Annotated in this window: 62 protein-coding genes (2 of these 62 cut by a window edge); 37 read left to right on the forward strand and 25 right to left on the reverse strand. The window is 68.7% G+C overall.

Annotated elements, in window-relative coordinates; translation table 11 throughout:
• Both ACGFH6_RS00560 and ACGFH6_RS00565 read right to left on the reverse strand, forming a co-directional pair.
• On the reverse strand, window positions 1–4 hold the beginning of the coding sequence (locus tag ACGFH6_RS00560) for a response regulator transcription factor (RefSeq protein ID WP_393379235.1). The gene continues 293 nt to the left of window position 1, outside the view; 4 of the gene's 297 nt are visible here — the first part of the coding sequence; its start codon is at window positions 2–4; its stop codon lies off the left edge, out of view.
• A 151-nt stretch (window positions 5–155) separates the two neighbouring features.
• Window positions 156–524: a (deoxy)nucleoside triphosphate pyrophosphohydrolase gene (locus ACGFH6_RS00565; RefSeq protein WP_393379238.1), complete on the reverse strand. Its 369-nt coding sequence runs from the start codon at window positions 522–524 to the stop codon at window positions 156–158.
• A gap of 60 nt (window positions 525–584) precedes the next feature.
• Between ACGFH6_RS00565 and ACGFH6_RS00570 the strand changes: the two genes are divergently transcribed.
• From ACGFH6_RS00570 to ACGFH6_RS00590, 5 genes are all read left to right on the forward strand, one after another.
• Window positions 585–1,211 carry a hypothetical protein gene (locus tag ACGFH6_RS00570; RefSeq protein ID WP_393379241.1) on the forward strand — a complete coding sequence of 209 codons (627 nt, stop codon included), beginning with the start codon at window positions 585–587 and terminating at the stop codon, window positions 1,209–1,211.
• A gap of 107 nt (window positions 1,212–1,318) precedes the next feature.
• Entirely contained in the window at window positions 1,319–1,612 is a 294-nt protein-coding gene (locus ACGFH6_RS00575; RefSeq protein ID WP_131359262.1) for a hypothetical protein, read from the forward strand.
• The gene (locus tag ACGFH6_RS00580; protein WP_393379244.1) at window positions 1,612–2,412 is read left to right on the forward strand and encodes a hypothetical protein; all 801 of its coding nucleotides are present in this window, start codon (window positions 1,612–1,614) and stop codon (window positions 2,410–2,412) included. The genes ACGFH6_RS00575 and ACGFH6_RS00580 overlap by 1 nt, the downstream gene beginning before the upstream one ends.
• Before the next feature lie 21 nt (window positions 2,413–2,433).
• The gene (locus ACGFH6_RS00585) at window positions 2,434–4,311 is read left to right on the forward strand and encodes a fumarate reductase/succinate dehydrogenase flavoprotein subunit (protein WP_393379247.1); all 1,878 of its coding nucleotides are present in this window, start codon (window positions 2,434–2,436) and stop codon (window positions 4,309–4,311) included.
• The gene (locus tag ACGFH6_RS00590) at window positions 4,308–5,060 is read left to right on the forward strand and encodes a succinate dehydrogenase/fumarate reductase iron-sulfur subunit (protein WP_393379248.1); all 753 of its coding nucleotides are present in this window, start codon (window positions 4,308–4,310) and stop codon (window positions 5,058–5,060) included. The genes ACGFH6_RS00585 and ACGFH6_RS00590 overlap by 4 nt, the downstream gene beginning before the upstream one ends.
• Window positions 5,061–5,111: 51 nt before the next feature.
• Here ACGFH6_RS00590 and ACGFH6_RS00595 read toward each other — a convergent pair whose 3' ends face one another.
• The 4 genes from ACGFH6_RS00595 to ACGFH6_RS00610 are packed head-to-tail and all read right to left on the reverse strand — an operon-like array spanning window position 5,112 to window position 10,675.
• The gene (locus ACGFH6_RS00595) at window positions 5,112–7,799 is read right to left on the reverse strand and encodes a DUF4038 domain-containing protein (RefSeq protein ID WP_393379251.1); all 2,688 of its coding nucleotides are present in this window, start codon (window positions 7,797–7,799) and stop codon (window positions 5,112–5,114) included.
• A 1-nt stretch (window position 7,800) separates the two neighbouring features.
• Window positions 7,801–8,568, reverse strand: a complete 768-nt coding sequence (locus ACGFH6_RS00600; protein WP_393379253.1) for an ATP-binding cassette domain-containing protein — start codon at window positions 8,566–8,568, stop codon at window positions 7,801–7,803.
• The gene (locus ACGFH6_RS00605) at window positions 8,565–9,587 is read right to left on the reverse strand and encodes an ABC transporter permease (RefSeq protein WP_393379256.1); all 1,023 of its coding nucleotides are present in this window, start codon (window positions 9,585–9,587) and stop codon (window positions 8,565–8,567) included. Before ACGFH6_RS00605 ends, ACGFH6_RS00600 begins: the two co-directional genes overlap by 4 nt.
• Window positions 9,584–10,675 (reverse strand): sugar ABC transporter substrate-binding protein, encoded by a 1,092-nt coding sequence (locus tag ACGFH6_RS00610; RefSeq protein ID WP_393379257.1) that lies wholly within the window; start codon window positions 10,673–10,675, stop codon window positions 9,584–9,586. The genes ACGFH6_RS00605 and ACGFH6_RS00610 overlap by 4 nt, the downstream gene beginning before the upstream one ends.
• 185 nt (window positions 10,676–10,860) lie before the next feature.
• On the opposite strand from ACGFH6_RS00610, the gene ACGFH6_RS00615 reads away from it, so the two are divergent.
• The 6 genes from ACGFH6_RS00615 (at window position 10,861) to ACGFH6_RS00640 (ending at window position 18,065) form a co-directional block, all read left to right on the forward strand.
• The gene (locus ACGFH6_RS00615; protein WP_393379259.1) at window positions 10,861–11,997 is read left to right on the forward strand and encodes a glycoside hydrolase family 99-like domain-containing protein; all 1,137 of its coding nucleotides are present in this window, start codon (window positions 10,861–10,863) and stop codon (window positions 11,995–11,997) included.
• Between the two features lie 51 nt (window positions 11,998–12,048).
• Window positions 12,049–13,044: a LacI family DNA-binding transcriptional regulator gene (locus ACGFH6_RS00620; RefSeq protein ID WP_393379261.1), complete on the forward strand. Its 996-nt coding sequence runs from the start codon at window positions 12,049–12,051 to the stop codon at window positions 13,042–13,044.
• Between the two features lie 64 nt (window positions 13,045–13,108).
• Window positions 13,109–15,091, forward strand: a complete 1,983-nt coding sequence (locus ACGFH6_RS00625) for an ABC1 kinase family protein (protein ID WP_393379262.1) — start codon at window positions 13,109–13,111, stop codon at window positions 15,089–15,091.
• A gap of 44 nt (window positions 15,092–15,135) precedes the next feature.
• Window positions 15,136–16,536, forward strand: a complete 1,401-nt coding sequence (locus ACGFH6_RS00630; RefSeq protein WP_393379264.1) for an MFS transporter — start codon at window positions 15,136–15,138, stop codon at window positions 16,534–16,536.
• An 84-nt stretch (window positions 16,537–16,620) separates the two neighbouring features.
• Window positions 16,621–16,908: a 4a-hydroxytetrahydrobiopterin dehydratase gene (locus ACGFH6_RS00635; RefSeq protein WP_131359278.1), complete on the forward strand. Its 288-nt coding sequence runs from the start codon at window positions 16,621–16,623 to the stop codon at window positions 16,906–16,908.
• A 77-nt stretch (window positions 16,909–16,985) separates the two neighbouring features.
• Window positions 16,986–18,065 (forward strand): hypothetical protein, encoded by a 1,080-nt coding sequence (locus ACGFH6_RS00640; RefSeq protein WP_393379265.1) that lies wholly within the window; start codon window positions 16,986–16,988, stop codon window positions 18,063–18,065.
• On the opposite strand, the gene ACGFH6_RS00645 is transcribed toward ACGFH6_RS00640, so the two are convergent.
• Window positions 18,038–18,403 (reverse strand): VOC family protein, encoded by a 366-nt coding sequence (locus tag ACGFH6_RS00645; protein ID WP_393379267.1) that lies wholly within the window; start codon window positions 18,401–18,403, stop codon window positions 18,038–18,040. The two genes, ACGFH6_RS00640 and ACGFH6_RS00645, sit on opposite strands and share 28 nt — an antisense overlap.
• Before the next feature lie 34 nt (window positions 18,404–18,437).
• Window positions 18,438–19,271, reverse strand: coding sequence for a helix-turn-helix domain-containing protein (locus tag ACGFH6_RS00650; RefSeq protein ID WP_393379269.1), 834 nt, complete (start codon window positions 19,269–19,271; stop codon window positions 18,438–18,440).
• Between the two features lie 50 nt (window positions 19,272–19,321).
• Here ACGFH6_RS00650 and ACGFH6_RS00655 point away from each other — a divergent pair, with 50 nt between their 5' ends.
• Complete coding sequence (locus ACGFH6_RS00655; protein WP_393379271.1) at window positions 19,322–20,146, forward strand: acyltransferase domain-containing protein; 825 nt, start codon at window positions 19,322–19,324, stop codon at window positions 20,144–20,146.
• Window positions 20,147–20,152: 6 nt separating this feature from the next.
• Here the strand turns inward: ACGFH6_RS00655 and ACGFH6_RS00660 are convergent, their stop codons facing one another.
• The 4 genes from ACGFH6_RS00660 to ACGFH6_RS00675 form a co-directional block, all read right to left on the reverse strand.
• Window positions 20,153–21,319, reverse strand: coding sequence for a hypothetical protein (locus tag ACGFH6_RS00660; RefSeq protein WP_393379272.1), 1,167 nt, complete (start codon window positions 21,317–21,319; stop codon window positions 20,153–20,155).
• Window positions 21,320–21,394: 75 nt separating this feature from the next.
• Window positions 21,395–22,024 (reverse strand): DedA family protein, encoded by a 630-nt coding sequence (locus tag ACGFH6_RS00665; RefSeq protein WP_393379274.1) that lies wholly within the window; start codon window positions 22,022–22,024, stop codon window positions 21,395–21,397.
• 53 nt (window positions 22,025–22,077) lie between these two features.
• Window positions 22,078–23,310 (reverse strand): cytochrome P450, encoded by a 1,233-nt coding sequence (locus tag ACGFH6_RS00670; RefSeq protein ID WP_393379275.1) that lies wholly within the window; start codon window positions 23,308–23,310, stop codon window positions 22,078–22,080.
• A 4-nt stretch (window positions 23,311–23,314) separates the two neighbouring features.
• Window positions 23,315–26,014 (reverse strand): AAA family ATPase, encoded by a 2,700-nt coding sequence (locus ACGFH6_RS00675; RefSeq protein WP_393379277.1) that lies wholly within the window; start codon window positions 26,012–26,014, stop codon window positions 23,315–23,317.
• Window positions 26,015–26,104: 90 nt separating this feature from the next.
• On the opposite strand from ACGFH6_RS00675, the gene ACGFH6_RS00680 reads away from it, so the two are divergent.
• The 3 genes from ACGFH6_RS00680 to ACGFH6_RS00690 are packed head-to-tail and all read left to right on the forward strand — an operon-like array spanning window position 26,105 to window position 27,953.
• Window positions 26,105–27,169, forward strand: coding sequence for a methyltransferase domain-containing protein (locus tag ACGFH6_RS00680; RefSeq protein WP_393379279.1), 1,065 nt, complete (start codon window positions 26,105–26,107; stop codon window positions 27,167–27,169).
• Window positions 27,170–27,214: 45 nt separating this feature from the next.
• Complete coding sequence (locus ACGFH6_RS00685; protein ID WP_393379280.1) at window positions 27,215–27,532, forward strand: ArsR/SmtB family transcription factor; 318 nt, start codon at window positions 27,215–27,217, stop codon at window positions 27,530–27,532.
• Window positions 27,522–27,953 (forward strand): SRPBCC domain-containing protein, encoded by a 432-nt coding sequence (locus ACGFH6_RS00690; protein WP_393379281.1) that lies wholly within the window; start codon window positions 27,522–27,524, stop codon window positions 27,951–27,953. The genes ACGFH6_RS00685 and ACGFH6_RS00690 overlap by 11 nt, the downstream gene beginning before the upstream one ends.
• Window positions 27,954–28,011: 58 nt before the next feature.
• Here the strand turns inward: ACGFH6_RS00690 and ACGFH6_RS00695 are convergent, their stop codons facing one another.
• Complete coding sequence (locus ACGFH6_RS00695) at window positions 28,012–28,188, reverse strand: DUF5302 domain-containing protein (RefSeq protein ID WP_360441567.1); 177 nt, start codon at window positions 28,186–28,188, stop codon at window positions 28,012–28,014.
• 114 nt (window positions 28,189–28,302) lie between these two features.
• Window positions 28,303–28,488, reverse strand: coding sequence for a hypothetical protein (locus ACGFH6_RS00700; RefSeq protein ID WP_393379283.1), 186 nt, complete (start codon window positions 28,486–28,488; stop codon window positions 28,303–28,305).
• 93 nt (window positions 28,489–28,581) lie between these two features.
• Between ACGFH6_RS00700 and ACGFH6_RS00705 the strand changes: the two genes are divergently transcribed.
• Genes ACGFH6_RS00705 through ACGFH6_RS00715 form a run of 3 tightly spaced genes read left to right on the forward strand, consistent with a single transcriptional unit; the run spans window position 28,582 to window position 30,872 of the window.
• Entirely contained in the window at window positions 28,582–29,238 is a 657-nt protein-coding gene (locus ACGFH6_RS00705) for a LysE family translocator (protein WP_393379285.1), read from the forward strand.
• Window positions 29,238–29,930 (forward strand): hypothetical protein, encoded by a 693-nt coding sequence (locus tag ACGFH6_RS00710; protein WP_393379287.1) that lies wholly within the window; start codon window positions 29,238–29,240, stop codon window positions 29,928–29,930. The genes ACGFH6_RS00705 and ACGFH6_RS00710 overlap by 1 nt, the downstream gene beginning before the upstream one ends.
• 54 nt (window positions 29,931–29,984) lie before the next feature.
• Window positions 29,985–30,872 (forward strand): aminoglycoside phosphotransferase family protein, encoded by an 888-nt coding sequence (locus ACGFH6_RS00715; protein ID WP_393381136.1) that lies wholly within the window; start codon window positions 29,985–29,987, stop codon window positions 30,870–30,872.
• Here the strand turns inward: ACGFH6_RS00715 and ACGFH6_RS00720 are convergent.
• The 3 genes from ACGFH6_RS00720 to ACGFH6_RS00730 all read right to left on the reverse strand — a co-directional run bounded on the left by ACGFH6_RS00720 (window position 30,859) and on the right by ACGFH6_RS00730 (window position 33,433).
• Window positions 30,859–31,584, reverse strand: coding sequence for a class I SAM-dependent methyltransferase (locus tag ACGFH6_RS00720; RefSeq protein ID WP_393379289.1), 726 nt, complete (start codon window positions 31,582–31,584; stop codon window positions 30,859–30,861). The two genes, ACGFH6_RS00715 and ACGFH6_RS00720, sit on opposite strands and share 14 nt — an antisense overlap.
• 201 nt (window positions 31,585–31,785) lie before the next feature.
• Window positions 31,786–32,862, reverse strand: a complete 1,077-nt coding sequence (gene ychF / locus ACGFH6_RS00725; RefSeq protein ID WP_360441579.1) for a redox-regulated ATPase YchF — start codon at window positions 32,860–32,862, stop codon at window positions 31,786–31,788.
• A gap of 40 nt (window positions 32,863–32,902) precedes the next feature.
• Window positions 32,903–33,433, reverse strand: coding sequence for a GNAT family N-acetyltransferase (locus tag ACGFH6_RS00730; protein ID WP_393379290.1), 531 nt, complete (start codon window positions 33,431–33,433; stop codon window positions 32,903–32,905).
• A 72-nt stretch (window positions 33,434–33,505) separates the two neighbouring features.
• Between ACGFH6_RS00730 and ACGFH6_RS00735 the strand changes: the two genes are divergently transcribed.
• The 3 genes from ACGFH6_RS00735 (at window position 33,506) to ACGFH6_RS00745 (ending at window position 36,565) form a co-directional block, all read left to right on the forward strand.
• Complete coding sequence (locus ACGFH6_RS00735) at window positions 33,506–34,432, forward strand: DUF817 domain-containing protein (protein ID WP_393379292.1); 927 nt, start codon at window positions 33,506–33,508, stop codon at window positions 34,430–34,432.
• Window positions 34,433–34,504: 72 nt separating this feature from the next.
• Window positions 34,505–35,272, forward strand: a complete 768-nt coding sequence (locus ACGFH6_RS00740; protein WP_393379294.1) for a polysaccharide deacetylase family protein — start codon at window positions 34,505–34,507, stop codon at window positions 35,270–35,272.
• Window positions 35,273–35,395: 123 nt separating this feature from the next.
• Complete coding sequence (locus ACGFH6_RS00745) at window positions 35,396–36,565, forward strand: DNA recombination protein RmuC (RefSeq protein WP_393379296.1); 1,170 nt, start codon at window positions 35,396–35,398, stop codon at window positions 36,563–36,565.
• A gap of 214 nt (window positions 36,566–36,779) precedes the next feature.
• Here ACGFH6_RS00745 and ACGFH6_RS00750 read toward each other — a convergent pair whose 3' ends face one another.
• Entirely contained in the window at window positions 36,780–38,213 is a 1,434-nt protein-coding gene (locus ACGFH6_RS00750) for an MFS transporter (RefSeq protein ID WP_393379298.1), read from the reverse strand.
• Window positions 38,214–38,490: 277 nt separating this feature from the next.
• On the opposite strand from ACGFH6_RS00750, the gene ACGFH6_RS00755 reads away from it, so the two are divergent.
• The 4 genes from ACGFH6_RS00755 to ACGFH6_RS00770 are packed head-to-tail and all read left to right on the forward strand — an operon-like array spanning window position 38,491 to window position 41,671.
• On the forward strand, window positions 38,491–39,681 hold the full coding sequence (locus ACGFH6_RS00755; protein ID WP_393379300.1) for a glycoside hydrolase family 64 protein: 1,191 nt from the start codon (window positions 38,491–38,493) through the stop codon (window positions 39,679–39,681).
• A gap of 48 nt (window positions 39,682–39,729) precedes the next feature.
• Entirely contained in the window at window positions 39,730–40,074 is a 345-nt protein-coding gene (locus ACGFH6_RS00760; RefSeq protein ID WP_360441609.1) for a metalloregulator ArsR/SmtB family transcription factor, read from the forward strand.
• Window positions 40,064–40,513: an SRPBCC domain-containing protein gene (locus ACGFH6_RS00765; protein ID WP_393379302.1), complete on the forward strand. Its 450-nt coding sequence runs from the start codon at window positions 40,064–40,066 to the stop codon at window positions 40,511–40,513. Before ACGFH6_RS00760 ends, ACGFH6_RS00765 begins: the two co-directional genes overlap by 11 nt.
• A gap of 39 nt (window positions 40,514–40,552) precedes the next feature.
• A complete protein-coding gene (locus tag ACGFH6_RS00770) occupies window positions 40,553–41,671 on the forward strand; it encodes an aromatic ring-hydroxylating dioxygenase subunit alpha (RefSeq protein WP_393379304.1) in 1,119 nt (372 codons plus the stop codon).
• Here ACGFH6_RS00770 and ACGFH6_RS00775 read toward each other — a convergent pair.
• Entirely contained in the window at window positions 41,665–42,279 is a 615-nt protein-coding gene (locus tag ACGFH6_RS00775) for an NAD(P)-dependent oxidoreductase (protein WP_393379305.1), read from the reverse strand. The genes ACGFH6_RS00770 and ACGFH6_RS00775 overlap by 7 nt on opposite strands.
• A 93-nt stretch (window positions 42,280–42,372) precedes the next feature.
• On the opposite strand from ACGFH6_RS00775, the gene ACGFH6_RS00780 reads away from it, so the two are divergent.
• The 3 genes from ACGFH6_RS00780 (at window position 42,373) to ACGFH6_RS00790 (ending at window position 44,140) form a co-directional block, all read left to right on the forward strand.
• The gene (locus ACGFH6_RS00780; RefSeq protein WP_393379306.1) at window positions 42,373–42,753 is read left to right on the forward strand and encodes a winged helix-turn-helix transcriptional regulator; all 381 of its coding nucleotides are present in this window, start codon (window positions 42,373–42,375) and stop codon (window positions 42,751–42,753) included.
• Between the two features lie 97 nt (window positions 42,754–42,850).
• Entirely contained in the window at window positions 42,851–43,369 is a 519-nt protein-coding gene (locus ACGFH6_RS00785) for a SigE family RNA polymerase sigma factor (RefSeq protein ID WP_393379308.1), read from the forward strand.
• A 3-nt stretch (window positions 43,370–43,372) separates the two neighbouring features.
• Window positions 43,373–44,140, forward strand: a complete 768-nt coding sequence (locus tag ACGFH6_RS00790) for a hypothetical protein (protein WP_393379309.1) — start codon at window positions 43,373–43,375, stop codon at window positions 44,138–44,140.
• On the opposite strand, the gene ACGFH6_RS00795 is transcribed toward ACGFH6_RS00790, so the two are convergent.
• Together ACGFH6_RS00795 and ACGFH6_RS00800 are read right to left on the reverse strand one after the other, a co-directional pair.
• Complete coding sequence (locus tag ACGFH6_RS00795; protein ID WP_393381138.1) at window positions 44,133–45,173, reverse strand: 4-hydroxy-3-methylbut-2-enyl diphosphate reductase; 1,041 nt, start codon at window positions 45,171–45,173, stop codon at window positions 44,133–44,135. The two genes, ACGFH6_RS00790 and ACGFH6_RS00795, sit on opposite strands and share 8 nt — an antisense overlap.
• 122 nt (window positions 45,174–45,295) lie before the next feature.
• Entirely contained in the window at window positions 45,296–45,730 is a 435-nt protein-coding gene (locus ACGFH6_RS00800) for a hypothetical protein (protein WP_393379310.1), read from the reverse strand.
• A 182-nt stretch (window positions 45,731–45,912) separates the two neighbouring features.
• On the opposite strand from ACGFH6_RS00800, the gene xseA reads away from it, so the two are divergent.
• The 4 genes from xseA to ACGFH6_RS00820 all read left to right on the forward strand — a co-directional run bounded on the left by xseA (window position 45,913) and on the right by ACGFH6_RS00820 (window position 48,173).
• The gene (gene xseA, locus ACGFH6_RS00805) at window positions 45,913–47,133 is read left to right on the forward strand and encodes an exodeoxyribonuclease VII large subunit (protein ID WP_393379311.1); all 1,221 of its coding nucleotides are present in this window, start codon (window positions 45,913–45,915) and stop codon (window positions 47,131–47,133) included.
• A gap of 17 nt (window positions 47,134–47,150) precedes the next feature.
• On the forward strand, window positions 47,151–47,345 hold the full coding sequence (locus tag ACGFH6_RS00810; RefSeq protein ID WP_393381139.1) for an exodeoxyribonuclease VII small subunit: 195 nt from the start codon (window positions 47,151–47,153) through the stop codon (window positions 47,343–47,345).
• A gap of 11 nt (window positions 47,346–47,356) precedes the next feature.
• Complete coding sequence (locus tag ACGFH6_RS00815; RefSeq protein WP_393379313.1) at window positions 47,357–47,851, forward strand: GNAT family N-acetyltransferase; 495 nt, start codon at window positions 47,357–47,359, stop codon at window positions 47,849–47,851.
• Between the two features lie 91 nt (window positions 47,852–47,942).
• On the forward strand, window positions 47,943–48,173 hold the full coding sequence (locus tag ACGFH6_RS00820) for a hypothetical protein (RefSeq protein ID WP_393379314.1): 231 nt from the start codon (window positions 47,943–47,945) through the stop codon (window positions 48,171–48,173).
• Here ACGFH6_RS00820 and ACGFH6_RS00825 read toward each other — a convergent pair.
• A complete protein-coding gene (locus tag ACGFH6_RS00825) occupies window positions 48,160–48,798 on the reverse strand; it encodes a TetR/AcrR family transcriptional regulator (RefSeq protein WP_393379316.1) in 639 nt (212 codons plus the stop codon). The two genes, ACGFH6_RS00820 and ACGFH6_RS00825, sit on opposite strands and share 14 nt — an antisense overlap.
• A 38-nt stretch (window positions 48,799–48,836) precedes the next feature.
• Here ACGFH6_RS00825 and ACGFH6_RS00830 point away from each other — a divergent pair, with 38 nt between their 5' ends.
• Window positions 48,837–49,439 carry a flavodoxin family protein gene (locus ACGFH6_RS00830; RefSeq protein WP_393379318.1) on the forward strand — a complete coding sequence of 201 codons (603 nt, stop codon included), beginning with the start codon at window positions 48,837–48,839 and terminating at the stop codon, window positions 49,437–49,439.
• Window positions 49,439–49,759, forward strand: coding sequence for a DMT family transporter (locus tag ACGFH6_RS00835; RefSeq protein ID WP_393379319.1), 321 nt, complete (start codon window positions 49,439–49,441; stop codon window positions 49,757–49,759). The genes ACGFH6_RS00830 and ACGFH6_RS00835 overlap by 1 nt, the downstream gene beginning before the upstream one ends.
• 2 nt (window positions 49,760–49,761) lie before the next feature.
• On the opposite strand, the gene ACGFH6_RS00840 is transcribed toward ACGFH6_RS00835, so the two are convergent.
• Window positions 49,762–50,454, reverse strand: coding sequence for an NTP transferase domain-containing protein (locus ACGFH6_RS00840; protein WP_393379320.1), 693 nt, complete (start codon window positions 50,452–50,454; stop codon window positions 49,762–49,764).
• Between the two features lie 156 nt (window positions 50,455–50,610).
• Window positions 50,611–51,222, reverse strand: a complete 612-nt coding sequence (locus ACGFH6_RS00845) for a DUF4245 domain-containing protein (protein WP_393379321.1) — start codon at window positions 51,220–51,222, stop codon at window positions 50,611–50,613.
• A 60-nt stretch (window positions 51,223–51,282) separates the two neighbouring features.
• Here ACGFH6_RS00845 and glpX point away from each other — a divergent pair, with 60 nt between their 5' ends.
• From glpX to ACGFH6_RS00860, 3 genes are all read left to right on the forward strand, one after another.
• A complete protein-coding gene (gene glpX / locus ACGFH6_RS00850; protein ID WP_393379323.1) occupies window positions 51,283–52,317 on the forward strand; it encodes a class II fructose-bisphosphatase in 1,035 nt (344 codons plus the stop codon).
• A gap of 118 nt (window positions 52,318–52,435) precedes the next feature.
• Entirely contained in the window at window positions 52,436–53,386 is a 951-nt protein-coding gene (locus tag ACGFH6_RS00855; protein ID WP_393379324.1) for a carbohydrate kinase, read from the forward strand.
• A gap of 1 nt (window position 53,387) precedes the next feature.
• Complete coding sequence (locus ACGFH6_RS00860; protein WP_393379326.1) at window positions 53,388–53,858, forward strand: hypothetical protein; 471 nt, start codon at window positions 53,388–53,390, stop codon at window positions 53,856–53,858.
• On the opposite strand, the gene ACGFH6_RS00865 is transcribed toward ACGFH6_RS00860, so the two are convergent.
• Window positions 53,855–54,363: the 3' portion of a FadR/GntR family transcriptional regulator gene (locus ACGFH6_RS00865; RefSeq protein WP_393379327.1), read on the reverse strand. The gene runs 160 nt beyond the window's last position; the window shows 509 of its 669 coding nt (coding positions 161–669); its start codon lies off the right edge, out of view — the gene reads right to left on this strand; it ends in the stop codon at window positions 53,855–53,857. The genes ACGFH6_RS00860 and ACGFH6_RS00865 overlap by 4 nt on opposite strands.

A 54,363-nucleotide genomic window follows, 5' to 3' on the forward strand; every position in this document is an offset into this window, starting at 1 on the left:
ACATGCCTGTACTCCTCCCCGGTAAGTAACGGTCACGATTCTCCGGCCGGTCCAGACCGCTCACCAGGTACAACCCATACAGTTGACCCATACAAACCGCGACTGGCGCGTCCGACGGGCCCGAGCTGGCCGGGTGAGGGTGTGATGTCTGCCACTCAGAGCAGTTCGCGGAGCCGCCCGACGAACGGCCGGTCCGGGATCAGCCAGTCCGCCTCGTCCAGGTCGGCCGGGACGAACCACCGGAGCTCGGCGTGCTCGCGCAGCACCGGGTCGCCGGCAACGATCGACGCCCTGTAGACGTGCAGGCGGTAGCGCTCGGAGATGTCCACCGCCGGCCCGAGCGACTCGCCGACCTTGATCTCCAGGTCGAGCTCCTCACGGATCTCCCGGACCGCCGCCTGCTCCTCGGTCTCCCCCGGCTCGACCTTCCCGCCCGGGAACTCCCAGCCACCGTCGGGACCGGGCCGGTACGCCGCCAGCACCCGGCCGTCCCTGACGACGGCGACTCCTACCACGATCTGCACGGGGCGACTCTGCCAGACATGCAAGGAAAACTGTCCCCCGCCTCCGGCAGGATGACCTGCATGCCGTTGCAGAACAGGGTTTTGCCGACGCAGGAGATCGTGGCCGACGCCGGCCGCGGCCTGCTGATGGGCAACCGCGGCACGCTGCACAGCCCCGACCGCCGCCTCGGGACGACGCGCTGGCGCTCGAAGGCCTGGATCTGCTGCGTCCTTGACTGGAAGGGGGTTCGGCGCGATCCGATGCCGCCGGGGCGCTGGACCGCGCTGTTCTTCTTCGACGAGGCGGTCGCGCTCGCGGCCGGCCATCGACCCTGTCATTACTGCCGCCGCAGGGACTTCCTGCTGTACGCCGGCGCCTGGGCGACCGGCCGCGGTCTCGACGAGCGCCCGCGCGCCGCGGCGATGGACGCCCAACTGCATCTCGAACGCGTCGAGCCACGGACCCGGCGACAACGCACCACCGTCCAGGATCTCGGCGAACTCCCTGACGGAGCGATGATCCGCTACGACGGCCGCCCGGCGCTCGTGCTCGGCCACCACGTGCTGCCCTGGTCCTGGGACGGGTACGGCGAGGCCCGCCGGCCGCCCGGACTGCGTGAGGTGGAGGTGCTCACCCCGCCGGCGAATCTCGTTGTACTGAAGGCCGGATTCGCTCCATTACTCCACCCGACGGCGGTCGGCAACTGAGGTAACCCTAACTGGAAACACGCCGTACCGAGGGGTCTTCCGTTGGGAGCCCCGCAGAGGCAAAGTGTGCCCATACTGACAGCCACAAGACAACTACTGGAGTCGGCATGGGTGAAGGCAACAGCGGCGTTGCCGCAGTCGTCCGCGCGCTCGAGGCACTACACACGTCCGTCGGCAAACTCAGTCAGGAGTACGGTGACACTCTCGGCATCCGCCGGTTGGTGTCGGATGTGGCCCGGCTGAACGACGACTTGGCTGAGCTCGGCCCTCCCGACCCCCGTCACAGACCCGGACCCGTTCCGGAGGAACTCGAGGAGATTCCCGACGTGGAGTATGACGCGTCCATGTGGACAGACGCGGAGCACGAAGGCTTCGGCGCGCCCGACAGGCACGCTCCCTGATGGCGACGGGAGTAGACGCCCCCGGTCGCGCACAGATCGGGCTCAAGACCGCAAGAACAGACCGCTGGTGGCTGGCACCGCTGCGGATCGGTGTGATCCTGCTCTTCTTCATCGTCTATGCGACGATCCGGATCTTCATGGGCAAGTGGTACTGGGTCGACGATTTCCACTACCTCACCCCGCTGTACTCGCCCTGCCTGAGCAGCTCGTGTGTCGAAGGCTCCAGCCACCTCGGCACCTGGTTCGGCGGATTCCCGCGCTGGCTGCCGTTGAGCCTCATCACCTTCGTGGTGCTGGCCGGCTTCCGCGGCACCTGTTACTACTACCGCAAGGCGGGCTACCGGTCGCTGTTCTTCGCGCCGGCCGCCTGCGCGGTCCCGGAGCCGCACAAGAGCTACACCGGTGAGACCAAGTTCCCGCTGGTCGCGCTGAACCTGCACCGCTACTTCTTCTACGGCGCACTGGTCTTCGGTCTGCTCAACGTCTACGACGGCATCCAGGCCTTCCACGGCAAGGACGGTGGTTTCGGCATCGGCCTTGGCACCCTGATCATCTGGGTCAACCTGGTGATGCTGTGGCTGTACACGTTGTCCTGCCACGCCTGCCGGCACATCGTCGGCGGCCGGCTGAAGAACTTCTCCAAGCATCCGCTGCGCTACCGGTACTGGACCTTCGTGTCCAAGCTGAACCCGAAGCACGGCACGTTCGCGATGGCGTCGCTGTTCACCGTGATCCTCACCGATGCCTACATCATGGGACTGTCGGCCGACTGGTTCTCCGATCTGCGCTTCATCAACTGACCCACGGGATCTGAAGACTTCATGACTGAGCTGGAACGACACACCTACGACGTCGTCGTGATCGGGGCCGGCGGCGCCGGTCTGCGCGCGGCGATCGAGGCCCGCGAGCAGGGCAAGCGCACCGCGATCGTGTGCAAGTCGCTGTTCGGCAAGGCGCACACCGTGATGGCCGAGGGCGGCTGCGCGGCGGCGATGGGCAACGCGAACTCCAACGACAACTGGCAGGTCCACTACCGCGACACGATGCGCGGCGGCAAGTTCCTGAACAACTGGCGGATGGCCGAACTGCACGCGCAGGAAGCCCCCGACCGGGTCTGGGAACTGGAGACGTACGGCGCGCTGTTCGACCGTACACCGGACGGCCGGATCAGCCAGCGCAACTTCGGCGGCCACACCTACCCGCGGCTCGCGCACGTCGGCGACCGCACCGGTCTGGAGCTGATCCGCACCCTGCAGCAGAAGATCGTCTCGCTGCAGCAGGAGGACTTCGAGGCCACCGGCGACTACGAGGCCAACCTCAAGGTGTACGCCGAGTGCACCGTCACCGAGTTGCTGAAGGACGGGGACGCGATCTCCGGTGCCTTCGGCTACTGGCGCGAGTCCGGCCGGTTCATCCTGTTCGACGCGCCCGCGGTGGTGCTGGCGACCGGCGGTGTCGGCAAGTCCTTCAAGGTCACCTCGAACTCCTGGGAGTACACCGGTGACGGGCACGCGCTGGCGATGCGGGCCGGCGCGACGCTGATCAACATGGAGTTCATCCAGTTCCACCCGACCGGCATGGTCTGGCCGCCGTCGGTGAAGGGGATCCTGGTCACCGAGTCGGTGCGCGGTGACGGCGGCGTCCTGAAGAACTCCGAGGGCAAGCGGTTCATGTTCGAGTACGTGCCCGACGTGTTCCGGGCGCAGTACGCGGAGACCGAGGACGAGGCGGACCGCTGGTACAAGGACCCGGACAACAACCGGCGCCCACCGGAACTGCTGCCGCGCGACGAGGTCGCCCGGGCGATCAACTCCGAGGTCAAGGCCGGCCGCGGTACGCCGCACGGCGGTGTCTTCCTGGACGTGTCGTCGCGGCTCCCGGCCGAGGAGATCACTCGCCGGCTGCCGTCGATGCACCACCAGTTCAAGGAGCTGGCCGACGTCGACATCACCGCGGAGCCGATGGAGGTCGGTCCGACCTGTCACTACGTGATGGGTGGCGTCGAGGTCGACCCGGACACCGCGTCGTCCGTCGTACCGGGCCTGTTCGCGGCCGGTGAGGTCGCCGGTGGCATGCACGGGTCGAACCGGCTGGGCGGCAACTCGCTGTCCGACCTGCTCGTCTTCGGGCGGCGCGCGGGCATGGGTGCGGCGGTGTACGTCGACTCGCTGCAGGAGCGGCCGAAGATCGACGAGGCGGACATCGACGCCGCGGCGGCCGAGGCGCTGGCACCGTTCGAGCTCGAGGGCGGCGAGAACCCGTACTCGATCCACCAGGAACTGCAGCAGTCGATGAACGACCTGGTCGGCATCATCCGCAAGGAAGAGGAGATGGAGCAGGCGCTCGGCCGGCTGGCCGAGTTCCGCGGCCGGATCGCGAAGATGACGGTGGAGGGCCACCGCCAGTTCAACCCCGGCTGGCACCTGGCGCTCGACCTGCGCAACATGCTGACGGTGTCCGAGTGCGTGGCCAAGGCCGCGTTGCGGCGGCAGGAGTCCCGCGGCGGTCACACCCGCGACGACTACCCGGGCATGAACGCCGAGTGGCGCAAGAAGCTGCTGGTCTGCGCACTCGATGCCGACGGCGGCGTGAACGTGACCGAGGAGCAGCAGATCCCGATGCGCGAGGACCTGCTCGAACTGTTCGAGCTCGACGAGCTGAAGAAGTACCTGACGGATGAGGAGCTGCCGGCCAAATGAGTTACACAGGCAAATTCCGCGTCTGGCGCGGGGACTCCGACGGCGGCGAGCTGAAGGACTACGAGGTCGAGGTGAACGAGGGCGAGGTCGTCCTCGACGTCATCCACCGGCTGCAGGCGACCCAGACGCCGGACATGGCGGTGCGGTGGAACTGCAAGGCCGGCAAGTGCGGCTCCTGCAGCGCCGAGATCAACGGCATGCCGAAGCTGATGTGCATGTGCCGGATGAACACGTTCGCCGAGGACGAGGTCGTCACGGTGACGCCGATGCGCACCTTCCCGGTGATCCGCGACCTCGTCACCGACGTGTCGTTCAACTACCAGAAGGCCCGGGAGATCCCGGCCTTCAAGCCGCCGGCGGACGTGAAGCCGGGCGACTACCGGATGCAGCAGGTCGATGTGGAGCGCTCGCAGGAGTTCCGCAAGTGCATCGAGTGCTTCCTGTGCCAGGACACCTGTCACGTGATCCGCGACCACGAGGAGAACAAGGAGAGCTTCTCCGGGCCGCGGTTCCTGATGCGGATCGCCGAGCTGGACATGCACCCGCTCGACGCCGCCGACCGGCAGCACGCGGCCCAGGAGCAGCACGGCCTGGGCTTCTGCAACATCACCAAGTGCTGCACCGAGGTGTGCCCCGAGCACATCAAGATCACCGACAACGCGCTGATCCCGATGAAGGAGCGCGTCGCCGACCGCAAGTACGACCCGATCGTCTGGCTCGGCAACAAGATCCGCCGCCGCCCGGCCTGATCACGCACACGAGGCCCCCGGAACCACTCAGGTTCCGGGGGCCTTGTGCTGTCACTGCCGGTAGATCGACAACTGGTAGACGATCGGCGCGTTCCCGGTGCCGCTGAGGTACAGGATGCGTGCCTTGCTACCGGTGACATCGGGGAACGTCACGGTCGTCGTCTCCCCCTGCTGCCCGAACCCTCCGGTGCCCGAGTACGCCGTCTGCCACGCCGTACCGTCCCAGTACTCGATCCGGTACGTCGTTGTGCGGTTGCCGTACTCCGACACGGCGACCGCGTTGAACGTCGTACTCCGGCCGAAGTCGACCGCCAGCCACTGACCGGCCCAGCACCCGTCGCAGGCCTGCCAGTTCGTGCCTGGGTCGTTGTCGAAGGCCTTGGCCGCGACCTGGCCGGCGTCCCAGCTGGAGCTCGCCGAGTAGCTCCCGCCCGCCGTGAGATCCGGTGCGTCGGTCAACGGGTGCCGGTACAGCCCCAGCTCGGTGACCGTCACCGCGGACGAGGCCACGAACCGGACCTTCGTCGTGGAGATTCGCGGGAACGTCAGGACGGTGCCGGCACCAGCGCCTCCGATCGGCCCGGAACCCGACGCCGCCGTCTGCCACGTCTGCCCGTCCCAGTAGTCGACCTGGTAGGACGCCTGTCCGGACCCGGTGACGATCACCGTGTCCAAGGCGGTCTCACCGCGGAACACCGCCTCGAGTGAACTGCCTGCCCAGCCCGTACTTCGGTTGCGGTCAGCAACATTTGCCGGGAGCGTGGCCGCCGTGGTCAGGTCCGGCAACTGCTGGCGGTACGTGGCCGTCATCGGCGTACTCGTCTGACCTGAGCGGGTCGTGATGGCTCGCAGTTGCACATCCATCGGGTCGGCGATCCGCACCGGATCGCTGTAGACGGGACTCGACGGCGTGGGCGTCGTGCCGTCCGTCGTGTAGTGGATGGTGGCATTCCCGGTCGACGTCGACAGGCGCACCGGCTGCACACCTTGGTAGGCGCCGCCGGCCGGGTCGGCAACGGGTTGCCGGGGTGCGTTGCCGATCGGCGCACCGCGGTCGACGGTCAGCACCCAGTCCTCTGCGGTCGGCCTCGCCGGGACACTCCAACTGCCGCCGGCAGCTTCCACCCTGGTGCTGATGGGCGTGCGTTGCCCGGTGCGTGGGTTGAACCACGCCGCCGTGTAGTAGTGGTCGGGATCGAGCTTGCGGATCGTGCCTGTCGTCGTACCGGTGCTGGTGAACAGCGCCACGTAGGACCTGTTCTCGTCGCTGGCCAGCACGTTGTCGCCGTTCGCACCGAAGTCGGACCACGCCGCGTCGCCGAACCTGGGCGTGAGCTTCCACCAGTTCAGGCCACGGAAGAACTGCACGCCGTGCGTGAGCTGGTCAGCGGTCTGACGATTCGCCCCCGTGTACCACCACTGGTAGCGCGCGGGCATCTCGTAGTCGGTGCCCGCGTCGATCGGCTCGCCCGGGGCGGAGTACACGTCGTTCCAGACGCCGGCGACACCGTACCCGTAGCCCCGAAGACCCAGCAGGTAAGCCTTGTAGAGCGCACTCAGCGCATGCCTGCTGTCGGTCCAGAAATCCTCGTACGGCGTCTCGTAGGCGAGGCTCGGTTTGCCGGACGCCCAGTACTCGGCGACCTTCCCGAGGTTCCAGCCGTCGCTGTACTGCAACTGGGCGGCGAAGCCGTCATGCCAGGGTTCGGTCGCGAAGCGGGAGTTCGTGACGCTGGTCTGGTCGGAGTTCTCCTGGTGCGGCATCAGCGGCTGGTCGTACGCGTCGGCGGCGTCGAGGGCCTTGATCGCGGCCGTCCACGGCGCCATCGCGTCACCGGCGTACACGCCGTAGAAGTCGTTGTCGATCTCCTGCGCCACGGTCCAGATCACCGGGTACGCGCCGTACCGCGCGTCCCAGTAGCGCGCGACCGCGGCCATGTAGTCCGGCGTCATCACGCCCGGGTTGTCGTGCGGCTGAGCGGCCCAGGCGACCATCGCGTTCGCATGCACGAGCCCGGCGTCCGCGATGTAGGCGAACTTCTTGTCCATCTCCGCGAATCCCGCCAGGTCGTCACCGGTCAGACCGTTGGTGAGATCGGCGGCGGGTTCTTCGTCCGGCCTGGTGTGGCTTCCGCCGTGCGGCTGCCAGATCGGCTCGGACTGGAAGACGGTGAAACCCTGCCCGACGCGCTTGTCCACGACGTACTTGAACTGTGAGTCGACGCCCGGCGCGTTGGAGGTGTCGAAGCGCTCGTGCGGCAGGATCCAGTGCGTGTCGCCGAGGTAGAAGAACGGCGTACCGTCGGCGTGCTGCAGATAGTGCCCGTCCGCACTCGGCTTCAGGAAGCCGTGCTGGTAGATCTCGAGACTCCCCTGGTAGGGAACGGCCCGGACGGAGGCAACGACTCCGTCGAGTCCGGCATCGGTCGAGGAAGTGCGCATCGTCCACACCCCGACTGCCGGTGGCGCGAAGCGGACCTTCCAGGACGAGCCGCCGTCCCAGAACGCCGGCCGCGTGACCACCTGTCCACGCGGTCCACGGAACGTCGCGGTCACCTGCACGTCGGCGAACGGATCGGGGTACGTCGCCTTGGCCGTCAGCCCGATCTCGACCGAGCGCCAGGTCTCGACCGTGTACGACGCGGGTCGCGGACCGGCGGCGGCGGCGGGAACCAGCCCGACGGCACCCAGTGAGACGATCATGAGTAGAGCCAACACCCGGACGAGCTTCGACGGCATGTCAGATCCCTTCCAGTTCGGCGGAAACAGAGGCTTCGTCCGGGTCGCCGTACACGATCAGCTTGACGATCTCCTCGACCGTGCTGTCCGCACGGCGGCGGATGCCGGCGACCCGGCCCAGGTGCATGACCAGAATCCGGTCAGCGGTCTGCCACACCTGCTGGAGGTTGTGGCTGATCAGGATGACCGCCTTGCCCGCGTCGCGCAGGTCGCGGACGAGCCGCAGGACCCGCTCGGACTCCTGGACGCCGAGCGCGGCGGTCGGCTCGTCCATGATCACGATGCCGGCGCCACCGGTCAGGACGCGGGCGATCGCGACGGCCTGCCGCTGCCCGCCGGACAGCAGGTAGACCGGCACCCGGACGGACGGGAGCTGGATCGTCAGCCCGGCCAGGATCCGCTCGGCCTCGCGGTAGATCCGTCGCCGGTCGACGAACGGACCACGCCGGAACTCCCTGCCCAGGAACAGGTTCTGGGCCACGTCCCGGGTGTCGACCAGGGCGAGATCCTGGTACACGGTCGCGATTCCGGCCGCTGCCGCATCCGCGGGCTTGCCGAACGCCACCGGCTGGTCGCGAACCCGCAACTGTCCCTCGGTCAGGTCGTAGACGCCGGAGAGGATCTTGATCAGCGTGCTCTTGCCGGCGCCGTTGTCGCCCACCACCGCGAGCACCTCCCCGGCGTGCAGGTCGAACGACACGTCCTGCAAGGCACGGACATGGCCGAACAGCTTGCCGACGCCGTCGGCGGTCAACACTGCTGCGGTCATCGGGCCCTCCGCCGTTCGCCGATCGCACCCAGGACGACGGCGAGCACGAAGACCGCTCCCCGGGCGAGCTGCTGGTAGTACGAGCTGACCGACAGCAACGTCAGCCCGTTGTTGAGTACGCCGATCACCAGGACGCCGGCGAGAGTGCGCTGGATCCGCCCGGATCCACCGGCGAGCCCGATGCCACCGAGCAGGACTGCCGTGAGTACGTCGAATTCCGCACCGTTCGCGTAGTTCGGACCACCGCTGCTCGACGTCCCGGTGGTGATGATGCCGCCGACGGCCGCGAGGACGCCGGTCGTGACGAACACCCCGGCGTACAACCACTTGGTCCGGATACCGGCGCGCAGCGCGGCGCTCGGGTTGCCTCCGACACCGTAGATGTGCCAGCCCACCGGCGTGAACGTCAGCATCACCCAGCTGACCACGAACACCGCCGCCAGGATCCACACCGTCGTGGGCACACCGAGCGGTCGCAACTGCAGGGCGTCGGGCAGGGCAAGGTTGGTCAGCGGCTTGGTCTGACCACCGGTGCTGATCAGGGCGACTCCGCGCAGCACGATCCCCATCGCCAAAGTCGCGATGATCGAGTTGATGCCGACGCCGACGACGAGCACGCTGTTCGCCAGCCCGATACCCACTCCGACGGCCAGTCCGAGCAGGACGGCAGCCGGCGTACTCCAGCCCAGGCTCTCGATCGCCAGTGACACGACGACGCTGGTGAGCGCGATGTTCGCACCGACAGTGAGGTCGAGCTGGCCGGCGATCAGGGCGATGGTCATCCCCGCCGCCAGTACCCCGGTGACCGCCACCGCGGCGCCCACGTTGAGCAGGTTGCGCTGGGTCAGGAAGTACGGCGAGGCCTGCGAGAAGTAGACGACGAGGACGATCAGCGCGACGTAGATGCCGAGGTCCAGGAACCGGTCGGACAGCCGGCGCCGCCCGGCCCGGCCGGGCTCGGGTGTGGGAGCCGGCCGGAGCAGGCGCCGCGGATTCAGGACCCCCAGGACATCGGTCATCGCTTGCTGTCTTCGGGGTAGAACTGGTCGACGTTCGCCGCCGTCAGGACGCGGTCGACCCGGAACTCCCCGAACGGCTTGCCCATCGCGGTCGCGATCGCGGCCTCGACCCAGTTCCAGCCCTCGGCGTACGGCTGGTAGTCGATCGCGGCGACCAGGATGCCCGCGTTGCTGCGATCGCGGAGCGCCAGCCGGGCGGCACTGTCACCACCGTTGCTGACGGCAAGGATGTCGGCGTCGCGGTTGGCCGCCTTGGCCGCGTTGACCGCGCCGATCACCGGCTCGTCGCCGTAGGAGACGACCAGGACGGCGTCGTTCGGGTGCGCGGTGAGGAAGTCGTTGAAGGTCGACCCGGCCGAAGTCGTCGGGTCCTGGCCCTGTGGGGTGAGCATCTTGGTGTTCGCGGCCGGGATGCCCAACGCGGACTCGGCGCGCGCGAACGCGGCCTTCACCCGGGCGTCGCACGGTCCGCAGTTCGCCGACGTGAGCCCGGCGACCAGGACGTTCTTCCCCTTCCAGGCGCCGGCCATCTTGGCCTTCGCGGCCGCCGTCATCGTGTCGACAGCCAGCGTGCCGACCTGCTGGTCGTCGACGCCGAAGTGCGGCAGGTCCTTGAACGACCCGTCGATCAGGACCAGCTTCACCTTGTCCTGGCGGGCCTGGTTGTAGGTGGCGTCGTTCATCGGCTGCGAGCCGGCGACGTCCGGCATCTTCACGGCCAGCTGCTTGTACTGGTCGAGCTGGGTGTCGTACTTGAAGTTCAGGTCGGCCTGGTCGAGCTCGACCCCGTAGTACTTGGCCGCGGCCTTCATCCCGTCCGACCAGGTGGCGAAGTACGGGTAACTCAGGCCGGGGTTGAGGAAGGCGAGCCGGTACTTCTTCGGCAGCGTCTTCGGCACGGCGAACAGCGGCTGGACCTTGTAGGTCCCGGTGGCCGCCGCGATCTCCGCCGCGGTGTGGGTCGCCGTGGACGCCGTCGTACCGGCGGCGTCCGAGGACCCGTCCGGCTGGTCGCCCGCCGAGCAGGCGGTCACGACAAGGGTCGCGGCGAGGGCGCCGAGGGCCAGCAGGGAACGTCGCGGGCGCATGGGCTCTCCTTGGATCTGGAGGAGTGACTGTTGAAATGTTTCAACACCGGAGCGTAAGGACGGGCCTGATGGTCGTCAAGGCCTCGCCACCAGGGCTGTCCGATCCCGGACACCGATTCTGGACAGCCTTCGAAGCCTCGATCTAGGCTCGATGTTGAAATATTTCAAGGACAGGAGCGTGATCGATGGAACGGCCGAAGGTCCTCGCCTACTACTTCCCCGGCTGGCACCGCGACCGGCGCAACGCCCGCTGGTTCGGCGCGGACTGGGACGAGTGGCAGCTGCTCCGCGCCGCGACACCGCGGTTCGAGGGCCACCGCCAGCCGCGGATCCCGCTCCAGGGGTACGCCGACGAGGCCACACCCGCGGCGGCCGAGGCGCAGATCGACCTCGCCACGCGGTACGGCGTCGACGGCTTCCTGGTCGACTACTACTGGTACGACGACGGGCCCTACCTGCAGGCGGCCCTGGACGAGGGGCTGCTGTCCGCGGCGAACAGCGACGACGTGCAGTTCGCACTGATGTGGGCCAACCACGAACTGCTCGACATCTTCCCGCACGCCGATCCCGCGCAGGGCACGCCGCGCAAGCTCAAGCAGGGCGCGATCGACCGGGCGGCGTTCGAGAAGCTCGGCCGGCACGTCATCGACAACTACTTCTCGCGGCCCAACTACCTGACCGTCGCAGGCAGGCCGTGGTTCTCGATCTACGAGCTCGGCAATCTGATCTGCGGCCTCGGCGGGGTGGAAGCGGCCGTCGACGCGTTGCGATGGTTCGACCAGGAGGCCAAGCGTGCCGGTCATCCGGGGGTGCACTTCGACGCCGTCGTCTGGGGGATCGCCGTCCTGCCGGAGGCCATCACCGTGGACGACCCGCAGCGGCTGATCCGCGAGCTGGGCTTCGCCTCCGCGACGTCGTACGTCTGGGTGCATCACGCCGACGCACGCGACTTCGACTTCCCCGTGGCCAACATCGGACCGATGCGGGAGGCGGCCTTCGCGGAGTACGAGAAGTTCGCCGCGGAGCTCGACGTGCCGTTCTACCCGAACGTGACCGTCGGGTGGGACGCGTCGCCGCGCACCGATCAGGCGGCGCCCTTCGATCGCGGCGGATATCCGTGGACGCCGGTGTGGGACTCGACTCCCGCGGACTTCCGGGACGGGCTGCTGGCGGCGAAGGACTTCCTGCAGCGGCATCGGCCGCCGGCACCGATCGTCACGGTCAACGCCTGGAACGAGTGGACCGAAGGGTCGGCGCTGCTGCCCGACACCCACCACCGCTACGCCTTCCTAGAGATGATCCTGGAGGTGTTCGGTCGTTAGGATGGGCTGTTTCCGGGCCGGCCGACGTTCGGGGTGGTAGTGGCGAGAAGCGTGACGATCAAGGACGTGGCGGCGCTCGCCGGCGTCTCGCTCGGAACCGTGTCGAACTATCTCAATGGCACCAGGACGGTCTCCCCGGACACCAGGACCCGGATCGAGCGGGCGATCGAGGTGACCCGGTACGTCCCGAACCGCGCGGTCCGCACACTGCGCGGCAACCGCACGCACACGGTCGGTCTACTGGTACCGGACGCGGGTAACCCGTTCTTCACCGAGATCGCCCGCGGCGTCGAGGATGCGGCCCGCGGCCGCGGCGACGTACTGGTCTACTGCGACACCGCCGGCGACCCGGAGCGGCAGTCGCTGTACATCCGCCGGCTGGCGGAGATGCGGGTCGGCGGCCTGGTCATCTCCGCCACCGCCTCGATGCCACCGGACCTCGGCGATCTCGAGGCGGTCGGGACACCGATCGTCGTGGTCGGCGGTGAGGAGATGGCGCTGAGTACGTCGCGGGTCACCTTCGACCACCACCTCGGCGGCAAGCTCGCGATGCGGCACGTACTGGACCTCGGGCACCGGCAGGTCCTGTACGCCGGTGGGCCGGGTGGTGAGCTCGTCGTACAGGCGCGCTACCAGGGCGCGCTCGCCGCCCTCGACGAACGCGGCCTGGACCATGCCCTGCTGCACCGCGTCGACGCAACCGGCCGGAGCGTACGCGAGCGCAGCGAGCTGGCCGACGAGATCATGGCGATGCGGCCGCGGCCGACGGCCGTCCTGTGCGGCAACGACCTGATCGCGATCGCGATCGTCAACACGCTGATCCGCCGGGGCTGGTCGGTCCCCGGCGACATCGCGATCGTCGGGTACGACGACATCAGCGACGCGCAACTGGCCGTCGTACCGCTGACGACCGTACGGCAACCGGCGTACGAGATCGGGACGTCGGCCGCCAAGCTGCTGTTCGAGCGCGCTGACGACCCGGCGACACCGCATCGCGAGATCAGCTTCGTACCGGAACTGGTGGTCCGGGAGTCGTCCAGGGACTGACGAGGGACCGGGTCCCTCGCGTGGGTGAGGTCCACCGAGCCCCTGAACACCTAGGGTTCCGCACATGGATGTCGTGGTCGCAGGGGTGTTCAGCCTCGCCATCTTCATGGTGATCTTCGTGCCGGTCGCGCAGCGGTTGCTCGGGGTGCGCTTCGGCCTGCTCCGGATGGCGCTGGGCGCCGCGCTCACACTGACGGTGTTCAGTCCGATCGCCAACGCCCTGGTCGGTCCGGGACCGTTCGAGGGCTCGAACGGCGTCGCGGTGGCGTTCCTGGCCCTGACCGCGGTGTGTTCGATGCTGGCCGGGCTGGTGTTCCTCGTCCTGTCCGAGGCGCTGGTGCCGACCGGTTCATTGCCGCGGCTCCGGGATCTGCGGCGGGATCTGACCGGCCGGATCGCCCGGACCCGGCGCTACCTGCAGATCCTCCGGATCGCGATCCGGCACGGCCTCGGGCCGTACCTGCGTGGCCGGCGCCGCCCCGGCCGGGAGAACGCCGCCGGCCAGGCGGAGCTGGCCCGATCGCTGCGGCTCGCCCTGGACGAGGCCGGCGTCACCTTCGTCAAGCTTGGTCAGGTGCTGTCCACCCGGAGCGATGTCATCCCGCCCTCGGTCGCCACCGAGCTGAGTCGCCTGCAGGACCAGGCCTCTCCCACCCCCTGGCCGCAGATCGAGCAGGTCATCACCGAAGAGCTCGGAGCCCCACCCCACCAGGTGTACGCCGACTTCGACACCGAACCACTCGCGGCCGCCTCGGTCGCCCAGGTCCACACCGCCCGGCTGCGCACGCCCGACGGTCCGCGGGTGGTCGTGAAGGTCCAGCGCCCCGGTATCGACTCGATCGTCGAGCGGGACCTCGACATCGTCCGCAGGCTCGCCCGGTTGCTCGAGCGGAACACCGACTGGGGCCGGTCGATGGGCGTCCGCGCCCTCGCCGACGGGTTCGCCGAGGCGATGCGCGAGGAGCTCGACTTCACCGTCGAGGCCGGCAACATGACCGCGGTCGCGGGCGGCCAATCAGTTGCCTCCACCAACGAACTGGTCGTGCCCGAGCTCTACCCGCAGCAGTCGACCCATCGGGTCCTGACCATGCAGCGGCTGGACGGCATCGGCCTGGGCGGCGCCGCGACGGCGATCGCCGAGCGCGGCCTGGATGCGGCCCGGCTGGGCCGGGTGCTGTTCGACTGCCTGCTCGGCCAGGTCGCGATCGACGGGGTCTTCCACGCCGACCCGCATCCGGGCAACTTCCTGCTCCTGACCGACGGCCGGATCGGCATGCTCGACCTCGGCTCGGTCGGCCGGCTGGATCCGGCCACCCGCGAGGCGCTGCAGCGGTTCCTGCTCGCGATCGACCACGGTGACGCGGTCGCCGCGACCGACGCACTGCTGGAGATCGTCTACCGCCCGGACGTGATCGACGAGCGCAGCCTGGAGCGCGCCGTCGGCCAGTTCATGACCCGCCACCTCGCTGCCGGGGTGTCGCTCGGGCCTGCCATGTTCAACGATCTGTTCGCGATCATCACCACGCACGACCTCGGTGTACCGCCGGAGGTGGCCGCGGTCTTCCGGGCGCTGGCGACGATCGAGGGCACCATCTCGCGGATCTCCCCGGGCTTCGACCTCGTTGCCGCGTCCCGCCAGTTCGCCGCCGCCCATGTCACCGATCGCCTTGCGCCAGAGGCGTTGCGTCGTACGGCGAGCGAGGAACTCGCCTCGTTGCTGCCGATGTTGCGCCGGTTGCCGCGGCGGATCGACCGGATCGCGGCGGCAGCGGAGAGCGGGCGGCTGGGGCTCAACGTACGGCTGTTCGCCGATGACCGGGACCGGCGGCACATCACCGGCCTGTTGCATCAGACCCTGCTCGTGATCCTCGGCGCCACCGCGGGCCTGATGGCGGTGCTGTTGCTGGGTACGCCGGGCGGACCGAAGGTGACCGCGTCGATGAGCCTGTTCCAGCTGTTCGGCTACAACCTGCTGGTGATCAGCGCGGTGCTCGTACTGCGCGTCCTGGTGCTGGTCTTCCGGCTCCCGGACGGCCGTCGTACCTGAAGCCGCTTGACCTCAAGTGCGCTTGAACCTTGAGCATTGCGGTCATGACTGCGACCGCCTCCACCGGCAGCGACCCCGTGACCCGTGAGCGCCTCTTCAGCGGCCGCCACCTACCGCTCGTGCTGGGAGTGATCGGACTCGTCACTCTCGGCGCGTTCGAGAACCGCGCGGTCGGTACGGCGTTGCCCACGATGGTCCGGGAGTTCGACGCACTCGGCAGCTTCGGGCTGGCGAACGCCGCACCGAACGCGAGCTACCTGATCTCGCTCGCGATCGCCGGGCTGTGGTCCGACCGGCGCGGCCCGATCCCGACACTGCGCACCGGCGCGATCGCCTTCACCCTTGCGCAGTTGCTCGTCGGCACCGCGACGGGGATGCCGATGGTCGTCGCCGGCCGGCTCCTCAGTGGCCTGGCCGAGGGACTGCTGGACGTCTCGCTGATGGTGCTGGTCGCCCGCGCGCTGCCCGCCGTACTGCGGCCGCGGATGTTCTCGTTGTTCGCGGCGATGTGGATCCTGCCGTCGGTTCTCGGTCCGGTGCTGACCGGTCTGGTGACCGAGCAGTTCGGGTGGCGATGGGTGTTCCTGGGTGCCGTCGTACTGCTGGTGCCGAGCTGGATGCTGCTCGGCCCCGCGATGCGCATGTCGCTGCGGACGCCCGCGCCGGAGCGCAGTGCCGAGGATGCGGCCGAGCTGGAGGCTTGGCGGGCCGCGCTCCCCTGGGCGCTCGCCGCGTCGGTCGCGCTGTTCTCGATGACGCTGGCCGGTGACCACTTGGAGGCGCACCCGGTGATCTGCGGCATCGCGATCCCGGTGGCATTGGTGGTGCTCGGGCTGGCCGCCGTTCGGGTGATGCCGAAGGGGACGTTCGTCGTACGGCGCGGCTTCCCGGCGGTGGTCGCGGTCCGCGCTCTCGGCGGGGCGGGGTTCACCGTAGTGAGCGCGTACCTGCCGCTGCTGCTCACGCTGCTCCACGACTTCAGCCCGTCGAAGGCCGGCGTGACGCTGTCGATCACCGGGGTGAGCTGGGCGTTCGGGTCGTGGCTGCAGGGTCGGGAGCATGGCATCCAGCGGGTGAACGTACTGCGGGCCGGGCTCGCGTTCATGACGGTCGGACTGGGGATCACGTCCCTGCTGGTCTGGACCGACGCGACCCCCTGGATCGGCCTGATCGGCTGGACAGCAGCCGGGGTCGGGATGGGCCTGAGCACGTCGAGTCTGTCGGTGCTCACGCTGGACCTGTCGGATCAGAACAACTCGGGTCGCAACAGCAGCGCCGCCCAGATGGCGAGCACGATGAGCATCGCGGCCGGCCTGGCAGTCAGCGGCACCCTCCTCGCACTGAACTCCGCTGACCCGCAACCCTGGGTCTTCGGCGCCATCATCACCGCCGGCGCGCTCCTCGCCCTCCTCGCCTTCTGCACCGCCACCCGTGTCCGCACCTAGTACGCGCTCTCCGGGCGGATGGACTCACAGCGGCGAAGGGGATCGAGGCGCCGCGCCGTGTGCTGATGGGTCTAGAGTGACGGCATGGCTGAGCTGCTGACCGACGACCAGATCGATCTCGCGATCCGCGACCACCTGCCGCAGTGGAAGGTCGTGGACAACGAGCTGGTCCGCAGCGTGACGAAGGAAGCGTTCCTGGACGGCATCCGGCTGGTCGCGACGGTCGCGCAGCTGGCCGAGTCGATGAACCACCACCCGGACATCGACATCCGCTACACCACGGTCACCTTTCGGGTCAGCAGCCACGAGGCCGGCGGCATCACCGAGGACGACCTGGTGCTGGCCCGGCACATCGACACCGCGGCGGGCTGACCGCTTTACGTCATGGCGGTTCTCGGTCAGGCGGGACCCCTGGCTCAGCACCGCGGCAGGCACTTACACATGAGGGCATGACCTCACGCCGCCTCGCCCTCGGAACCGCCGCCCTCCTCCTGACCTCCCTCGGATCGGCCCTGCCCGCCGACGCCTCCTTCACCACGCCGGGGTGGTCCTGGAACCGCCCACACTGCGACACCGTGTACGGCGACGGATCGGTGACGATCACCGAGTCCGACGGCAAGGTGCTCGCGCCGACGACGGGCAAACTGCGCCCGGTCACGTACGCGAAGGTCGCCGCGCTGCAGGAACCGAACACCCTGATCACCATCGGCCAGCACCTCATCCAGCGGTCCAGCGACGCTGGTTGCAGCTGGCAACTACTCGACAAGACGCCCGGCGACCTCAGTACGTACGACGTCCAGCCGGGCCCGGGCGACACGGCGTACATCTACAGCGTGAACGACCAGCCGATCCACCGGGTGAAAGGCGGCGCGGTCACCACGGTCCAGGGACCGGTGAACGGCGACGGACTGGCCGCGTTGTCCTCCGAGCCCGGCCGACTGCGCGTCGTCGCGGGCGACGGCCAGCTCTACGACTCGTACGACGACGGCGTCACCTGGGCGTGGACCGGCGTACTGCCGGCGCGGAATCTCTTCGCGTACGACGCGGTGATCGATCCGCGGAACCCCGACCACGTCGTCGTCGGCGTGATGTCGGACGGCGTCTACGTCACGTTCGACGGCGGCCGCAGCTGGACCCGGTCGCGGCCGGTGGAGCGGGTGAACGCGTTCAGCCTGGCGATGTCGCCGGCCGACCCGTCGAAGGTCTGGGTCGAGGGGTACGACCGGGACCGTGCGACGCGGTTCATCTGGGAGTCGGCGGACGGCGGGCTGAAGTTCCGCGAGGTGCTGGACCAGAGTCGCGCGACGCCGATCAACGGCAACCGGATGTGGGGCAGCCCGGCCGACCCGGATCTGCTCTACTTCAGCTACGGCACGTCGTTCGCCGGCTTCGGCGCCGACCTGTACCGCTTCCGCCCGTCCACCGGCGAGCTGTCCAAACAGCACAACCGCAACGACGGCATCCCGTCGGTGGCCTTCAACCCGTCCGACCCGAACATCCTCTATCTGGGGTTGGCGGAAGAACGCTGACGCAGGCCGACCAGAACTCCCTCGGTGTCGCGCAGGTAGCAGAGCCGGCCGACACCGGGCAGTTCCTGGATCTCGCCCTCCGGGCTGCCGCCCGCACCGCGGGCGGCGTCCAGCGTCGCCTCGAGGTCGTCGACCTCGATCCACGCGATCGTGGGCTGCTCCTGGTAGCGGCTGCTCATGATCGCGCCGTCGATCCCCTCCCCCGCGCCGGTCTGCGCGAGCAGATAGCCCTCGGGCACCGGCGCCGGCGTCACCTGCCAGCCGAACACCTTGGTGTAGAACTCGGCGGCCCGGTCGTGGTCGGTGGCGACGAGTTCGACGTGGACGATGCGTCCCATGGCGGATCCTTTCCGGTCGGTTCGGATCCGATCCTCACCCGCCGGGCCGCGCGCCGTCTTGGACGGATCTTCCATGCATGAGCGCGGCGATCCCGTTCTGCACCGCGCGGAACGCGCTCGCGCTGACCCCCGTGTACCGCTTGAAGTCGCGAGCCGCGTGCGCCTGGTCGTAGTACCCGTGCAGCGCCGAGAGCGTCGCGGCCGCGTCTCCTCCGATCAACCCGCCGGCGAAGTGGTAGTACCGGATGATCTCGGCGTACTGCTTCGGCCCGATCCCGAGGCTGCGCGTGAACACCCGATAGAGCGTGCTGTACGACGTTCCAGTGGCAGCGGCGACGTCCGCGACGGTCGTCCGGCCATGAGCCTCGTCGATCACGCCGACCGCCTGCTCGACCAGCGGCAGAGAAGGTACCTCGGTCAACCGGGGCCTCAGGAAAGCAGCTAGCCGGTCCGCGCGGGTCGGGCCGAACGGCTCTCCACGCAGCTCCTCGACCAGGGCAGCCGTCGTACTGTCGCCGACCCAGTCGGAGAACTGCAGTACGCCGTCCACCAGCCGGTCGTCACGGCCGAGCGCAGCCATCCCCCACGGCTTGAACTCCACCCCCGCATAGCTCGACGTACCGGTCTGGCCGATCACCTGTGGGCGGGTCATGATCCCGAACACCGACGCGGTGTTGGGCCACTCGGTGAGCGTCAGCGGGTCGTGCCGGGTCCCCGCTTCGGCGAGGGCGATCGCGAGGCCGGGACGGCCGTTCGGGATCAGGATGTCCTGCCGCAGCGAGGCCAGCGGCGGTGACTCGACCAGCCAGACATGCTCGAGCAGATCGCGCAGGTCCGCCGGCGGTGCGAACCGCTGATAGGTGACCACGGGTTAGATCGTAAGTCTCTGGCTCCATCGGAATCGGATACGGTTGCCGAGTGACAACAGTCGACGAGTACCGCCTGCTCGGATTCAGCGACGAGGACCGCGAGGCCACCGAAGCGTTCGTTCCGGACCGCGAGGCGGTCGACACACTGGCCCAGCAACTGCGCGCCGCGATCGGCAAGTTCGAGGACGAGCCGGAGCTGCAGATGCCCGAGGATCCGCGGAACACGGTCCAGGCGTTGCTCCAGACCGTGCCGGACATCCGGCGCTTCCATTCCGAGCTGGGGATCAGCGACGAGATCAGCTGGGCGACCCTCTCGGATCTCGGTCAGCAGCTCAAGGTCCATCGCCGGACCTTCGGCAGCTACGGCATGGAGACGCACTGGTGGCTGCGGATCCACTGGGCCGGGCAGATCTACGCGCTCGGGCGGCTGCAGTTCCAGCTGTACCAGGTCCCGGCGGACAACCCGGTCCCGGGCACCGAGCCCGGTGAGTGGGTGCTCAACGTGCACATCCCGGAGTGGGGTCCGCTGACACCGGAGGCGGTCGACGACAGCTTCGCGCAGGCGCGTGAGTTCTTCCCGCGGTACTTCCCGCAGTACCCGGTGAAGACCGCGATCCTGTGGTCGTGGCTGATCGATCCGTACCTGCTGGACAACCTGGCCCCGGACTCGAACATGGTCCGGTTCGGCCGCCGGTTCACGCCGTACGGCAAGCCGACCGACGCCCAGGACAGCGCGATCTTCTTCACCTTCCGCCACCATGGCACCGACACGCTGGACGAGCTGCCGCAGGACACCTCGCTGCAGCGGCTGGTGGTCAGCCGGATCAAGGCCGGTGGCACCTGGCAGAGCGCGTTCGGCTACCTCCGTCTCTGAGCCGTCTCAGGACGATTTCGGTACGCCGTACCTCGTCAGCCAGCCGACCAGCTCGCGGTTGCTGACGCAGCGGACGTCGGGCTGCATGCAGGTCTCCTGGACGAAGGTGGTCAGCGCATCGGAGTAGACGCTGTTGTTCCACCGGTTGAAGTGGTTGCCGAGGAACAGCGGCGGATTGCCGTTCGCCCGTGACTGCGCCAGAGCCTGGCGGTAGGTGGCGAGCACCTGTGCCCGGTAGGCGGGCGCCTGGGCGACCGGCGCCTTCTTCGCACCGGTCTGGCTGAACCAGAGGTTGTAGTCCATTGTCAGCGTCTTCTTGCTGGTCCCGGCCAGCGTGACCGACTCCAGCGGGAAGTCCCAGACGCCGTTCACCCTCTTCGGCCAGGCGATGTACCCGGGCGCGGAGGCGTCGTACAGCATGCCGCGCTGCGCCATCGCGAGCCGGTACGCCGGCCGGTTGCCCTCGAGACACGGTGTCCGCATCCCCTTGACCGTGGCCGGGTCGAACGGCGGTACGAGGGGCTTCCCGGCGGCCAGCGACGGTCCGGTCCGCACCATCCGGTCGAACGCGTTCAGCTCGGCGGTCCACTGCGCCGTCGTCCAGCGACCGACCCCGGTCGCCCCACAGAAGTGACCGTTCCCGTGCGTCCCGATCTCGTGCCCCTCCGCGATCGCCTGCCGCAGCACCGTCGTCCGGCCGAGCACACTGGCCGTATCACCCCAGCCGATGTCGGAAGCGCCGGGCTTGCGGTACGGCGGCTTGTAGTCGGTGCGATGTGATCCCGGGTAGAGGTACGGGCCGGACAGGAAGAACGTCATCCGGGCGTTGACCTGCTTGGCCACCGCCCGCCAGTGCGACCAGAGCGCGAGATCGCCGGCGCCGTCGAACGAGACCACCACGAACAGCGGCGGCTTGCCGTCACGGAGCCGGGCCGGGAACAACCTGGTCACCGGGGCCGCGTCCGCGAGATTGCGCCCGGCCGTCTTCGTGGGCGTCGGCGTGGGCTTCGCAGTTGGCTTCGGGGTGGCCGACGGTGTCTTCGTCGGCGCGGTGGGTCTCTGGGTGGGATCGCTCGGCGACGGCGCGCCCTCGAGTGGGACATCCGCACATCCGGCCAGCAACGCCGCCATGACCGCTGCGGCGCCGAGGAGGTTCGCCCCAGGCCTCACCACCCCCCTACTGACGCACGCCCGGGCGGGAACGTTGGCCCGGGACACGCACTCGCGCGGAAACCCGGGGGACGATCGTTAGCCGGCTGTGACCTTGGCTGCGCGGCGCTTGACCGCGATCCGGCGCGAAGTCTCGATCACCAGGCCGATCACGAAGGCCAGGCTGAGGCTGAACGCGAGCGCCTTCAGCGAGTCGTGCGCGAAGGCGTCGCCACCGAGGTAGCCGAGCAGAGCGACGTACGTGTAGGCGACCGTCACGCCGGCGATGGTGAAGATGATGAACTTGCGGAACGAGTACCTGGTCGCGCCCGCGGTGAGGGTCGCGACCATCCGCGCTCCGGGGATGTAGCGCACCGTCATCAGGATCAGCCCGCCGCGGGAGTGCAGCGCGGCCGAGACTTTGTCGTACAGCGCCTGTCTGCGGGCCTGGCGCTTCATCCAGCGGTGCAGCATCGGCCCGGAGCCGCGGCCCATGAAGTAGCAGGCGGACTCTCCGATCACCGATCCGAGCATCGCCAGCACGATCACGAGCAGCAGGTTCTGGTGCCCGGCCGCGGCGGCCATACCGGCCGTGACCACGAGGCCCTCGCTGGGAACCACCGGGAAAACCGCGTCGACCGCGGCGGCCACGAAAAGGATCAGCAGAAGCCAATGTGAGGCCATTGCAACGCCGAGCAGGTGCCGCACGACCTCCATCAACTCTGTCACCCGGGTAAGGATGCCATCTCTGACCAAACCCACCACAATCCCAAGCGTGTGATTCAGGCCCGGTTCACCGGATGTTCAGCGCCGGCGGCCGGGTGTGGTCGGAGCAGTACGGGCAGTTCGCGGATGCCGTTCATCAGCAGGCTGGCGGCGCGGTCCGGATCCTGTTCCGGTGCGGCCAGGCGCAGGTCCGGGAAGCGGTCGAACAGCATTCCCAGCGCGATCCGGCCCTCCAGCCGCGCCAGCGGTGCACCGAGGCAGTGGTGGATGCCGTGCCCGAACGCGAGATGGGCATTCTCCGGTCGGGTGATGTCCAACTCGTCCGGGCGGTCCGTCTTCCGGCCGTCGCGATTGGCGGGCAGCAGGGCGAACACGATCACCTCGCCCGCCTCGATCCGTGATCCGGCGATCTCGATCGGCGCCTGCGCGACGTACGGGATCGCGGCCTGCAGCGGGCCGTCGTACCGGAGGATCTCCTCGACGGCGGCCGGCAGACGCTCGGGCTCGGCCTTCAGCAGGGCGAGTTGGTCCGGGTGCCGCAGCAGCGCGTGCACACCGTTGGTGATCATGTTCACCGTCGTCTCGTGGCCTGCTGCCAGGAGCAGGAAGATCATCGAGGTGAGCTCGTCCTCGCTCAGCCGGTCGCCGCCGTCGCTGGCCTCGATCAGGGCCGACAGCAGGTCGTCGGCCGGTGCCTCGCGCTTCTCCTCGATCAGGCCGCGGATGAATCCGACCAGCGCCCCGGCCGCCTCGATGTACTCATCCGGTGTGTGCACTGTCGCGTTCACCGCGACCGACGACCAGCGGCGGAACTCCTCGCGGTCGCGCATCGGGATGCCGATCAGCTCGCAGATCACGGTGATCGGCAGCGGGTAGCTGTACGCGTCGACCAGGTCCACTCCGTCACCGGCCGCGGCCATCTCGTCGAGCAGGCCGGCCGCGATCTCGCGGATCCGTGGCTCCAGGCCCTCGATCCGCCGGCGGGTGAACGCCGCGGTGACGAGCTTGCGCAGCCGGGTGTGGTCAGGCGGGTTGACGACCAGCATGTGCTGCTCGGTCGCGTTCACCAGTTCGGCCGTGATCTGGTCGCGGTGCGGACCGTCCATCGGCGATCGCACGACGTCCGGATGCGCGAGCAGCGCCCGGGTCTCGGCGTACCCGGTGATCAGCCAGACGGGAACGCCGGTGAAGAGCATCAGATGCGTCAACGGGCCCTTGGCCGCCAGTTCGGCGAACCCTTGGTGGCGGGCGATCCCACTGCTCACGATGAACGGCTGCGTCACACGCATCAGCCTACGTTCGGAACGGACCGGACTTCAGCTGCTCCGCGAGCTCGGTGCGGGAATGGATGCCGAGCTTCGCGTAGACCTTGCGGAGGTGGTACTCGACGGTCTTGGGGCTGAGGAACAGCCTGGCCGCCGCCTCCCTGATGCTCTGCCCGTCGGCCAGTAGCAACGCGATCTGCCGCTCCTGCGGCGTCAACTCGTCCGCAGTGCTCGGCACTCTGCGTCGCGCGGTCTCCCCGGTCGCCTTCAGCTCCGTCGCGGCCTGGTCAGCCCATCCCGCCGCGCCCAGTGCGTCGAACGCCTCCACGGCGAGCCTGAGCTGCGCCCGCGCATCCACCCGCCGTCTCGCACGCCGCAGCCACGCGCCGTACGCCAGTCGCGTCCGAGCCGCCTCGAACACATCGAGGGTCTCCGCGTGCCAAGCGAGCGCTTGCCTGAAGTCCTGCTCGTTCTCTCCGACCACACCGCGTGCCCTGGCCGCCCGCGCCAGCGACCACGGCTGTCCCTTCGCCTCCGCCAGGACGGTGTGCTCCTGCGCCACGCGCTCAGCGTCCTCAGTCCGGCCCAGCCGTCGATAGACCTCCGCCAGCTCCGGTGCCGGAGACAGGTCAGGATCCTTGAGACCGTTGGCAGCCAGTACGTCGACCAACCGCTCGTACTGCGGCAGCGCCAGAGCCGGAGCGCCACGGCCCAGCTCCAGGTCTCCCAGCGCGAACAGCGACCACAGCGTGCCGAGGTGGATCTCCCGCTCCGCACAGATCCGCAAGCACTCGATGGCGAGGTCCTGACCCTCGGCACGACCTTGGTGCGACGACAACCAGGCCAGTCCGGCCAGATTCATCGCCAGCTCCGTCATCTGTCCGGTCTCGCGGGACAGCCGGATCCCCTCGTCGTACGCCGCCATCGCGTCGGTCCAACGGTCGGTCGTCGCATCGTCACGGGCCAGCACGAACAGCAGACCGGGGAGCGTGCCGAGAGCGACCTGCTCCCGCCGTTCCAGCATGGCCTGCTGCAGCAGCCCCCGACCGGTGCCACTCTCTCGGAGGAACAGCGCGGCGAGGACCATCCACACCTGCCGCCGTCGATCCCGATCCAGCTCGACCGACGGCGCCATCGCGACCGCGGCCCGGATCTGGCTCGTTCCTCCTTGCCCAGCGAGGACCTTGGCGACGCCACTGGCGAGCATGCCCATGATGCGTGGACCGGGCCGCTCGACGCTGGGGAGCAAGCGGTCGATGTGGTGCGCCAGCTCCAGGCCTGCCGCCGCGTCGCACATCCGGAGGCAGGCACCGACCGCGTCGGCGAGCAGTCCGATCGCCACAGCCGGGTCCTCACACTCGGCCGCCGCGGCGGCGAGGATGTCGCGGGCCCGGCTCGGGGATCCACACTTGACCGCGATGTCGCCGCGAACCTCCTGCGCCCCTATCCGGACCTGCAATGGTGGCTGGAGTGCCAACGCGTCGTCGAGCAAGGAGTCTGCCCGGTCTGCCAGTCCGGCCGACCAGGCCGCCTCTCCCGCCGCGACGAGTCTGACTGCCCGGTCATGCAGTCCCTCGGACAGGCGTGCTGCGCGCTCGTAGGCCGTGGCCGCGACGGCATGCGCACCACGACCGGCGGCATGTTCGGCCGCGGCATCCAACCCGGCTGCTACCTGGTCATCGGTGCCCAGCACAGCCTCGGACAGGTGCCAGGCCCGTTTGTCCGCGTCCCCCGTGACCCGAGCGACCGCCCGGTGCGCAGTACGACGCTCTGCCGGCCCCGCACTGGCGTAGATCGCCGAACGCACCAGCGGATGCCGGAACTGGACCTCGCCGTCGCGGATGGCGACCAGCGCAGCCGTCTCGGCCTCCTGCAATGCTGCGACGTCCACACCGAGCTCCTGGCAGGCTTTCGAGACCGCACCGAGTTCGCTGTCATCCAGTGCGGCCACCAGCAGCGCAGTACGTGCGTCCGAGCTGAGCCGGTTTGCCCTTGTGGTAAAGGCTTCTGCGATCAGCTCCGGCACCGGGAGAGGCGCACCCGGCGGCATGCGGTGGAGGTGGTCCTGGTCGGCGGCGAGCTCGAGCAGTGCCAGCGGGTTGCCCGCCACCGTGCTGTGCAGTTGCTCGACCAGCTCGCTCGGCAGGCCGCGCAAGATCGCCTGGGCGGCCTCGAGCGGAACGCCGGCAAGGTGGAGCATCGGAAGATCCGCCTCGGCGAGTGGATGCTGCTCCTGCGCGCGGGCGGCGATCAGCAGCACGATCGGATCGGCGACCAACCGCCGCGCCGCGAACAGCAGCGCCTCCGCGGACGGCCGGTCCAGCAGATGTGCGTCGTCGACGATCAGGGCCAGCGGCGCCTCTTCGGCGTACCGGCAGATCAGGCTGAGCGTTGCCGCTCCGACGGCGAACCGATCAGCTGTGGTGGCCGGCCCGAGTGCCAGCGCGGAGGCCAGCGCCGACCGCTGCGGGCCGGGGATGCGATCGATGCCGGCGAGTGCGGGCCGGAGCAATTGGAGCAGGGCGCCGAACGGGAGTTCGCGTTCGGCCTCGGTACCGCGAGCCCGCAGGATCCGCAGTCCCCGGGCCGTCGCGGCAGCTTCGTCCAGGAGGGTTGTCTTGCCGATGCCGGGTTCGCCGGTGACGAGCAGCACTCCGGCGGTGCCGACCCGCGCCCCCGCGACCAGTTGCTCGATCACCCGGCGCTCCGCCTCCCGCCCGATGAGCATGTTTGGCAGTGTGCACCAGGTGCCCCACCTGATGCGATGGCCGGGACGCGCTACCTAGGTTCGCCGTACAACCTAAGGGGGCACAAGCAAATGACTGTTGCAATCGACAGCGACAAGCTGATGGGGTTCGTCTTCCGGGCGGTGGACGAGGTGGGGGCGACGCTGAACGCGGCGCTGGTCGTGATGGGCGACCGGCTCGGCTACTACCAGGCACTCGCCGACCACGGTCCGACGACGCCGAGCGAGCTGGCCGAGCGGACCAGCACCAGCGAGCGATACGCGCGGGAGTGGCTCAACGCGCAGGCAGCCGGCGGCTTCGTCGAGTACGACCCGGACAGCGGCCGGTACACACTGCCGCCGGAGCAGGCCGTGGCGATGACGGACCCGGAGAGTCCGGCGTACCTGCCGGGCTTCTTCCAGATCGCGCTGGGCACGGTGCAGCACACCACGGAGATGATCGAGGCGGCTCGCAGCGGCGCGGGTATCGGCTGGCACGAGCGCACCTCGGACGTCCATGTCGGCTGCGAGCGGTTCTTCCGGCCGTCGTACAACGCGAACCTGCTGACCAGTTGGCTGCCCGCGCTGGACGGCGTGGTGGCGAAGCTGGAGCGCGGGGCGACGGTGGCCGACATCGGCTGCGGGCACGGCGCGTCCACGATCCTGATGGCGAACGCGTTCCCGCACTCGACGTTCGTCGGTTCGGACTACCACCAGGAGTCGATCGAGACCGCCCGGCTACGCGCGGCCGAGGCCGGCCTCGGCGAGCGGGTGTCCTTCGAGGTGGCTCCCGCCGCCGGATTCAGCGGGTCCGGCTACGACCTCGTCACGACCTTCGACGCGTTGCACGACATGGGCGACCCGGTCGGTGCGGCCCGTCATGTGCGGGAGGCGCTGGCACCCGACGGCACCTGGATGTTGGTGGAGCCAATGGCCGGCGACAAGGTCGAGGACAACCTGAACCCGGTCGGACGTGCGTACTACGGCTTCTCCACGCTGCTATGTACGCCGGCGTCCCTCTCGCAACCGGTCGGACTGGCCCTCGGTACCCAGGCCGGCCCGGCCCGGATCCAGGACGTCACCACCGCGGCCGGGTTCACCAGGTTCCGCACGGTCGCGCAGACGCCGTTCAACCTGGTCTTCGAGGTTCGGCCCTGACCGCTCGCCCTTGACAAACAGTTCACCAGTTGGTGAAGTATCTGCGTGCTGACGACGACCTTCGGTGCGCTCGCGGACCCGACCCGGCTGGCGATCGTGAGCCGGCTGAGCCGGGGCGACGCGACCATGGGGGAGCTCGCGGAGCCGCACCGGATCACCTTGCCCGCGATGACCAAGCACGTCGGAGTGCTGGTCGACGCGGGCCTGGTGAGCCGGCGCAAGGTCGGCCGGACCGTGGTGTGCACGATCCGGCCGGAGGCGTTCACGGAGGTCGAGCAGTGGCTCGGCGACCTGACGGCGTACTGGCACAGCACGGTCGACCGACTGGAAGAACTGCTGCGAGGAGGCGGGGATGGGACCTGACATCCGGATCGACAGGGTGCTGCCGGCAACTATCGGGAGGGTGTACGACGCCTGGACCCGGGTGGAGCTGCTGACGCAGTGGTACTGCCCGAACCCTGACCTGGAGTTGAAGGTGCAGGCCGACGTACGGGTCGGGGGTGACTACGTGGTCGAGATGGGACCGCATGTCGTCCGCGGCACGTACCTCGAGGTCGAGCCGCCGCACCGGCTGGCGTTCAGCTGGAAGTGGGACGGCACCGAGGACGAGCCGACCCGGGTGGAGGTCGAGCTGACCGAGGTCGCCGACGGCACTCGGATGCTGCTCATCCACAGCGGCTTCGCCACCGACGAGGACGCGGCGAACCACCGGATGGGCTGGGAGCCCGAGATGGGCCGGCTGGCCACTCTCCTCGACTCCCGACCGGCCGCCACCAGCCGGTAAAAGGTCGAGCCCCGGGCGGCAACCCGGGGCTCAGGCGGATGGATGGACAGTTGGCGTATCAGCTGCCGGACTTGCGCCGGAATTGGCGCCTCTGCTTGTCGTTGTGCGCCTCGCCGACGCCCTCACGCCGCGTCCCGGACCCCGGGTGCGCGTTGTTGTGGGCGTTCTTCTTCTCGAGCGCCTCCCGGAACTTCTTCTGCAGATCGTCCGCCGGCTCGCTGGACTTGTCGCTCATACCGTCTCCTTCACAAACCGTCAGGCGTACACACCCCACGCTAACCAACTGTGACGACACCCGCGAGGGGATTACCGTCACAGCACTCCCGCCGGGCCTGTCGCCCGCGTCACGTCACCCTTCGCTCACCGCGGACGGGCAGCCAGGCTGACCGCAGTCCTCGGACTCGGAGACCTCACCGTTGAGGTCGTGTTCGTAGGCGTAGTGGAAGCAGTCCCAGTGCATCCGCTCGAACACCTCGTAGTCGTCGCGGCTGGACTCCACCTGCTCGCCGCAGCGCATGCACGTCTGGTCGCCCACCCGGGCAAGGTACCCCGCGGTCTCACTCTGAGGAAACCCCCGCGGACTGTCGTCGCTCGCTGTTAGCTTCTTGAGCGAGACGAGGAAAAGGGGATGCACGTGCTGGTCAGTAGTGAGGCGATGCTCGGGATCGCGTTGGTCGAGCTGGGCCTGGTCGTCACGCCAGGGCCGAACATGATCTATCTGGTCTCGCGATCGATCGCCCAGAGCCGCCGCGCCGGGCTGATCTCGCTGGCCGGCGTGGGCGTCGGCTTCGGGGTGTATTTGCTGGCGGCAAGCGTCGGCCTGGCCACCCTGTTCGCCCTGGTCCCGGAGATCTACGTGACCCTGAAGCTCGCGGGCGCGGCGTACCTGCTCTGGCTCGCCTGGAACGCGTTCCGCCCCGGCGGCAACTCCGTCTTCGCGACCCAGGAGTTGGAGCCCGACCGGCCGCGGAAGCTGTTCGGCATGGGTCTGCTCACCTGCCTGCTGAACCCGAAGATCGCGATCCTCTACATCTCCGTGCTGCCGCAGTTCCTCGACCCGGCGCGCGGCCATGTCGGCACCCAGAGCATGATCCTCGGCCTGATCCAGACCGCGGTCGGCGTCGGGGTGAACGCGATCTTCGTCGTCACCGCCAGTTCGGTCGCCGTCTTCCTCACCCGCCGCCCCACCTGGATGCGCATCCACCGCTACCTCACCGGCACCGCCCTCGCCGCCTTCGCCATCCGCCTGGCCACCGACAAAGCCCGCCCTCTCGCCACCCACTGATGACCTGGCTCGCTGCGGAGCTCGACCGACTGCTCACCAGCGGCTGGTCTGCGTGCCCGCCGATCGTCCGACTCGTTGCAGAACGCGGTCTGCCGGCGATCACCCGCGAGTACCTCCTGGACGAGTTCTCCACAGACGAATGGCGACGAGCCGAGCAGGCCACGACGGCCCTGACCGAGCACTTCCGCTCGGCGCGCTTCGCCGACGAGGTGCAGTACGGCGTACTGCTCGTGCCCGAGGTGGAGTCGCTGGACACCCGCCGACCGATGCCACCGGAGGTGCGTGCCGCCCCTGTCAGCGCACCTGATGTGCTCGATGAGCGTCTCCCCGCCGGGGTCGCGCTGCCTTCCGGGCGCGCGTGGCAACTCGTTGTGAGCGTGGTCGGGCTCTACGGGCCGTCGCTCGGCAGCTACAACGACGTGGTGGGCTCCGAGGACTTCGTCGTACTCGGGCAGGACACTCGGCAGTGGATGACGCGGCAGGTGTGGGGAGCGCGGGTCTTGCAGCGTGGCGCCGTACCGCCGGACTGTGAGCACAACGAACGGTGGACGTTCACCCTGTTTCCCGGCGAGGAGTTGGTCGACGGGCAGGCCGAGTCGGGCACGGTGCTGAAGGGGAAGGTCCGTTTCCGCCTCGGCAAACCCGATCGCGGCATCGGATCCGCCCGAGTCGCACCGGCCCTGCTGGTCTGACGGCTTATTGATGTGCGGCCCTTGGCGGACTCCCGGATACTGCTGGGCGTGTCAATGCATCCTGGACAACTCGACGTGACGACCGACCTCGTGGCGCGGCTGATCGAGTCGCAGCACCCGGAGTGGAGTGGCCTGCCGATCCGGGCGGTCCCTTCGCACGGCACGGTCAATGCGTTGTTCCGGATCGGCGACGGGCTGGTCGCGCGCTTCCCGATCCAGCCAGGCGACCCGGCGGCGACGCGCAAGGAACTCGACGACGAGGCCGATGCCGCCCGTCGCCTGCACGCCATCTCGCCGTACCCGACGCCGGAACCGGTCCTGATCGGCGAACCCGCCGAGGGCTACCCGCTGCCGTGGGCGATCTACACCTGGCTCAACGGCACGATCGCGTACGACGCCGACGTCGCCGGCTCGACCGCGTTCGGCGAGGATCTGGCGCGCTTCGTGCTCGCGCTGCGCGCCGTCCCGACCGACGGGCGTGAGTTCACTGGCACGTGGCGCGGCGGCGTACTGACCAGCCAGGACGAGTACGTCGCCGATGGGCTGCAGCGCTCTCGCGGGATGATCGACGTGGACGCGCTCGGCCGGCTGTGGGCCGATCTCCGCACCGCGGCCCGCACCGAACCCGATGTCTGGGCACACCGCGACCTGATGCCGGGCAACCTGCTGGCGATCGACGGGCGCCTGGCCGGCGTGATCGACGTCGGCACCTTCACCGTCGCCGATCCCGCCATCGACCTGCAGCCCGCCTGGAACCTGCTGGATGCGCCGGCCCGGGCCGCGTTCCGGGCTGCCCTCGGCAGTGATGACGACGAGTGGCGTCGCGGGATGGGCTGGTCGTTCGCCCAGGCCATCGGGTGTCTCTGGTACTACGTCGAGACCAACCCGGTCATGTCCCGCACCGCCCATCACACACTGACGGCCCTGCTCACTGCCTCGTAGTCACGAACACGAACTCCTTGCCCGGCCGATCCGGCGCCTCGCGGACCTCGTCGACGCTGAACCCGGCGGCCGTCAGCGACGCCTCGAGCTCGTCCCGCTCCCGGAACCACAAGGTCGAATCCGACGTGAGCACCGCACCGTCGGACTCGAACACATAGGTGCCCCGGAACGAGACGTACGGCAGCTCGACGGCAAGGAGATCGGTCCAGCTCTCCACCGTGTCCACGCCCTCGACCGTCACCACCTGGTGCGTGTGCTCCCGGGTCCACTCCTCCCAGGCCCGCCGCGCCGGATCCCGCGTCTCGAACACGAACCGCCCACCCGGCCGCAGAGCCTCGCGTACGCCGCCCAGCGTCGCCGCCCACTCCTCATCGGTCAAGAACACCTGCGCCACGTTCCCCGTCATCACCGCGAGGTCAACCTCCAGCGGCGGCAACGTCGTCGCGTCCCCATGGATCCACCGCACCCGATCGGCGAATTTCTTGCCCTTAGCAACTTCCAGCGAGGCCTCGGCCGGGTCGACCCCGACCACTTCAATCCCCTGCCCCGCCAGCAAGCAGGTCAGTTCCCCGGTCCCACAGCCCACATCCAGCACCCGCCGTACCCCGAACTCGCCCACCATCGCGGCGTAATGCCCGAGATCCTCCCGGCCCGCATCCAGCGCGTCATACACAGCCACCAACCGAGGCACCCCGAACAAAGCATCAACCATCCCGCGACGCTAACCCGCCCCGCGCCTCCCCCGCGACCACATTTCCGCGGTCAGTCCTGCGCGGTACCAATCATGAAGCTGTAACCCGCGACCCTCACCACGAACGACCACGTCCCCCACGCCCGCCCCGCAGGGGCTGATTACACGTTGAAGCGGAATTCGACTACGTCGCCGTCCCACCCCACTCCCCCGAAGGGGCTGTTATACGTTGAAGCGGAATTCGACTACGTCGCCGTCTTGCATGGTGTAGTCCTTGCCTTCCATGCGGACCTTGCCGGCGGCTCGGGCCGCGGTCATGGTGCCAGCTTCCATCAGGTCGTCGTAGGAGACGATCTCGGCCTTGATGAAGCCGCGCTGGAAGTCGGTGTGGATGACGCCGGCCGCCTCCGGGGCGGTGGCGCCGCGCTTGATGGTCCAGGCGCGGGCTTCCTTCGGACCGGCAGTGAGGTACGTCTGCAGGCCGAGGGTGTCGAACCCGACCCGGGCCAGCACGTCCAGACCCGGTTCGTCGATGCCCATCTCCGCGAGCATCTCCCGCGCCTCGTCCTCGTCGCCGAGCTCGACCAGCTCCGCCTCGAACTTCGCGTCCAGGAAGATCGCCTCCGCCGGCGCCACCAGATCACGCATCTGCTGCTTCAGCGCCTCGTCGGCCAACTCGTCCGCGTCGCAGTTGAAGACGAACAGGTACGGCTTGGCTGTCATCAGCATCAGTTCGCGGATCGCGTCGCGATCCACGTCGGAGGCGATGATCGGCGTACCCGCCTCGAGGTGCTTCTGGGCGGCCCGGACCGCCTCGAGCACGATCGCGCTCTCCTTCTTCAGCCGGGCTTCCTTCTCCAGCCGCGGGATCGCCTTCTCGACGGTCTGCAGGTCGGCCAGGATCAGCTCGGTCTGGATGGTGGAGATGTCGTCGGCAGGCGAGACCTTGCCGTCGACGTGGGTGACGTCGTCGTCGCGGAACACCCGGGTGACCTGGCAGATCGCGTCCGACTCGCGGATGTGGCTGAGGAACTTGTTGCCCAGCCCCTCACCCTCCGACGCGCCGCGGACGATGCCGGCGATGTCGACGAACTGCACGGTGGCGGGGATCACCTTGGCGGAGTTGTACAGCTCGGCCAGCTTGCCGAGCCGCGCGTCCGGTACGCCGACCACGCCCACGTTCGGCTCGATGGTCGCGAACGGGTAGTTCGCGGCGAGCACGTTGTTCTTGGTCAGCGCGTTGAACAGGGTGGACTTGCCCGCATTGGGGAGCCCGACGATTCCGATGGTGAGTGCCACGGGCGTCAAGGGTACGCGGGGAACCCCGTCGTACCCCAATTCAGATCAGGAACGCCTCGAGCTCAGCGGCGTACCAGCGGCTGGTACGGCCGATCGAACGCATGCCAAGGCGGCGGCACACTGCCAGCGACGCCGTGTTGTCCGGGCGAACGACCGCGTGGATCTGATCGAGCCCCGCCTTGAAGCCTCGCGCGATCGCACCGCCCGCCGACTCCGTCGCGAGACCGCGCCCCCACGCGTCCGGATGGAAGTGCCAGCCGACCTCGACTTCCCCCTTGCTCGCGGTGCCGTCGGACGGATCGGGCAGCGGCACGAGTAGGACAGTCCCCGCGACCGTGCCGGTCGACCGCTCCTCCACCGCCCAGACGCCGTACACCGGATCCTGGTTGCGCTCGTTCCAGCGCTTGATCACCCGGGCGGCCGAGTCGCGGTCGGTCATCACCCGTGGATCGGCGCCGAGCCAGCGCGACACTTCCCAGCGCCGGTAGATGTCGAACACCCTGTCCTCGTCCGTGTCCGCCCAGTCACGCACCACGAGCCGGTCCGTCTCGTAGACCACCTTCGGATCCATCGCGGCACCTCCCCTCCTTTCCGATTCATGTAGCCGTCCGAACCAGCCGGGGGCAAGCCGCGTCTCCACTCTGTGACCAGTTGGAGAGATCGCCAGGGCCATCGATCACGCTTCGTGTCCGGATGCCTGCAATTCCTGCACTTCGGGTGGCTCGAGGTCGTCTCCTGCCTGTTCCCGATCTGCCTGTTCGCCGGCCTGGGCGTCTCGAAGTACGTCGACCTCCCGATCGACCGGTACGACGCCCTGCTCGCGTACTGCCTCGGTCTCACCTTCCTGTTCTGGGTGGTCGGGCTGGAGACGTGGCGCGAGGTCGCGGTGATCTTCGCGTTCCACCTCGTGGGGCTCGGTCTCGAACTGTTCAAGGTGCAGGTCGGGTCGTGGCAGTACCCGGGCGACGCGGTCACGAAGTTCGCCGGAGTACCGCTGTTCGCCGGGTTCATGTACGCCGCCGTCGGCAGCTACATCTGTCAGGCGTGGCGCCGGTTCGACCTGCGCGTCAGCAGCTACCGCCCCGTGCCCACCACTGTCCTCGCAGTACTGATCTATGCGAACTTCTTCACCCATCACTGGATCGTCGATCTCCGGATCCCGATCGCGCTCGCCCTCATCGTGGTCCTGCGTCGTACCTGGGTCTTCTTCACGGTCGGCTCACGTCGCTATCGCATGCCGCTGGCGGTGTCGTTCGGCCTGATCGGCTTCTTCCTCTGGATCGCGGAGAACTTCGGCACCTTCCTGGACGCATGGAACTACCCCGACCAGGTCGACGTGTGGCGCCTCGTCCACCCGGCCAAGTTCGGTGCGTGGGCTCTGCTCGTCAGCATGAGCTTCGTTCTCGTCGCGAGCGTCAAGTCGCTCGAAGGCCGCCTCTATCACCGTGGCACTCCGGCCACCGTCTCGACGCCGGAGGCAACGAACGTCGAACCGGCCGACCTCACGGAGAACATCACGGCGGCTGAGATCGCACCGCAACATGGGGATGCCAACCAGAGCTCACGGTAGGGCGTCTTCCCCGGTGTGAGGCTCCTTCGGGGGAGCAACTGGGGAAATCCGCCTGATCTGTGAGGGAGCATCATGTCCCGGAAGTTCGCCGCTTTCGTCGCGACCGGTGTGGCGTTGGCTGTCGTGGTCGGATCGTTGCTGGCCTTGGCGCTCGGTCATTCGCGAGCGCCCAAGCCCGCTGTCGCGACCACACAGACCTCGGCCACACCGACCGTGACGCCGACACAGACACCGATCGTCAACGCTCCGCCGACCACGCGCCACACGCCGGCCCCGGACCCGACCGCAGCGCTTGCCACAGGCAACAAGAAGGTCCTGTTCCTGAGCTTCGACGACGGGCCGGACCCGCTCTGGACGCCGCGGATCCTGCAGATCCTGGCCAAGCACGGCGCGCACGCAACCTTCTTCGAGCTCGGCTCCATGCAGGCCGCGCACCCAGGTCTGCGTGAGCAGGTGCTTGCCGCAGGCAACACCATCGGCAGCCACTCGATCACTCATCCGCAACTCACCGCTCTTCCCGCCGCCAAGCGCCGGCACGAGATCTTCGACGGACCGAAGTCCACCTGCTACCGCCCGCCGTTCGGTGCGTCGAACCCGAAGGTCCGCGCGGACATCAAGGCGGCCGGCATGATCCAGGTGCTGTGGGACGTCGACCCCCGCGACTGGGCCCGCCCGGGCACGAACACGATCGTCCACAACATCCTCAACCACGCCCACCGCCGCAACATCATCCTCCTCCACGACGGCGGCGGCGACCGCTCCCAAACAGTCGCCGCCCTCGACAAAGTCCTCCCGATCCTCAAATCCCAGGGCTACACCTTCCCCGCCATGAACTGCTGACCCTCAGCCTGCCGACCCACCAGCGCCCGCACACGGCCCCGAGTCGGCACTCTTCCGGCATTTTCCCGGCACTCGGCCGCGCGTTGGCGGAAAGTGTCGGTGGGGTTGGGCACTATCGGTGACATGACGGGTACGACGGTGTTGCTGGTGTTGCTGTTCCTGGCGGTCGGGTTGCTGCTGGGGGCTGTGTTCGGCGTGCTCTGGGTGCGGGGGCGGGATGGGGCCCAGCTTGCGCGGGTGACGGCTGAGCGGGACGCGGCGGAGGATCGGGTTGTCGAGCTGACGCAGGAGCGGACCACGGTCGGACAGCAGATGGGTGGCCAGGCTGTGGTGAAGGAGGCTCTGGATCGCCTGCACGTGCAGCTGAATCAGCTCGAGCAAGGCCGGGCCGCGTGGCAGAGCCAGCTGCATCAACAGGTCAACGAAGTGCGGATGAGTGGTGAAGCGTTGCGGCGCGAGACAGCCTCGTTGTCGACCGCCTTGCGCAAGCCGCAGGTGCGTGGCCGCTGGGGTGAGCTGCATCTGCGCCGGACCGTCGAGCTGGCCGGCATGGTGGCGCACTGCGACTTCACCGAACAGGCCACGACGGTCGGCGAGGACGGCGTACTGCGGCCCGACCTCGTCGTACGGCTTGCCGAGGGCAAGAATCTGGTCGTCGACTCGAAGGTGCCGCTGGCCGCGTTCCTGGAGGCGGCCGAGTCGGACGACGCCGAGTTCCGTGAGGAACGGTTGCGCGCACATGCCCGGCACCTGCGGACGCATGTCGATCAACTGGCGGCGAAGGCGTACTGGACGCGGCTGTCGCCGTCACCGGAGTTCGTCATCCTCTTCGTGCCTGGGGAGTCGTTCCTGTCCGCGGCGCTAGACGTCGAGCCATCCTTGCTCGAGTACGCCGCTGAGCGCCGGGTGATCCTGGCGACGCCGACAACGCTGATCGCGACGTTGCGGGCTGCGGCGTACGCCTGGAATCAGTCGGCGCTGACCGAGTCGGCGCAACAGGTCTTCGAGCTCGGGCGCGAGCTGTACGAGCGCCTCAGCACGATGGGCGAGCACTTCGGACGGGTCGGGCGGTCCCTCACCTCCGCAGTCGAGGCCTACAACGGGACCGTCGGGTCGTTCGAACGCCGGGTCTTCATCACCGCCCGCAAACTCCGCGACCTCCACGTCACCGAAGCCGAGCTCACGGCGATGGAGTCCATCGAAGCCTCGGTCCGGCCGCTGACGGCCCCAGAGTTCCTCGCCCTGGAGGATCGCGACTCCACCCGCCGCTGGCCCCCCACCCAGGCCGGCTGACCCCACCGCAATCCAGGCCGGATCGCGGTGGGCACAGTCACCGGGTCACCGGGTTGCGCCTCCCCGAGGCCGATCGGCGGCGGGCGCAATCACCGCCCTGCGCCCTACCCGCCCCGATCCAAGGCCGGATCGCGGCGGGGGGCAGTGAGGGTCGCCGGGTTGCGCCTGACCCGCCCCGATCCGCGGCCGGGTCGGGGCGGGTGCAGTCATCGGGTCAGGGGGTTGCGGTGGCTGGGCAAGGTGACTTGGTTGAGTGGTTTGTGGGGGTCTGGGCGGGCGACGGGTGAGGCGCGGTGGCGGGCTTGCGGGTGCGGAGGCCGATCCAGATCAGCAGCGCGCTGACGAGAGTGAAGGCGACGTCCGCACTCAGTGCCAACCGGTGGCCATTCACCAGCGTCGCCTGCGTGGCGGCGATCGCGAACAACGCCGGCGTACCCATCGTGACGGCGACCTCGCCGGTCATCGAGCTCAGCCCGGTAGCCAGCCCCTGGTCCTCGTCGCTCACATCGGACGTCGCGGTCACCGTGAACGCGACGATCGCACCCACATGCCCGAAGAAGCCGACGAACAACGCCGGGACCAGAATCACCAGCGCGACCCAGGTCTGCGTCCCGAGGAACACGATCGGAAGCGTCGCCAACCCCTGGACGGCCAGACCCACCGTCAGGACCTTCCGATATCCGATGCGTCCGATGACACGACCGGCGACCACGCCCGCAGCCACCGAGGCGACACCCGGGATGCCGAAGACCAGGCCGGTCTGGAACGGCGACAACCCCAGTACGTGCTGCACATACAGCGTGGTCAGCACGATCATCGCCGGCTCCATCGCCCCGATCACCAGCCCGGCATAGTTGCCCCAGGCCACCGAAGGCCGGGTCAGGATCCGGATCGGGACGAGTGGCGCGGCCGACCGCCGTTCGATCAGCCCGAACGCGATCAGCAGTAGTACGCCGACCAGTCCCGCCGGCAGGCTCCGCTCGATCACTGCATAGACGACGGCCAGCAGACCACCGGTCACCGTCATGGCTCCAGGCACATCCAGCTTCACCCGCTCCGGCGCCTTGCTCTCGTCGATCACGAACGGTGCAACCAGGAGGACGATCACGACGGCCGGCACGTTGATGAAGAACGCCGCGCGCCAACCGAGCAGGCTGACCAGCGCACCCCCGACCAACGCGCCGACAGCGAAACCGGCCGAGAGCAGCGCGCCCCGCAGACCGAGGACCCGCGCCCGGACGGAAGCCTCAGAGAACGTCGTCGTGAGCAGAGCCATCGTCGCGGGCATCGCCATCGCGGTCGCCACCCCCTGCAGCGCCCGAGCAGTCAGCATGACCTCGGCGTGATTCGCCAGACCTCCGAGAACGGACGCCGCAGCCAGCAGCGCCATCCCGGACAGGAACAGCCTGCGGCGGCCGAAGAAGTCCGCCAGCCGACCGAACAGCAGCATGCACCCGGCCGCGGGCAGCGCGAACGCCGAGGTAATCCACGGCAGACCCTCCGCGCCCAGACCGACGCCCGCGCCGGCCTGCGGCAGAGCCACATTGAGGATCGAGAAGTCGACCGACAGCATGAAGCCGGCCCCGAGCAGGACGAGCAGGATCACGCGTTGCCGGGCGCTGAACCGGTGCGGCGAGGTGGTGTTCATCAGGGAAACTCCATCCAGTAGCAACTGATCGGTTGCTACTTTATAGCAACCATCGAGTTGCATCAACCCTGTCGGAAAGCCGACAGGAGCGGACTGTTGACAGCCGGGGGTGGGAATACGCAACGATGAGAGCGCTCTCACCTGGTCCTTCGGCGGTCTACCGTCCCTCGCCGTCCGGACCTGAGCGCCGGTTCGGGCGCTGTTGCGGCCTGGTAGCGCGACAGCTCGGCCGGCCGGTGCCTCGCCTTCTCGAACGGGACTGACCTGAGGAGGATCTGTGCGCATCAGACACCGACTGCTGGCACTCGCCGCGGCCGCGGCGACCGTGGCCGGCGTGCTGACGGCCGTCATCGACCAGCCCGCCCAAGCGGTTCCGGCCACCATCCCACTGAAGATCACCAACAACTCGGGCCGCGGTGACGCGGTCTACATCTACAACCTGGGCACGAACCTGGCCACCGGGCAGCAGGGCTGGGCCGATGCCTCCGGCAACTTCCACGCCTGGCCGGTCGGCGGCAACCCGCCGACGCCGGCACCGGACGCGTCGATCGTTGGCCCATCCAACGGCCAGTCGACGACCATCCAGATGCCGAAGTTCTCCGGCCGGGTGTACTTCTCCTACGGCCAGAAACTGGTCTTCAAACTGACCACCGGCGGCCTGGTCCAGCCCGCCGTACAGAATCCGAGCGATCCGAACCGGAACATCCTGTTCAACTGGTCGGAGTACACGCTCAACGACTCGGGCCTGTGGATCAACAGCACCCAGGTCGACATGTTCTCGGCCCCGTACGCCGTCGCCGTACAACTCCCCGACGGCAGCACCAAGACCACTGGGCACCTGAAATCCGGCGGATACAACGGCTTCTACAACGCACTCCGCGGTCAGTCCGGCGGGTGGGGCAACCTGATCCAGACAGCCCCGGACGGGTCGGTACTCCGAGCGCTCTCACCCCTGTACGGCGTCGAGACCGGCCCCCTCCCGGCGAACGCGATGGACGACTACGTGAACCGGGTCTGGGCGAAGTACACCAACGAGACCCTGACGGTCACGCCCTTCGGCGACCAGCCGAACCTCAAGTACTTCGGGCGCGTGTCCGGCAACGTCATGAACTTCACCAACAGTTCGGGCGCGGTCGTCACGTCGTTCCAGAAACCCGACTCAGCCAGCATCTTCGGTTGCTTCAAGTTGCTCGACGCACCGAACGACCAGGTCCGCGGGCCGATCTCACGGACGCTGTGCGCCGGCTACAACCGCTCGACCCTGCTGGTGAACCCGAACCAGCCGGACCCGAACAACAGCAGTTTCTACCTCGACTCCGTCACCAACCAGTACGCCCGGAACATCCACGCGCAGATGGTGGACGGGAAGGCGTACGGCTTCGCCTTCGACGACGTCGGCAACCACGAGGCGCTCGTCCACGACGGCGACCCGCGGCAGGCGAGCCTGATCCTCGACCCCTTCAACTGATCCGCCAAGGGCTTGACTTCGGCTTTGGTTAGTGGCAACTTACCGTTCGTGGGGACTTACGGATCACTCGAGGCGGCGGGACCGGTGCTGGATGCACTCGGCGACCCGACCCGACGGGTGATCCTGGAGACACTGCGACGCGGCGGGCCCTGCTCGGTCAGCACGCTGGCCGGGCAGGTGCCCGTCAGCCGGCCGGCGATCTCGCAGCACCTCAAGGTGCTCGGGGCGGTCGGGCTGGTGCGCCACGAATCGCGCGGGACGCGCAACATCTACCGCATCCACCGCGCAGGTCTCGACGAGCTCCGGGACTGGCTCGACCAGTTCTGGGGCGACGCACTGGAGGCGTACGCCGACCACATCCGGCGGACCGAGGAGGAGCGGGATGAACATTGACCAAGGCTTGGCGCCGTTGGTGAAGAAGATCGTCGTGCCGGTCGGCACCGAGCGCGCGTTCGAGGTGTTCACCGCCGAGATCTCCGCGTGGTGGCCGATGGTGTCGCACTCGGTCGGCGCCCAAGACGCCCGCGCCCTCCGGGTCGAGAGCTTCGTCGGCGGCCGGATCATCGAGTACGGCGACGACGGAGAGCTCGCGACCTGGGGCACGATCTCGGACTGGGATCCGCCCACCTCCCTCAGCTTCAGCTGGCATCCGGGCGGCGATCCGGAGGAGGCCGGCCAGGTGACCATCACCTTCACTCCGGTGGACGACGGCACCGAGCTCGCGCTGGTGCACTCCGGCTGGGAGCGCCGCGCCGACGGCGTCCGCGCCCGCGCCGGCTACGACACCGGCTGGGACTACGTCCTCGGCCAGTACCTCGCCGCCACGCGGTAGCGCTCGACTTCCGGCCCGCCGTCACCGGATAGTGGGCGAATGGCGAATGCTCCCGTCGATCTCCGCGCGCTGGAAGCCTCGCTGCGACCGCATGGCGAGTCGGTCATGCTGCCGCGCGAGGCCTACACGGATCCCGCCGTCCTGGCCTGGGAACGCCGGCATTTCTTCGCCGGCAGCTGGAGCTGCCTCGGCCGGGTCGACGAGTTGTCCACCGATACGACACACCGCGCGACCACCGTCGGTGACATCTCGGTGGTGCTGACCTTCGGCGAACGACCGCGGGCATTCGCCAACACCTGCAGGCATCGCGGGCACGAAGTGCTCCAGAACGACGAGACCAGCGAACGGCGGTCCGTGGTCTGTCCGTACCACGGCTGGTCGTACGAACTCGACGGCGCGGTCAAGGCCGCACCCCGGATGGGCGACGCCTTCGACCCCACGCCGTACAACCTCGTCGAGCTGCCCGCGGAGGTGTGGCACGGCTGGCTGTTCGTGAACGCGACCGCCACGGCCGAACCGTTCGGCGAGCACCTCGGCGGACTCACGGACCTCGTCGCGCCGTACGCGCCCGAGTCGCTCCAGTTGAAGGCACGGCACCAGTACGACGTCGCGTCGAACTGGAAGACGATCGTCGAGAACTACCACGAGTGCTACCACTGCCCGCTGATCCACCCCGAGCTGTGCAAGGTGTCACCGCCGAACTCCGGCGACAACTGGAACCTCCCCGGTGCCTGGGTCGGCGGACTGATGGATCTGCGCCCCGGAGTCGAGACCATGTCGCTCGACGGACGCTCACGAGGGATCGCCTTGCCCGGCGTGGATCCACGCCGGGTGAACTACCTGGGGCTGTTCCCCAACCTGCTGATCTCGCTCCATCCGGACTACGTGATGACGCACCGCCTCGAGCCACGCGCCCCGGGCCTGACCGCGATCGAGTGCTCGTGGTACTTTCCGGCCGAAGTGCAGGATCCGTCGTACGCCGTGGAGTTCTGGGACGTGACGAATCGCGAGGACTGGGCCGCGTGTGAGTCGGTCCAGCGCGGAGCCGAGTCGCCGCACTTCCGGCCCGGCCCACTGGCACCCGCGGAGGACGCCGTCTACGCCTGGGTGACGATGATCGCCCGCGGCTACCTGGGCAAGCCGCTCGGCAATCAGTAGCCGAGGGTGAAGCGCCGGCGGTTGTGGGCCGGCCGTTCGAGCTCGTCGACCGCCGCGACCGCGAAATCCTCGGCCGAGATGTGGTCACCGACCGGCTCGTCGAGACCGAGCCGGAACGTGCCGGTCCGCTCGCCGGGCGCGATCACGAAGGCCGGGGCCAGCATCGTCCAGTTGACGTCCTCGCCGGTGGCGCGCAGCGCGTCGAGCGCCTGGGCGACCGTGAGCGACTCGCCCTTGTACTCGGCCGGGAAGTCCGGACCGTCCACGACCCGGCTGCCGTTGATCTCCAGACCGCCGGCGCCGCCGATCGTCAGCAGGCGGGTCGCCGTACCGCTGACGGCCGCGATCAGGTTGTCGATGGCATCCAAGTAGTCCTGGTGGTCGCCGCCCGTGCGGCTCGGGCCCAGCGCGGCGACGAGCACGTCGGCATCAGCCGTGAACTGCTTCGCCAGGGCCACATCGTTGGCGCTCCCCTGCACCGCCTGGACGCCGGCCGGAAGCTCACCACCGGAGCGGGTGATGCCGGTGACCTCGTGGCCGCGACTGACCGCCTCGGCGGCGATCCGGCTGCCGACCATGCCACTCGCACCGTAGACCGCGATATTCATACTGGCGATTCCCTTCGATCTGGATGAAAACTCAACTTGTTCTCCAATAGTATCGATTGGTTACTGAGCACTTCAACGTGCTATAAGTACCTCATGGTTACTAATGGCCAGACCTGGGAGCGGGGCGATCTCTTCGACCCCAACTGCGCGACCCGGGTGATTCTGGACCGGATCGGCGACAAGTGGACGGCGCTCGTCGTACTGCGGCTGAAGGACGGGCCGCGCCGGTTCACCGAACTGCGCGACGGGGTCGGCCAGGTCGCGCCCAAGGTGCTGACGCAGACCCTGCGCCGGCTGGAGCGCGACGGCCTGGTCACGCGCGAGATCTTCGCCGAGGTCCCGCCCCGCGTCGTCTACGCCCTGACCCCGATGGGCGAGTCCCTCATCGAGCCGATCACGGCGGTCAGCAACTGGGCCGAGGAGCACGTGCCCGCCATCACCCAGGCCCAGGAGAAGTACGACGCTTCGGCGTGACAGATCACAACTTCGCACCCGGCCGATCGCGACTCAACCTTTTGATCCCACCCGGTCATCACACTTCTGACCGATACGGGAAACGCTGGGGGTTGGGATGGATCCAGGACGGGACACGGAGTTCGCCGAGTTCGTCGACGGGCGCTTCACCGCACTGCAACGGTTCGGGTACCTGCTGACGGGTGAGTGGCATCTGGCCGAGGATCTGGTCCAGACCTCGCTGACGAAGGTGTGGTTCCACCGCAACTCGCTGCGCAGCGGTATGGCGATGGAGAGCTACACGCGCACGGTGATGGTGAACACCAGCACCCAGTGGTGGCGGCGCCGATGGAGGGGCGAGACGCCGACCGATCGGTTGCCCGAGACACACGCTCCGTCGGAGTACGGCACGGTCGACGACCGCGACCTGTTGCTCCGCGCGCTGGCGACCCTGCCACGCCGGACCCGAGCCACTTTGGTACTGCGCTATTTCGAGGACCTGCCGGAGTCCGAGATCGCCCAGATCCTGGGCTGCTCGATCGGCACCGTGAAATCCAACGTCTCCCGCGGACTCGCCAAGCTCCGCGAACACCACCTGGTCGCCGCCGTTGCCGCTCCGGCCCAGAAGGAGGGCTGATCCATGACCGACGATCTCAAGGACAGGTTCGAGCAACTGGTGGCCGACCCGCCCCCGCCGACCGCGGTGCCGAGTCAAGCGGTGGCCGCGAGGATCCGGACGGTACGGCGACGTCGTACCGCCGGTGTGGTCACGCTGGCCGCGGCCGCGGTGGTCGCGATTGCCGTTGCCGCAGGCAACCTCACCGACATCGACAGCGCCCCACCGGTGACCAACACCCCGAGCGCACCGACAACGATCGTGACCGGCCCGCCGACCACGTCACCGACGACGACCTCACCACCGCCGGCCGTGTCGCACACGGTAGGCCCGACGGGGAGCACGAAGACCGGGGGCACCACGGGAACCACGAGCGAGGCGACGACAGGGCACACCCAAGGGACCGGGACGACGATTACGCCGCCGGCCCGGCCGCCACTCTCGGCCGACGTCAAGCTGAAGCCGGTCGTCAACGGCCGGACCGTCACCATGCGAGTGACGGTCTCCGGAACCGTGCTCGTACCGACTGTGGAGGGCAAGGACCTGCCGGCCGGCACGTCGTTCCTCAACCTGTCCGGCGGAACGCAGTACTACTGGGGCGATGGCGAACAGGGCGGCTCAGACGGCGGCTCGATGAGCTGTGACGGGGCGAAGACGCGGAAGACCGGATCCGAGACGTACACGGCCGAAACGCACACCTACACCAAGCCGGGCACGTACACCTTCCGCTACACCGTGCGGTATTGCAGCATCGAGGACACCGTCAAGACCATCAAGCTGGTGATCAGATAGTCCAGGCGTGGTCGGACGTACCGGTCGTGGGAAGGCCGGCGGCCTTGAGGTCACTGCGGAGCTCACGAGGCAGAGCGAAAGTCAGGCTCTCCTCGGCCGTGGTGACCTCTTGGACGTCGGCGTACCCGCGCTCCGCCAGCCAGCGCAGGACATCGCGGACCAGCACCTCCGGCACGCTCGCGCCGCTGCTGACTCCGACCGAGTCGACACCCTCGAGCCACGCCTCGTCGATCTCGTCGGCGTAGTCGACCAGGTAGCCGGCCTTGGCGCCGTGCTCGACAGCTACCTCGACCAGGCGCACCGAGTTCGACGAGTTGCGGGAGCCGACCACGATCATCAGGTCGGCCTCCGCGGCGAGTTTCTTCACCGCGGCCTGGCGGTTCTGGGTCGCGTAGCAGATGTCGTCGCTCGGCGGGTCCTGCAGCTTCGGGAACCGCTCGCGCAGCCGGCGGACCGTCTCCATGGTCTCGTCGACGGACAGTGTGGTCTGGGACAGCCAGACGACCTTCTCGGGGTCGCGGACAGTCACGTTCGGTACGTCGCCCGGGCCGTCGACGAGGTGGACGTGCTCCGGCGCCTCACCGCTGGTGCCGATGACCTCCTCGTGGCCTTCGTGGCCGATGAGCAGGATGTCGTAGTCAGTCGCGGCGAAACGCTTGGCCTCGTGGTGCACCTTGGTGACCAGCGGGCAGGTCGCGTCGATCGTCTTCAGTTGCCGCGCGGCCGCTTCCTGGTGCACCACCGGGGCGACGCCGTGTGCGGAGAAGATCACCGTCTCGCCCTCGGGCACCTCGTCGGTCTCGTCGACGAAGATCGCACCGCGCGACTGCAGGGTGTGCACGACGTGCTTGTTGTGCACGATCTCCTTGCGCACGTAGACCGGCGGCCCGTAGAGGTCGAGCGCCTTCTCCACCGCCACGACCGCCCGATCCACACCGGCGCAGTACCCGCGCGGGGCAGCGAGCAGCACCCGCTTCGTCCGCACGGCGGTCGTCGGCTGAGTGTTGTCAGGCTGGGCAGTCACGTCCCCCATGGTACGGGCCGCCGTCAGCGCGGCCGGAGCCGACCGGATTTGTGTGAACAGTGTCACGAAGACAAGTCGAGGAGCCGTCCGCCCTGTCCGGACGGCTCCCCCGTGGGAGGTGTTCCAATGCCTCAAGGATGCGGTGGAATCGCTTTGCCCGCAAAGGATTTTCCGTCGGCCCAGGCGCGGATCGCCGCGAAATCCGTTGCCGTCATCCCGGTTCGCGGATCCACCTGATGCACCAACTGGTGGTCGCGGTGGAAGAACCTCTCGTCGTCGGAGTCCACATCGTCGTCGATCCAGACGAACGGGCGATCCCCCACCCAGTCCGCGACGTACGGCGTCTTCCACGATCCGCGGGGTACCGGCGTACGGTCCGGCCAGAGGATCGTCGGGAGATCGCTCGGCAGGCCGAGCAACGGGGACAGCAGGCGGTTGGCGCCGTGTTCCCAGCTGGTGGCCCAGACGAGGTCGAAGGTGCCGGCGAGCGCGTTCAGCTCCACCCCGTGCTGCGGGTTGATGCGCACCACCCAGGTCCTCTCCCCCTCGACGATCTCGTGCCGCACGTATCCAGGCGGAATCTCCGGCGCCCCGGTACGGATTCAGCGGACCGTCGAAATCGAGCAGAAGCAAGGGACGCATGGGTCAAGCTTTGCAGCAGGTCGAGAAGGTGATCTCGCAGGTGGTCTCCACGCCCGGGTGAGGCGGCGTGCGGGGGTTTGTCGGCGGAGGGTCGTAGGGTCTGGGGGTGGCTTTGGAGACCTCACCGGATGCGCCTGCGGCCGTTCGCACGATCGCGAACGGGATCGCCAGCTGGATCAACCAGCTCGGTGCGGTGTGGGTCGAGGGCCAGCTGACCGACGTGTCGATCGGGCGCGGTACGACGACGGTGTTCGGCACTCTGCGCGACACCGACGCGGACATCTCGCTGCGCTTCACCTGCAACCGGCGGGTGTTCGAGGCGGTCGATCCGCCGGTGACGGACGGATCCCGCGTAGTGGTGAACGCGAAGCCGAACTTCTTCGCCCGCCGCGGCACGCTCGCGCTGGCGGTGAACGAGATCCGGCACGTCGGCATCGGCGAACTGCTGGCCCGGATCGAGCGGCTCAAACAGCTGCTCGCGGCCGAGGGACTGTTCGCGGCGTACCGGAAGAAGAAGCTGCCGTTCCTGCCGCACACGATCGGGCTGATCTGTGGTCGCGATTCCGCGGCGGAGCGCGACGTACTGGAGAACGCGAAGCGGCGGTGGCCGGCGGTGGCGTTCCGGATCGAGTACGCGTCGGTGCAGGGGCCGGCGGCGGCCGGAGAGGTGATGACCGCGCTGCGGAAGCTGGACGGGGACGAGTCGGTCGAGGTGATCGTGATCGCGCGCGGCGGCGGGTCGCTGGAGGATCTGCTGCCGTTCTCGGATGAGGGACTGATCCGCGCCGTGTCGCAGGCGCGGACGCCGATCGTGAGCGCGATCGGGCACGAGCCGGACTCGCCGCTGCTCGACCTGGTTGCCGATCTGCGCGCCTCGACCCCGACGGACGCGGCGAAGCGGATCGTTCCCGACGTACGCGAGGAGCTCGACGGTGTTCGGCAGCTGCGCGAGCGCGGGCTGCGGGCAGTCACTTCATGGCTCGATCGGGAGATGCACGCGCTGGCCGCGATTCGGAGCCGGCCGTCGCTCGCGGCGCCGGTGACGGACCTGCAAAGGCGGTCCGACGAGGTCGCGGCGCTGATCGAGCGGAGCCGGCGGACGCTGACGCATCGGCTGGATCGGGCGAGTGACGACATCACCCACAGGCTGGCGAGCGTACGGGCGCTGTCCCCGAAGGCGACGCTGGAGCGCGGGTACTCGGTGCTCCAGTTGGCCGACGGGACCGCGGTCCGGGAAGTGGCGCAGGTGGCGCCTGGAGATCTGCTGCAGGCGCGGGTCACCGACGGCCGATTCGCAGTCGAAGTCAAGTCCGAGGAGAACACGTGAGCGGCGACCGTCCCGACATGACGTACGAGCAGGCCCGGGAAGAGCTGGTCGAGGTGGTCCGCAAACTCGAAGCCGGCGGCACCAGCCTCGAGGAGTCCCTCGCGCTCTGGGAACGCGGCGAAGAACTGGCCGCCACCTGCCAACGCTGGCTGGACGGCGCGCGCGAACGCCTGGCCAAAGCCCAAGCCGCCCACGAGGAGAAGTCCAACTGAGCAGACCGGTCGTGCGAGCGGCGCGAGAAGAGGATCTGCTGGGGGCCGCGGAGGCTCGGGTTGCCAGCTGGCGCGCCGCCTTCACCGGCCTCGTCCCGCAGGACTTCCTCGACGCGATGGACTCCGCGGCCATCGCCGCGTCCTGGTCCGAGAGCATCGCCGCCGGCCGCTCCCGCCTGTACGTCGCCTCGATCGGCGAACAGATCGCCGGGTACGCCGGAGTCGGTCCCGAGCGCGATCGCGAAGCCCCGCCCGGCACGGGCGAGCTCTACGCGCTGTTCGTCCACCCGGATCACTGGGGCACCGGCGCCGGGCGAGCCCTGACTGATGCGGCAGTGGCCGATCTCCGCGACCACGGCTGCACGGACGTCTGGCTATGGGTGCTTGAGGCAAACATTCGGGCCCGTCGCTTCTACGCGCGCTACGGGTTCACCGAGACGACCGACCGTACGTACTCGTCGTTGAACGATCTGCCGGAGATCAGGCTGTCGCTCGCTCGCCGGTGACCTGGCTCGCGACGCCTGTCGAGGTACTCGACCTCGGCACCGACACCATCGACCTGTCCGGGCATAGCTCACCGGACTGCGGTACCTCAGGATGCAACGCCCGCCATGGCGGGAGTTCCTGTCCCACCAGTCGATTCCGCCCAGGTTGGCGGTCGCGGAACTCACCGAGGAACCACGCGAGGAACGCAAGCATTACTGGTCGTTCGCCAACGCCTACAAACCCCGCCGGCCGACGCCGGACGACGCCCTCGAATGGGCCGGACAGCTCACCCGGAACGCCACCGGCATCGTGACGATCACGGGCCGATTCAAACGCCGCTGACCGCGCCCAGCAGGCTGGTCGTTGCGGTATGAAGCCCGGACTTGATGCGTGCGAGGTCGAAGCCCTGGTCGCGGAGGGATTTGTGCAGGTCGGCGGCCAGCGGAGCCAGGACCAGGTGGGCCGTGTAGTCGGCGTCGAGGTCGGGGCTGGCTTCCTCGATCAGCAGGGCCAGGTGCTGGCGCCAGAGGTTGTAGGAGCCGATTCGGTAGCGAGCGCCGTCCGAGGCGTTCTCGCTGTCCAGGAAGAGCTCGACGTGACGGTCCAGCAGGTCGAGGTACGCGTCGAGGAAGGCGATCACCCGGAGGACCGGCGCCGCGCCCGGGCCGAGCGGCGGCGGGCCGCTCAGGATCTTCGCCTGCAACTCCTGCTCGCGTTCGTCGAGCAGCGCGACCGCCAGGCCGGCGCGGTCGCCGAAGCGGCGGAAGACCGTCCCCTTGCCGACACCTGCCGCCGCCGCGATCGCGTCCAGCGACACGTTCTTCACGCCCTGCTCGGTGAACAGCCGATCGGCCGCCTCGAGTACCCGGAGCCGGTTGCGGCGGGCGTCGGCGCGTTCCGGGCGCGGCTCCCCGACGACCGGCAGCTTCCGTTGTAAAGCGGACCGCGGTCCGGTACTGTCGTTCATAAGACGGACTGTAGTCCGCTAAAGTCTCTGGAGGAAGCATGAGCAACACGTCCGCCCGGATCGCGATCGCGTATCACTCCGGGTACGGCCATACCGCGAAGCAGGCCGAGGCGGTCGCCGCCGGCGCCGCGTCGGTGCCCGGCACCGTGACAGACCTGGTTCTGCTGGATGAGCTGACCGACGACATCTGGGACCGGCTCGCCGCCGCGGATGCGATCATCTTCGGCGCCCCGACGTACTTCGGCAGCCCCAGCGCTGTTTTCAAGGCGTTCGCGGAGGCCAGCGTGAAGATCTGGGCGGCCGACCTGGGCTGGCGGGACAAGATCGCCGCCGGGTTCACCAACTCGAAGGCGATGTCCGGCGACAAGCTGAACAGCCTGGTCGACCTGGCCGTGTTCGCCGCGCAGCACGGGATGATCTGGGTCGGACTCGATGTCTACCCGGGCTGGGCGGAGTCGACCGCGAGCATCGAGGATCTCAACCGGCTCGGCAGCTGGCTGGGGGCGATGGCGCAGTCCGACGCGGATCTCTCGGCCGAGAAGGCGCCGCCGGCGACCGATCTGCGGACCGCGGCGGCTCTCGGCGCGCGAGTCGCGACCGTCACGCAGCGGCATCTGCGCGGAGGAGCGCTGGCGGCCTGATGGCGTGGTTGGTACTCCTCGCGGCGGCCGCGTTCGAGATCGCGTTCGCCCTCAGCCTGAAGCCGAGCGACGGATTCAGTCGGCTGTGGCCGACGGTCGGCGTACTCGTCTTCGGCGTGATCTCCGTCGTTCTGCTGGCCAGGACGCTCGACCGCCTCCCGGTCGGTACGGCGTACGCGGTGTGGACCGGGCTCGGCTCGATCGGCGTGGTCACGTTGGGCATCGTGCTGTTCGACGAGCCGGTCACCCCGGCCCGCCTGGCCTGCATCGCCCTGATCGTCGGCGGCGTGGTCGGGCTGCGGCTGGTCGGGGCGGACTAGCGCTACGGAGCGGTACGGCGGCGTCGGCGGGGGCGGGTCGGGAGTGGGACGGGGTGCGCGTCGTCGATCGGGGTGTCCTCGAAGGCGCCGGGGGTGAACGCACCGAGGGCCGGCGTGTGGGCGGAGACCAGGCGGCGGTAGTCGTCCCAGGTCCCGGCCCGCGCCGGAATGTTGCCGATGGCATCGACCTGGGTGAGGGGGTAGCGGCCGCCCTCGATCAGGTCCCACAGGTCGTCGTCGCTGCGCAGTTGCCGCAGCTCTCCGAACAACTCCCGGCCGAACCAGCACGGGTGCCCGTGGCCGTTGTCGTACCGGCTGACGCCGATCGGGGTGGCCGGCCCGGCGACCTCGGCGACCAGCGACCACACGGTGGCCGAGGTCACACCCGGCTGGTCCCCGAGCATCACCACGATGCCGTCGGTCCGGCGATCGACCGCATCCAGGGCGGGCACGATCGACGAACTGCCGGTGTCCGCGTGCGGTGAGTCCACCACCCGCGCACCGTCCAGGTCGACCCGGTCGCGGATCTGGTCCGCGGCACTGCCCAGCGTGACGATCAGCTGGTCGAAACCGCAGTTCCGGGCGACGTCCAGAGTCGCGCCGAGCAGCGTGTCGCCGTGATAAGCGAGTAATTGCCTGGGTACGCCGAGGTGCGGGGAACTGTCGGCGGCAAGCAGGAGTCCCGTGACGAACATCGGCGCATCAACTCCCCGCCCGGGAGGGCGCAACCACGTGAGGGCTCCTTCGCACTCTTCCCCGAGCGTGTAACAGCCGAAAAACGATGGAAACCCGAACCAAGCAGATGTGTCAACGAGCGTCCGGAAAGTGGTCAGGAAAGCGTGCGAAAACGGTCAGCGCAAGGCCGAAGCAAACGCTTCAAGGGCCGGATATCCGGCATTCCCGGTCACGATCGTGGTGGCTCCGGAACCGACCAGGACCAAGGCGTTCTCCTCTTTGCGGTCGAGCAGCACCTTGCGTTGCCAGGTGACGCCGCCGAGGGTCGACGTACCGTCGTCGGAGGTCCGGCCGAGTTCGTCGGACTGGTATTTTCCGCCGGTGACATTGGACTGCTCGAGGCCGACGTACTTCTTCTCGTTCGTGACGACGCCGAGGTGCCAGGTGATCGGAGCCTGCTCCGGGGTGCGGAATTCCACGCTGGTCGCGGTCCAGCCGGACGGCATCGGCTCCGGGCCGCGGACCCAGGGGACGATCTTCTTCGCGTCCTCCAGCTGAGCTGTGTACTCGACCGCCTTGACCTGCTCGTGCTTCGGCCGCCAGGTGACGATCATCAGGAACGCGACCACGATGAAGCAGGCCAGCAGCGCCCAGACCATGTTCGTCAGCGTGCGCGCCTTGGCCCGATCCTTCTGGTTCTGCTCCCGGTAAGCGATCGCCTCGGCCCGCGCGCGGGCCTTCTCCCGCGCCTCCGCCTCGCTGGAAGCATCCTGACCTGTCGAACTCATGGCATGAGTGTCCCATCTCGCCGAAACGGCCGGAGACCGCGTTGGCTACCATCCGTTGGCATGAGCGACCCGACCACGCCACCTGCCCATCTGGAGGTCGAGGCGCACGCGCCTGACCGCAACCTCGCCCTCGAACTGGTCCGGGTCACCGAGGCCGCGGCGATGGCGGCGGGCCGCTGGGTCGGGCGTGGCGACAAGAACGGCGCCGACGGCGCGGCGGTGAACGCGATGCGCACCCTGATCGGCACGGTCGGGATGAACGGCGTGGTGGTGATCGGCGAGGGCGAGAAGGACAACACCCCGATGCTCTACAACGGCGAGCAGGTCGGTTCCGGCGACGGCCCGGAGTGCGATGTCGCGGTCGATCCGGTCGACGGTACGACGCTGGTGGCGAAGGGCATGGCCAACGGCATCGCGGTGATGGCGGTGTCCGCGCGGAACTCGATGTACGACCCGTCCGCGGTGTTCTACATGGAGAAGCTCGTGGTCGGCCCGGAGGCGGCCGACGTGGTCGACATCCGGCTGCCGGTCGCGGAGAACATCCGCCGGGTGGCGAAGGCGAAGGGCTCCACGGTCGACGACGTGACGGTCGTCGTTCTGGACCGGTCGCGGCATGAGGAACTGGCGACGCAGATCCGGGCGGCCGGTGCGCGGATCAAGTTCATCAGCGACGGCGATGTCGCGGGCGCGGTCGAGGCGGCTCGGCCGGACACCGGTCTGGACATGCTGATCGGCATCGGCGGTACGCCGGAGGGCATCATCGCCGCGTGTGCGATGAAGTGCCTGGGCGGGCTGATCCAGGGCCGGCTCTGGCCGAAGGACGACGAGGAACGGCAGAAGGCGATCGACGCCGGCCATGACCTCGATCGGGTGCTCGACACCGACGACCTGGTCAGCGGCGACGACTGCTTCTTCGTCGCCACCGGAATCACGGAAGGCGAGTTGCTGCGCGGCGTCCGGTACGGCCGGTCCACCGCCCGCACCCACTCGCTGGTGATGCGCTCCCGCAGCGGCACCATCCGCAGCATCGAGAGCGTCCACCAACTCTCCAAGCTCCGCGCCTACTCAGCCATCGACTTCGACCACGCCCGATGACGGTACTTTTGGCCGGGCCTCCGGCACCGGCGTGGTCACGGGGCTTTGACTCCCGCCCTTCCCTCGTCACTCCAGTCGCTTCGCTCCCTCCGCTCCTCAGTCCAGGCCGGGAGGCCCCGTGACCGCACCCGTCCTTGTCATCGGTGAGGCTCTCGTGGACATCGTGGTTCCTGCGCCGCGTAGTCGGAACGGCAATGGCAACGGCAAGAGCACTGCGACGCCGGGGGGTTTTGCGGCGAATGTGGCGGTTGGGTTGGCTCGGCTCGGGGTGCCGACCGAGTTGGTGGCGAGGTTCGGGACCGATCCGTACGGCGACCAGCTCGGGGCGCACCTGTTCGGGAACGGCGTCCAGCTCGCGCCTGGTTCGGTGGACCCGAGTTTCCGGACGAGTACTGCGACCGCCACCCTCGATCCGGCCGGAGTCGCGTCGTACCAGTTCGACATCACCTGGGATCCGCCGGCGCTGTCGCGGCCGCGGGGGTGCCCGGCGATCCACACCGGTTCGATCGCGACCATGCTCGAGCCTGGCGCCGCAGCGATCCGCGAGTTCCTGGTTTCGGTCGCCGATCAGCCGGTCACGGTGACGCTGGACCCGAACGCCCGGCCGACGATCACCCCGGATCCGGTACCGGCGTGGGCCGCCATCCGGAAGCTGGCCGCGTGGTCCGACCTGGTGAAGCTGAGCGACGAGGACTGCAGGTTCTTCCGGCCCGGAGCGTCACCGGACGAGATCGCCGCCGAGTTGCTGAGCGCCGAGCGGACCCAGTGCGTGGTGATCACCCTCGGCGGCGACGGCGCGATCGGGATCAGCCGGGACGGGCGCGTCGAGGTGCCGGCGCCGGCCATCGAGGTGGTCGACACCGTCGGCGCGGGCGACTCGCTCATGTCGGCGCTCATCGCCGGACTGAACGCCCGCGGGCTGCTCGGCGCGACGCGGCTGTCCGGGCTGACGGCCGAGGATCTGCGCGAGGTCGTCGACTATGCGGTGAAGGCGGCCGCGATCACCTGCACCCGGCACGGCGCCGACCCGCCGACCGCCGCGGAACACACGGCGAAGTGGGGATCCTGACGTGTCCGCCGAGACCTGGACGTCCGAACTGGAGTCCAAAGGCAGCGTGGTCTTCCCGCCACGCCGCGGACGGCTCACGATCCGGCTGGCCGGATTCGGTCTGCTGATGGTGCTGTCGGCGTGGACGAACGTCGACCACATCCGCGCGGGCGAGATGTCCGGGGCGCTCGGCGTACTGCGGCTGACCGCGCTCGCCGCGTTCGTCTACGGCACCGGGCTCACGCTGTGGCAACTGATCACGAACCGCCCGGTCGTCAAGGTCGACGCCGACGGCATCAGCCGTGGCCGCAGCCTGCGCTGGTCCGGGATCACGAGCATCGACGATCCGGCCGGTCTGCCGGGAGTCCGGGCGGTGCAGATCCGCCCGGCTGACCGGCGTACTCGACCGATCAGCATCCCGCAGGACAACGTCGAGGATCTCGACGCCCTCACGCCCTGGCTGCGATCACTCCACGACCAGCACCGCTCCTAGGACACCGAGCTCCGGACCGCGCTGAGGTGTTCGCGGGACCGGGCGGCCGCAAGGTCCGGGTCGCGGTCGCGGATCGCGTCGGCGATCGCCACGTGGGCGGCCTGGTCATGCCGATGCCGGTGCTGATCATCCATCCGCAGCATGTCGATCATCGCCCGCCGGATCCGCGGCACGAACGTGTCGAACAGCTCCGTCAGTACGGCGTTGTGCGCGGCCGTGATCACGGCTCGATGGAACGCCAGGTCGGCCTCGACGTACCAGTCGTCCGGTGAGTTCTCCGACGCCCGCTTCCGGTCGGCGAGCGTGTAGCGGAACGCCTTGAGGTCGGCCGGCGTACGACGGGACGCCGCCAGCCGCGCCGCCTCGGTCTCGATCGCGAGCCGGCCCTCCAGGACGTCGGTGATGTCGGCGCGGCGGAGGACCTTGTCCCAGTCCTCCGAGGCCTGGTGCGCGATCACGAACACACCGGCGCCCTGCCGGCTCTCCAGCACCCGGCGGCCGGCCA

Origin of the sequence: Kribbella sp. NPDC049227, from assembly GCF_043197265.1 — a bacterium.
Taxonomy (GTDB): domain Bacteria; phylum Actinomycetota; class Actinomycetes; order Propionibacteriales; family Kribbellaceae; genus Kribbella.

Coding starts and splice junctions, on each gene's coding strand:
- ACGFH6_RS00750 (WP_393379298.1), bottom strand. CDS start 38,213: ATGAACACCACCTCGCCGCACCGGTTCAGCGCCCGGCAACGCGTGATC.
- ACGFH6_RS00785 (WP_393379308.1), top strand. CDS start 42,851: ATGGATCCAGGACGGGACACGGAGTTCGCCGAGTTCGTCGACGGGCGC.
- ACGFH6_RS00720 (WP_393379289.1), bottom strand. CDS start 31,584: ATGGTTGATGCTTTGTTCGGGGTGCCTCGGTTGGTGGCTGTGTATGAC.
- ACGFH6_RS00630 (WP_393379264.1), top strand. CDS start 15,136: ATGACTGCGACCGCCTCCACCGGCAGCGACCCCGTGACCCGTGAGCGC.
- ACGFH6_RS00740 (WP_393379294.1), top strand. CDS start 34,505: ATGTCCCGGAAGTTCGCCGCTTTCGTCGCGACCGGTGTGGCGTTGGCT.
- glpX (WP_393379323.1), top strand. CDS start 51,283: ATGAGCGACCCGACCACGCCACCTGCCCATCTGGAGGTCGAGGCGCAC.
- ACGFH6_RS00795 (WP_393381138.1), bottom strand. CDS start 45,173: ATGGGGGACGTGACTGCCCAGCCTGACAACACTCAGCCGACGACCGCC.
- ACGFH6_RS00605 (WP_393379256.1), bottom strand. CDS start 9,587: ATGACCGATGTCCTGGGGGTCCTGAATCCGCGGCGCCTGCTCCGGCCG.
- ACGFH6_RS00645 (WP_393379267.1), bottom strand. CDS start 18,403: ATGGGACGCATCGTCCACGTCGAACTCGTCGCCACCGACCACGACCGG.
- ACGFH6_RS00695 (WP_360441567.1), bottom strand. CDS start 28,188: ATGAGCGACAAGTCCAGCGAGCCGGCGGACGATCTGCAGAAGAAGTTC.
- ACGFH6_RS00705 (WP_393379285.1), top strand. CDS start 28,582: ATGCACGTGCTGGTCAGTAGTGAGGCGATGCTCGGGATCGCGTTGGTC.
- ACGFH6_RS00595 (WP_393379251.1), bottom strand. CDS start 7,799: ATGCCGTCGAAGCTCGTCCGGGTGTTGGCTCTACTCATGATCGTCTCA.
- ACGFH6_RS00570 (WP_393379241.1), top strand. CDS start 585: ATGCCGTTGCAGAACAGGGTTTTGCCGACGCAGGAGATCGTGGCCGAC.
- ACGFH6_RS00715 (WP_393381136.1), top strand. CDS start 29,985: ATGCATCCTGGACAACTCGACGTGACGACCGACCTCGTGGCGCGGCTG.
- ACGFH6_RS00840 (WP_393379320.1), bottom strand. CDS start 50,454: ATGTTCGTCACGGGACTCCTGCTTGCCGCCGACAGTTCCCCGCACCTC.
- ACGFH6_RS00765 (WP_393379302.1), top strand. CDS start 40,064: ATGAACATTGACCAAGGCTTGGCGCCGTTGGTGAAGAAGATCGTCGTG.
- ACGFH6_RS00845 (WP_393379321.1), bottom strand. CDS start 51,222: ATGAGTTCGACAGGTCAGGATGCTTCCAGCGAGGCGGAGGCGCGGGAG.
- ACGFH6_RS00830 (WP_393379318.1), top strand. CDS start 48,837: ATGAGCAACACGTCCGCCCGGATCGCGATCGCGTATCACTCCGGGTAC.
- ACGFH6_RS00670 (WP_393379275.1), bottom strand. CDS start 23,310: ATGCGTGTGACGCAGCCGTTCATCGTGAGCAGTGGGATCGCCCGCCAC.
- ACGFH6_RS00690 (WP_393379281.1), top strand. CDS start 27,522: ATGGGACCTGACATCCGGATCGACAGGGTGCTGCCGGCAACTATCGGG.
- ACGFH6_RS00640 (WP_393379265.1), top strand. CDS start 16,986: ATGACCTCACGCCGCCTCGCCCTCGGAACCGCCGCCCTCCTCCTGACC.
- ACGFH6_RS00810 (WP_393381139.1), top strand. CDS start 47,151: ATGACGTACGAGCAGGCCCGGGAAGAGCTGGTCGAGGTGGTCCGCAAA.
- ACGFH6_RS00580 (WP_393379244.1), top strand. CDS start 1,612: ATGGCGACGGGAGTAGACGCCCCCGGTCGCGCACAGATCGGGCTCAAG.
- ACGFH6_RS00825 (WP_393379316.1), bottom strand. CDS start 48,798: ATGAACGACAGTACCGGACCGCGGTCCGCTTTACAACGGAAGCTGCCG.
- ACGFH6_RS00625 (WP_393379262.1), top strand. CDS start 13,109: ATGGATGTCGTGGTCGCAGGGGTGTTCAGCCTCGCCATCTTCATGGTG.
- ACGFH6_RS00730 (WP_393379290.1), bottom strand. CDS start 33,433: ATGGATCCGAAGGTGGTCTACGAGACGGACCGGCTCGTGGTGCGTGAC.
- ACGFH6_RS00575 (WP_131359262.1), top strand. CDS start 1,319: ATGGGTGAAGGCAACAGCGGCGTTGCCGCAGTCGTCCGCGCGCTCGAG.
- ACGFH6_RS00600 (WP_393379253.1), bottom strand. CDS start 8,568: ATGACCGCAGCAGTGTTGACCGCCGACGGCGTCGGCAAGCTGTTCGGC.
- ACGFH6_RS00745 (WP_393379296.1), top strand. CDS start 35,396: ATGACGGGTACGACGGTGTTGCTGGTGTTGCTGTTCCTGGCGGTCGGG.
- ACGFH6_RS00610 (WP_393379257.1), bottom strand. CDS start 10,675: ATGCGCCCGCGACGTTCCCTGCTGGCCCTCGGCGCCCTCGCCGCGACC.
- ACGFH6_RS00635 (WP_131359278.1), top strand. CDS start 16,621: ATGGCTGAGCTGCTGACCGACGACCAGATCGATCTCGCGATCCGCGAC.
- ACGFH6_RS00675 (WP_393379277.1), bottom strand. CDS start 26,014: ATGCTCATCGGGCGGGAGGCGGAGCGCCGGGTGATCGAGCAACTGGTC.
- ACGFH6_RS00680 (WP_393379279.1), top strand. CDS start 26,105: ATGACTGTTGCAATCGACAGCGACAAGCTGATGGGGTTCGTCTTCCGG.
- ACGFH6_RS00775 (WP_393379305.1), bottom strand. CDS start 42,279: ATGAATATCGCGGTCTACGGTGCGAGTGGCATGGTCGGCAGCCGGATC.
- ACGFH6_RS00770 (WP_393379304.1), top strand. CDS start 40,553: ATGGCGAATGCTCCCGTCGATCTCCGCGCGCTGGAAGCCTCGCTGCGA.
- ACGFH6_RS00590 (WP_393379248.1), top strand. CDS start 4,308: ATGAGTTACACAGGCAAATTCCGCGTCTGGCGCGGGGACTCCGACGGC.
- ACGFH6_RS00835 (WP_393379319.1), top strand. CDS start 49,439: ATGGCGTGGTTGGTACTCCTCGCGGCGGCCGCGTTCGAGATCGCGTTC.
- ACGFH6_RS00820 (WP_393379314.1), top strand. CDS start 47,943: ATGCAACGCCCGCCATGGCGGGAGTTCCTGTCCCACCAGTCGATTCCG.
- ACGFH6_RS00780 (WP_393379306.1), top strand. CDS start 42,373: ATGGTTACTAATGGCCAGACCTGGGAGCGGGGCGATCTCTTCGACCCC.
- ACGFH6_RS00585 (WP_393379247.1), top strand. CDS start 2,434: ATGACTGAGCTGGAACGACACACCTACGACGTCGTCGTGATCGGGGCC.
- ACGFH6_RS00615 (WP_393379259.1), top strand. CDS start 10,861: ATGGAACGGCCGAAGGTCCTCGCCTACTACTTCCCCGGCTGGCACCGC.
- ACGFH6_RS00710 (WP_393379287.1), top strand. CDS start 29,238: ATGACCTGGCTCGCTGCGGAGCTCGACCGACTGCTCACCAGCGGCTGG.
- ACGFH6_RS00790 (WP_393379309.1), top strand. CDS start 43,373: ATGACCGACGATCTCAAGGACAGGTTCGAGCAACTGGTGGCCGACCCG.